The sequence below is a fragment of the Pseudomonas tremae genome, assembly GCF_023278125.1.
Classification (GTDB): Bacteria; Pseudomonadota; Gammaproteobacteria; order Pseudomonadales; family Pseudomonadaceae; genus Aquipseudomonas; species Aquipseudomonas tremae.
In genome coordinates, this window is the sequence record NZ_CP066270.1 from 652844 (window position 1) to 705000 (window position 52157).

General features: G+C 59.1%; 47 protein-coding genes (2 of these 47 running past the window's edge). 26 read left to right on the plus strand and 21 right to left on the minus strand.

The window, feature by feature from the left end; genetic code table 11:
- The 8 genes in view from I9H09_RS02915 to I9H09_RS02950 are tightly spaced (at most 50 nt apart) and all read left to right on the plus strand, a layout consistent with a single transcriptional unit that may run on beyond the window.
- Window positions 1–726: the 3' portion of an HpcH/HpaI aldolase/citrate lyase family protein gene (locus tag I9H09_RS02915; RefSeq protein ID WP_024669662.1), read on the plus strand. It extends 225 nt beyond the left edge of the window; 726 of the gene's 951 nt are visible here — the last part of the coding sequence; its start codon lies off the left edge, out of view; its stop codon occupies window positions 724–726.
- Window positions 727–1473 (plus strand): HAD family hydrolase, encoded by a 747-nt coding sequence (locus I9H09_RS02920; protein WP_005895676.1) that lies wholly within the window; start codon window positions 727–729, stop codon window positions 1471–1473.
- Window positions 1474–1520: 47 nt separating this feature from the next.
- Window positions 1521–2114: a TerD family protein gene (locus tag I9H09_RS02925; RefSeq protein WP_005895677.1), complete on the plus strand. Its 594-nt coding sequence runs from the start codon at window positions 1521–1523 to the stop codon at window positions 2112–2114.
- Complete coding sequence (locus tag I9H09_RS02930) at window positions 2111–3292, plus strand: TerD family protein (protein ID WP_236502296.1); 1182 nt, start codon at window positions 2111–2113, stop codon at window positions 3290–3292. The genes I9H09_RS02925 and I9H09_RS02930 overlap by 4 nt, the downstream gene beginning before the upstream one ends.
- Window positions 3293–3342: 50 nt before the next feature.
- Window positions 3343–3792 (plus strand): tellurite resistance TerB family protein, encoded by a 450-nt coding sequence (locus tag I9H09_RS02935; protein WP_005895681.1) that lies wholly within the window; start codon window positions 3343–3345, stop codon window positions 3790–3792.
- 25 nt (window positions 3793–3817) lie between these two features.
- Window positions 3818–4852, plus strand: coding sequence for a TerC/Alx family metal homeostasis membrane protein (locus I9H09_RS02940; RefSeq protein ID WP_024669660.1), 1035 nt, complete (start codon window positions 3818–3820; stop codon window positions 4850–4852).
- A 27-nt stretch (window positions 4853–4879) separates the two neighbouring features.
- Window positions 4880–5455 carry a TerD family protein gene (locus I9H09_RS02945; RefSeq protein WP_236502295.1) on the plus strand — a complete coding sequence of 192 codons (576 nt, stop codon included), beginning with the start codon at window positions 4880–4882 and terminating at the stop codon, window positions 5453–5455.
- Window positions 5456–5492: 37 nt separating this feature from the next.
- A complete protein-coding gene (locus I9H09_RS02950; protein ID WP_236502294.1) occupies window positions 5493–6071 on the plus strand; it encodes a TerD family protein in 579 nt (192 codons plus the stop codon).
- Between the two features lie 188 nt (window positions 6072–6259).
- Here I9H09_RS02950 and I9H09_RS02955 read toward each other — a convergent pair whose 3' ends face one another.
- Genes I9H09_RS02955 through nadC form a run of 3 tightly spaced genes read right to left on the minus strand, consistent with a single transcriptional unit; the run spans window position 6260 to window position 9543 of the window.
- Window positions 6260–7492, minus strand: a complete 1233-nt coding sequence (locus I9H09_RS02955) for a VWA domain-containing protein (protein WP_122325920.1) — start codon at window positions 7490–7492, stop codon at window positions 6260–6262.
- A gap of 60 nt (window positions 7493–7552) precedes the next feature.
- Window positions 7553–8647 carry a TIGR00266 family protein gene (locus tag I9H09_RS02960; RefSeq protein WP_005895690.1) on the minus strand — a complete coding sequence of 365 codons (1095 nt, stop codon included), beginning with the start codon at window positions 8645–8647 and terminating at the stop codon, window positions 7553–7555.
- A gap of 47 nt (window positions 8648–8694) precedes the next feature.
- Window positions 8695–9543 (minus strand): carboxylating nicotinate-nucleotide diphosphorylase, encoded by an 849-nt coding sequence (gene nadC / locus I9H09_RS02965; protein WP_024669658.1) that lies wholly within the window; start codon window positions 9541–9543, stop codon window positions 8695–8697.
- 351 nt (window positions 9544–9894) lie between these two features.
- On the opposite strand from nadC, the gene I9H09_RS02970 reads away from it, so the two are divergent.
- From I9H09_RS02970 to ampE, 3 genes are all read left to right on the plus strand, one after another.
- The gene (locus tag I9H09_RS02970; RefSeq protein ID WP_024690392.1) at window positions 9895–12150 is read left to right on the plus strand and encodes a DUF1631 domain-containing protein; all 2256 of its coding nucleotides are present in this window, start codon (window positions 9895–9897) and stop codon (window positions 12148–12150) included.
- Between the two features lie 181 nt (window positions 12151–12331).
- Window positions 12332–12880, plus strand: coding sequence for a 1,6-anhydro-N-acetylmuramyl-L-alanine amidase AmpD (gene ampD, locus I9H09_RS02975; RefSeq protein ID WP_236502293.1), 549 nt, complete (start codon window positions 12332–12334; stop codon window positions 12878–12880).
- 15 nt (window positions 12881–12895) lie between these two features.
- Window positions 12896–13732 (plus strand): regulatory signaling modulator protein AmpE, encoded by an 837-nt coding sequence (gene ampE / locus I9H09_RS02980; protein WP_005895701.1) that lies wholly within the window; start codon window positions 12896–12898, stop codon window positions 13730–13732.
- 6 nt (window positions 13733–13738) lie between these two features.
- Here ampE and I9H09_RS02985 read toward each other — a convergent pair whose 3' ends face one another.
- Together I9H09_RS02985 and cra are read right to left on the minus strand one after the other, a co-directional pair.
- A complete protein-coding gene (locus I9H09_RS02985) occupies window positions 13739–14539 on the minus strand; it encodes a TatD family hydrolase (protein WP_005895704.1) in 801 nt (266 codons plus the stop codon).
- Complete coding sequence (gene cra, locus I9H09_RS02990) at window positions 14536–15531, minus strand: catabolite repressor/activator (RefSeq protein WP_005895707.1); 996 nt, start codon at window positions 15529–15531, stop codon at window positions 14536–14538. The genes I9H09_RS02985 and cra overlap by 4 nt, the downstream gene beginning before the upstream one ends.
- A gap of 351 nt (window positions 15532–15882) precedes the next feature.
- Here cra and ptsP point away from each other — a divergent pair, with 351 nt between their 5' ends.
- From ptsP to I9H09_RS03005, 3 genes are read left to right on the plus strand one after another with little or no spacing between them, the layout of a single operon-like run.
- Window positions 15883–18750, plus strand: a complete 2868-nt coding sequence (ptsP, locus tag I9H09_RS02995; RefSeq protein WP_005895709.1) for a phosphoenolpyruvate--protein phosphotransferase — start codon at window positions 15883–15885, stop codon at window positions 18748–18750.
- A complete protein-coding gene (gene pfkB / locus I9H09_RS03000) occupies window positions 18750–19691 on the plus strand; it encodes a 1-phosphofructokinase (protein WP_005895712.1) in 942 nt (313 codons plus the stop codon). Before ptsP ends, pfkB begins: the two co-directional genes overlap by 1 nt.
- Window positions 19692–19703: 12 nt before the next feature.
- On the plus strand, window positions 19704–21446 hold the full coding sequence (locus I9H09_RS03005; RefSeq protein WP_122325095.1) for a PTS fructose-like transporter subunit IIB: 1743 nt from the start codon (window positions 19704–19706) through the stop codon (window positions 21444–21446).
- A gap of 21 nt (window positions 21447–21467) precedes the next feature.
- On the opposite strand, the gene I9H09_RS03010 is transcribed toward I9H09_RS03005, so the two are convergent.
- From I9H09_RS03010 to dksA, 12 genes are all read right to left on the minus strand, one after another.
- Complete coding sequence (locus tag I9H09_RS03010) at window positions 21468–22646, minus strand: acetyl-CoA C-acetyltransferase (protein WP_122325102.1); 1179 nt, start codon at window positions 22644–22646, stop codon at window positions 21468–21470.
- Between the two features lie 107 nt (window positions 22647–22753).
- Window positions 22754–23620 carry an oxygenase MpaB family protein gene (locus tag I9H09_RS03015; RefSeq protein ID WP_122325101.1) on the minus strand — a complete coding sequence of 289 codons (867 nt, stop codon included), beginning with the start codon at window positions 23618–23620 and terminating at the stop codon, window positions 22754–22756.
- A gap of 162 nt (window positions 23621–23782) precedes the next feature.
- Complete coding sequence (gene pgi / locus I9H09_RS03020) at window positions 23783–25447, minus strand: glucose-6-phosphate isomerase (protein WP_053932138.1); 1665 nt, start codon at window positions 25445–25447, stop codon at window positions 23783–23785.
- A 248-nt stretch (window positions 25448–25695) separates the two neighbouring features.
- The gene (gene panC / locus I9H09_RS03025; protein WP_122347400.1) at window positions 25696–26547 is read right to left on the minus strand and encodes a pantoate--beta-alanine ligase; all 852 of its coding nucleotides are present in this window, start codon (window positions 26545–26547) and stop codon (window positions 25696–25698) included.
- Window positions 26544–27344: a 3-methyl-2-oxobutanoate hydroxymethyltransferase gene (gene panB, locus I9H09_RS03030; RefSeq protein WP_005895735.1), complete on the minus strand. Its 801-nt coding sequence runs from the start codon at window positions 27342–27344 to the stop codon at window positions 26544–26546. The genes panC and panB overlap by 4 nt, the downstream gene beginning before the upstream one ends.
- A gap of 228 nt (window positions 27345–27572) precedes the next feature.
- Complete coding sequence (gene folK, locus I9H09_RS03035; protein ID WP_122347399.1) at window positions 27573–28079, minus strand: 2-amino-4-hydroxy-6-hydroxymethyldihydropteridine diphosphokinase; 507 nt, start codon at window positions 28077–28079, stop codon at window positions 27573–27575.
- The gene (locus I9H09_RS03040) at window positions 28072–29475 is read right to left on the minus strand and encodes a polynucleotide adenylyltransferase PcnB (RefSeq protein ID WP_122347398.1); all 1404 of its coding nucleotides are present in this window, start codon (window positions 29473–29475) and stop codon (window positions 28072–28074) included. The genes folK and I9H09_RS03040 overlap by 8 nt, the downstream gene beginning before the upstream one ends.
- A gap of 699 nt (window positions 29476–30174) precedes the next feature.
- Window positions 30175–31608: a sigma-54-dependent transcriptional regulator gene (locus I9H09_RS03045; protein ID WP_005895744.1), complete on the minus strand. Its 1434-nt coding sequence runs from the start codon at window positions 31606–31608 to the stop codon at window positions 30175–30177.
- A 22-nt stretch (window positions 31609–31630) separates the two neighbouring features.
- Complete coding sequence (locus I9H09_RS03050) at window positions 31631–34585, minus strand: sensor histidine kinase (RefSeq protein WP_024669649.1); 2955 nt, start codon at window positions 34583–34585, stop codon at window positions 31631–31633.
- A complete protein-coding gene (locus I9H09_RS03055) occupies window positions 34569–34745 on the minus strand; it encodes a hypothetical protein (RefSeq protein WP_002552060.1) in 177 nt (58 codons plus the stop codon). Before I9H09_RS03055 ends, I9H09_RS03050 begins: the two co-directional genes overlap by 17 nt.
- A gap of 98 nt (window positions 34746–34843) precedes the next feature.
- Window positions 34844–35731 (minus strand): tRNA glutamyl-Q(34) synthetase GluQRS, encoded by an 888-nt coding sequence (gluQRS, locus tag I9H09_RS03060; protein WP_122347770.1) that lies wholly within the window; start codon window positions 35729–35731, stop codon window positions 34844–34846.
- Between the two features lie 192 nt (window positions 35732–35923).
- Window positions 35924–36364 (minus strand): RNA polymerase-binding protein DksA, encoded by a 441-nt coding sequence (gene dksA, locus I9H09_RS03065; RefSeq protein WP_024669647.1) that lies wholly within the window; start codon window positions 36362–36364, stop codon window positions 35924–35926.
- Window positions 36365–36711: 347 nt separating this feature from the next.
- Here dksA and I9H09_RS03070 point away from each other — a divergent pair, with 347 nt between their 5' ends.
- Both I9H09_RS03070 and sfsA read left to right on the plus strand, forming a co-directional pair.
- Window positions 36712–37884 (plus strand): pyridoxal phosphate-dependent aminotransferase, encoded by a 1173-nt coding sequence (locus I9H09_RS03070; protein ID WP_122347769.1) that lies wholly within the window; start codon window positions 36712–36714, stop codon window positions 37882–37884.
- A complete protein-coding gene (gene sfsA, locus I9H09_RS03075; protein ID WP_005895765.1) occupies window positions 37884–38597 on the plus strand; it encodes a DNA/RNA nuclease SfsA in 714 nt (237 codons plus the stop codon). The genes I9H09_RS03070 and sfsA overlap by 1 nt, the downstream gene beginning before the upstream one ends.
- Window positions 38598–38618: 21 nt before the next feature.
- Here the strand turns inward: sfsA and I9H09_RS03080 are convergent, their stop codons facing one another.
- Complete coding sequence (locus tag I9H09_RS03080) at window positions 38619–38960, minus strand: Rieske (2Fe-2S) protein (RefSeq protein WP_054998412.1); 342 nt, start codon at window positions 38958–38960, stop codon at window positions 38619–38621.
- A gap of 207 nt (window positions 38961–39167) precedes the next feature.
- Here I9H09_RS03080 and deoC point away from each other — a divergent pair, with 207 nt between their 5' ends.
- Window positions 39168–39947: a deoxyribose-phosphate aldolase gene (deoC, locus tag I9H09_RS03085; protein WP_005895770.1), complete on the plus strand. Its 780-nt coding sequence runs from the start codon at window positions 39168–39170 to the stop codon at window positions 39945–39947.
- A 219-nt stretch (window positions 39948–40166) separates the two neighbouring features.
- On the opposite strand, the gene I9H09_RS03090 is transcribed toward deoC, so the two are convergent.
- The gene (locus tag I9H09_RS03090; RefSeq protein WP_005895773.1) at window positions 40167–40511 is read right to left on the minus strand and encodes a pentapeptide repeat-containing protein; all 345 of its coding nucleotides are present in this window, start codon (window positions 40509–40511) and stop codon (window positions 40167–40169) included.
- Between the two features lie 94 nt (window positions 40512–40605).
- Complete coding sequence (locus I9H09_RS03095; RefSeq protein WP_122347767.1) at window positions 40606–42144, minus strand: bifunctional aminoglycoside phosphotransferase/ATP-binding protein; 1539 nt, start codon at window positions 42142–42144, stop codon at window positions 40606–40608.
- A gap of 130 nt (window positions 42145–42274) precedes the next feature.
- On the opposite strand from I9H09_RS03095, the gene mrcB reads away from it, so the two are divergent.
- From mrcB to I9H09_RS03110, 3 genes are read left to right on the plus strand one after another with little or no spacing between them, the layout of a single operon-like run.
- Window positions 42275–44596 (plus strand): penicillin-binding protein 1B, encoded by a 2322-nt coding sequence (gene mrcB / locus I9H09_RS03100; protein ID WP_005895779.1) that lies wholly within the window; start codon window positions 42275–42277, stop codon window positions 44594–44596.
- A 56-nt stretch (window positions 44597–44652) separates the two neighbouring features.
- On the plus strand, window positions 44653–45366 hold the full coding sequence (locus tag I9H09_RS03105) for a tetratricopeptide repeat protein (RefSeq protein WP_005895781.1): 714 nt from the start codon (window positions 44653–44655) through the stop codon (window positions 45364–45366).
- The gene (locus tag I9H09_RS03110; protein WP_005895782.1) at window positions 45366–45695 is read left to right on the plus strand and encodes a YqcC family protein; all 330 of its coding nucleotides are present in this window, start codon (window positions 45366–45368) and stop codon (window positions 45693–45695) included. Before I9H09_RS03105 ends, I9H09_RS03110 begins: the two co-directional genes overlap by 1 nt.
- Window positions 45696–45705: 10 nt before the next feature.
- Here the strand turns inward: I9H09_RS03110 and I9H09_RS03115 are convergent, their stop codons facing one another.
- Window positions 45706–46122 carry a DUF4124 domain-containing protein gene (locus I9H09_RS03115; RefSeq protein ID WP_005895784.1) on the minus strand — a complete coding sequence of 139 codons (417 nt, stop codon included), beginning with the start codon at window positions 46120–46122 and terminating at the stop codon, window positions 45706–45708.
- Window positions 46123–46520: 398 nt separating this feature from the next.
- On the opposite strand from I9H09_RS03115, the gene I9H09_RS03120 reads away from it, so the two are divergent.
- From I9H09_RS03120 to msrQ, 6 genes are all read left to right on the plus strand, one after another.
- Window positions 46521–48245 (plus strand): acetolactate synthase 3 large subunit, encoded by a 1725-nt coding sequence (locus I9H09_RS03120; protein WP_053932148.1) that lies wholly within the window; start codon window positions 46521–46523, stop codon window positions 48243–48245.
- 2 nt (window positions 48246–48247) lie between these two features.
- Window positions 48248–48739, plus strand: coding sequence for an acetolactate synthase small subunit (gene ilvN / locus I9H09_RS03125; RefSeq protein WP_005895788.1), 492 nt, complete (start codon window positions 48248–48250; stop codon window positions 48737–48739).
- A 47-nt stretch (window positions 48740–48786) separates the two neighbouring features.
- A complete protein-coding gene (gene ilvC, locus I9H09_RS03130) occupies window positions 48787–49803 on the plus strand; it encodes a ketol-acid reductoisomerase (RefSeq protein WP_005895790.1) in 1017 nt (338 codons plus the stop codon).
- Window positions 49804–49949: 146 nt separating this feature from the next.
- Window positions 49950–50795 (plus strand): CDP-diacylglycerol--serine O-phosphatidyltransferase, encoded by an 846-nt coding sequence (gene pssA / locus I9H09_RS03135; protein WP_005895796.1) that lies wholly within the window; start codon window positions 49950–49952, stop codon window positions 50793–50795.
- Between the two features lie 70 nt (window positions 50796–50865).
- On the plus strand, window positions 50866–51879 hold the full coding sequence (gene msrP / locus I9H09_RS03140; protein WP_122311990.1) for a protein-methionine-sulfoxide reductase catalytic subunit MsrP: 1014 nt from the start codon (window positions 50866–50868) through the stop codon (window positions 51877–51879).
- Window positions 51879–52157 carry the beginning of a protein-methionine-sulfoxide reductase heme-binding subunit MsrQ gene (gene msrQ / locus I9H09_RS03145; protein ID WP_122347766.1) on the plus strand. 354 nt of this gene lie beyond the right edge of the window, so 279 of the gene's 633 nt are visible here — the first part of the coding sequence; the start codon lies at window positions 51879–51881; the stop codon falls past the right edge of the window. The genes msrP and msrQ overlap by 1 nt, the downstream gene beginning before the upstream one ends.

The window sequence follows — 52157 nt, forward strand, 5'->3', positions numbered from 1 at the left end:
CTGCTGTTCGTTCGTCCCCGGGATGCTGCGATGGCGCGGGTCCTAAACGACTGGCCGCTGATGTCGCATGTCGATGGCTTCGTTGTCCCCAAGCTTTCGCTGAACAGCCTGACAAGCTGGGAGCAGGCGGTGACCAACCCTGCGCTGGCATTGATGCCTACGCTGGAAACGCCGGAGGTATTCAACCCGACCGCGATGGTCGAGCTCGGTCAGGCGTTGAAAGCCTCCCTTTACGAGCGGATCATTGCCCTGCGCATCGGTGGCAATGATCTGATGGGCTGCCTGGGCTTGCGCCGCAACCCGGCCATGACGCTGTATTCAACGCCGATGGGGTATGTCATTCCGATGCTGGCTGGGGTGATGGGCGCGCAAGGCTTTGCCCTGACTGCGCCAGTGTTCGAGCAACTGGCCACTCCCGACATCCTGCAGCACGAACTGGCGCTGGATATCACACATGGGCTGGTCGGCAAGACAGCAATTCACCCCTCGCAGGTCAATATCATTCAGAATGCGCTACGCGTCAGTCTGGAGGACATGAACTCCGCCCGGATGATTTTGAACTCTGTGGCCCCTGCAGTGTTCAAGTACAACGATGCTATGTGTGAACCGGCTACCCATTACAAATGGGCAACCCACATCATGGAGCGCGCCAAATGGCATGGAGTGTTACCCGCACCCGCTTCGATCATGGATGCCAGCATTCGACTCGCTGAGGCAGTTAGCTAGATGATAGAACCTGACCTTCAAACGCTAGAACCGGATATTGAACCTGTAGGCCCCGATCTTGAAATCGAAGTGGAGCAACGCCTGTTGGCGGTGTTCGATTTCGACGGGACTATTACGCGGCATGACAGCTTTGTCCCCTTTCTGAAATTCGCTTTCGGCCAGCGTGCCTTTTCCGTGCGCATGGCCCGACTGGTACTGCCGAGCATTGGCTACCTGGCCAAGCGCCTGACTCGTGACGAACTCAAGGGCCGTCTGATCAAGGCATTCCTGAGTGGTGTTGAAGTGCAATGGCTGCAGCAAAAGGCTGAAGCCTTCTGCCAGTCGCACTGGAAACGCCTGATGCGTCCGGCTGCGCTGGAGTCCATTGCGGCTGAAATCGAGAAGGGCGCCATTGTCACGCTATGTTCAGCATCGCCTGCTATGGTCCTTCAACCTTTCGCTGATCGCTTGAAAGTCGAGCTGATCGGCACCAATCTGGAAGTCATCGACGGCAAATTGACCGGGTTGATCGAGGGCAGCAATTGCCGCTGTGACTCGAAAGTTGCTCGCCTGGAAAGCGTTTATGGGCCGCTTACGCAGTTCCGGGTTCGTGCCTGGGGCGACACGCGAGGCGACCACGAACTGCTCGCTGCGGCTCAGGATGCGCACTGGCGGTTGTTCCATCCGACGTGGCGTCGAGGCCGTTACAAAGGCCCCATTAACGCCAAGTTACACAATCCTGATGGTAAAGACGGGCCAACACGGTGAGGCTGTAACACTTTTATCTGTATCCCGACGTCCACATGGAGCGAAAAATGGCACTCACTTTGGCAAAGAACCAGACGATCTCACTCGAGAAAACCGCTGGCACCGGCCTCAAGAAAGTCAGCATGGGCCTTGGATGGGACCCTGAGAAAGCCAGCGGTTTCTTCGGCAAGTTGCTCGGTGGTGGCGGCGGCGATATTGACCTGGACGCTTCCTGCATCATGCTCGACGCTGAGAAGAATCGCGTTGATCTGGTCTGGTTCCGTCAACTGCAGTCGCGTGACGGTGCCATTGTCCACTCGGGTGACAACCGTACCGGCGAAGGCGCGGGCGATGACGAGACCATCAACATCGATCTGGAAAAACTCCCGGCCACCGTCAGCTATCTGGTGTTCACCGTAAACTCGTTCACCGGTCAGAACTTCGAAAAAGTCGCCAATGCCTACTGCCGCATTGTCGACATGGGCAGCCGTAACGAGCTAGGTCGCTTTGATCTGCCCGAGAAAGGTCAGCACACCGGCGTGGTGATGTCTTATCTGTCGCGCACGCCGGCAGGTTGGGATTTCACGGCTGTGGGCAAGGTCACCAATGGTCGTACGGCTGAGGATCTGGTCGATCTGGCCATTGGAGCCATACGCGGATGACCCGACTTGTCCCGGGCGCCAACGCGCCAGTCGCTACCGGTCCATTGACGGTCGAGATCGTTTATTCTCCGCTGGCGGATGCAGACATCGATGTGTCTGCGTTTCTGCTCACTGGTTCCGGCAAGGTGCGCGGCGATCAGGACATGTGTTTCTACGGCCAGAAAAGTGTGAACGGCGGCGCTGTTCAGCAAACCGAAGCGTCAGCGGGTCGTGCCGTGTTCAGCCTTGACCCAAGTCGTCTGGACGCCGTTATCGAGAAGGTAGCCCTGACGGCGACCATCTATGAAAACAAGGCCAGCTTTGACAGCGTGTCGCAGCTGGCGTTGAGTATTACCGGCGGTATCGAGGCCGATATCCCTACCAACGGCATGAAAGAAACCGCACTGATTCTGGGCGAGTTTTATCTGCGCCAGGGTGTCTGGAAATTCCGCTGCGTGGGTCAGGGCTTTGCGGGCGGGCTTGAGCCTTTGGCGAAAAACTTTGGCGTTGAAGTCGCCGCGCCTCAAGATCAACCTGCACCTGCACCTGCACCTGCACCTGTTCCAGCGCCTGCGGCCAAATCGACCGTCAGTCTGAGCAAGATCACCCTGGACAAGACCCGGGCGTCGATCAGTCTGGAAAAATCCAGCGCCGGTTTCGGCGAGATTCGCGTCAATCTGAACTGGAACCGCCGCAACCACAGCAAAGGCGGCGGCTTCTTCTCGATGAAGAAGAGCAATGCCATTGACCTTGATGTAGGCTGCCTCTTCGAATTGCAGGATGGTTCAAAAGGCGCTGTTCAGGCATTGGGCAACTCGTTCGGATCGCTCAATACCGAGCCTTTCATCAAATTGATGGGTGATGACCGTACCGGCTCGATCAGCGACGGTGAGTGGCTGCACATCAACGGCGCTCACTGGAGCAAGATTCGTAGAATTCTGGTGTACGCATTCATTTATGAAGGCGCGCCGAACTGGAAAGAGACAGACGGAGTTGTCACCATTCATGCGCCTGGCCAGCCCCCGATCGAGGTTCGTCTCAACGAAGAGGGTGGTCGTCAGGGCATGTGTGCAATCGCTTTGCTGGAAAACGACAACGGTGCTGTCAAAGTGACCCGCCGTGTCGACTTCCACAATGGCCACAGCAACATGGACAAGGCCTACGGCTGGGGCATGCGCTGGGCCGCTGGCTCGAAGTAACAACACCGCAGAATTTCTGGGCTGGCTGTGCCGCCTCATGGGAGATAGACATGCTGGACTGGTTGAAAACAAACGCAACAGCGGCCCGCGACAAGCTGGCAACTGAAGTTTCGAAGTTCAAGAATCGTGAATTCATGGACGCTGTGGTTTCCGGTTGTGCGTTGGTATCTGCTGCAGACGGCGATATCAGCTCCAGTGAAAAACAGAAAATGGCCGGCTTCATTCAGAACTCTCAGGAACTGAAAGTCTTTGACATGAAAGACGTCATTCAGGGTTTTCAGGAAGCCTGCTCCAAGTTTGAATTCGATTATGAAATTGGCCGTGCCGAAGCGCTGAAAACCATCGGCAAGATCAAGAAGAAAGAAGACGCCTCCCGTCTGTTGGTGCGTGTCTGCTGTGCAATCGGTGGCGCAGATGGCAGCTTCGATGAGAAAGAGCGGGAAGTCTGCCGCACGATCTGCCGTGAGCTTGGCCTGAACCCGACCGATTTCGACCTGTAATTTTTACCCTAAGGAACGCAGTTAAATGGAAAGCACCTCTCTAGGCTTCCCTCCACTCACGATGGCGGTTTTCGTCGGTCTGGCCATTACGGCCATGGCTATCGACATGTTTTCCCACCGCGGGAACAAACCGATCACCCTCGCGCAAGCTTCGGCGTGGTCGATTTTCTGGGTCGCCATTTCGCTGGCTTTCGCCGGTTTCCTCTATGTGCAGCACGGCTCTGAAGTCGCCACGCTGTTCGTGACCGGTTATGCGCTGGAAAAAGTGCTGAGCGTCGACAACCTGTTCGTATTCATGGCTTTGTTCTCCTGGTTCAAGATCCCGGATGGCCTGCGCCACCGCGTACTGTACTGGGGCATCATCGGTGCCATCGTTTTCCGCGGCATCTTCGTCGCTATCGGCACTGGCCTGCTGGCTCTCGGGCCGTGGGTCGAAGTGGTGTTCGCGGTCATCGTGGCCTGGACAGCCGTCATGATGCTCAGAGCAGGTGATGACGACGACGAAGAAGTCGACTACTCGCAACACATGGCTTATCGCTTCGCCAAGAAACTGTTCCCGGTATGGCCAAAGCTGCACGGCAGCAACTTCTTCGTCCGCCGTTCGGTGCTGGAAGAAGAAGTCAAAAAGCCTGAAAACTCTGGCATCACCCTGGCGGCCAAAGGCGCGCTGTTTGCGACCCCGTTGTTCCTGTGTCTGGTTGTGGCGGAGATATCCGACGTGCTGTTTGCGTTTGACTCCGTGCCTGCAATCATCGCAGTGAGCCGCGAGCCGCTGATCGTGTTCTCGGCGATGCTGTTCGCAATTCTCGGTCTGCGTACGCTGTACTTCGTGCTTGAAGCCCTCAAGCGCTACCTTGTGCATCTGGAGAAGGCGGTTATTGCCTTGCTGTTCTTCATCGCCGTCAAGCTGGGCCTGAACGCAACCAACCACTTGTTCCATCACGGTTACGAGATCAGTGCCAACGCCAGTCTGTTGGTTGTAGTTGTGGTGTTGATCATCGGTATCGTGGCTAGCCTGCTCTTCCCGGGTAAAGAAGAACCCGCTGAAGAAAAAGCGTAAACACTGGATAGAGGAGATAAACGCATCATGGCTTTGACTCTGCAAAAAGGTGGCAACCTTTCGCTGTCGAAAACCGACCCTACCCAGACCAATGTCCTCATCGGTCTGGGCTGGGATCCGCGAGCCACTGACGGCCAGGAGTTTGACCTGGACGCCAGCGCATTCCTGCTGGGCGCCAATGGCAAGGTCCGTAGTGAAGCTGACTTCATTTTCTACAACCAGCTCAAAAGCGCCGATGGCTCTGTAGAGCACACCGGCGACAACCGCACGGGTGCTGGCGATGGCGACGATGAAGTGCTCAAGGTCGATTTGACCCGAGTACCTGCTGATGTCGACAAGGTAGTGTTTGTCGTGACCATTCACGATGCCGACAGCCGCAAGCAGAACTTCGGTCAGGTGGGGGGCTCGTTCATCCGTGTCCTGAACGAAAAGTCCGGCTCCGAAGTTGTTCGTTATGACTTGGCAGAAGACGCGTCAACCGAAACTGCGATGGTGTTTGCCGAGCTGTATCGCAACGCTGGCGAGTGGAAGTTTCGCGCTGTAGGCCAGGGTTACGCCGGCGGCTTGAAGGCTGTCGCCAACTCTTTCGGCATGAATTTCTGATTCTCGCCCTACCAACTTTCCAGAAAGGATTACGAACATGGCAGTAAGTCTGAGTAAAGGCGGCAACGTTTCCCTCTCCAAGGAAGCACCTGGTCTGACGGAAATCACCGTAGGTTTGGGCTGGGATCCTCGCGTGACCGATGGCACCGAGTTCGATCTGGACGCGTCTATCTTCATCGTTGGCGAAAATGGCAAAGTGCTGGATGACAACAGCTTCATTTTCTACAACAACAAGAAATCGACTGACGGTTCGGTTGAGCACCTGGGCGACAATCGTTCGGGCGCTGGCGAAGGCGACGATGAGTCGGTTACCGTCAAGCTCACCGGTCTGGCCGCTGCGGTCAAGAAGCTGGTTTTCGCAGTTACCATTCACTCGGCTGAAGAGCGCAAGCAAAGCTTTGGTCAGGTTTCGAACGCTTACATTCGCGTTGTGAACAAGGCTGACGGCAAGGAAATCGCTCGTTACGACCTGTCGGAAGATGCGTCCACCGAAACTGCGATGATCTTCGGCGAGCTGTACCGCACCGGCGAAGAGTTCAAGTTCAAGGCCATCGGCCAAGGCTTTGCAGGCGGCCTGAAGCCGTTGGCAGAAGCACACGGCGTATCGATCGGCTAAACCCGAGCAACGCCCGATAAGAAACCCCGTCAGCAATGGCGGGGTTTTTTTATTGGGCTACCTGGCTATCTTTCCAGGAATGCAGTTCACGACGCTCCGCGTCGCAAGAGGACGCAGAGCGCCCAGAAAGGCATGCCAACGCAGAGCATTGGCACGATGGTCACGAAACGTTGCGCACGCTCAATGCTCTACAAAATCCCGGCAGTCTTGGCCGCTTTCAGCCAATCCGGAAACTCTTCCATCAGCAGGTCGTAGAGTTTCTCTTCCGGGATTTCATCCAGACGGTCCAGTGCGAAAAAATTGCAGTTGTCGACAACGCGACCGCCCATGTCGTCGAGCTTTTCCAGAATCCCGTAACCGCGACCGCCCATCCCCACGAACTGCCAGAAGATCGGCAACTTCGCAGCTTCGATCATCAGCCTGGTTATTTCGCGATCCTGATGCACGCCGCCGTCGCTGATGAACAGGATATAGATCGGCGTTTTGTCACCCGACTTTTTGTAGTAGTCGATGACCATGCGCATCGCCTTCGGCTCATCATTGATACGTGCGCCCAGTTCCCAGTCTTTCCAGCCGCCATGATCGGTCTTGATGAAGTCCTGAAAGTTGGCCAGCGTGACCGCATTCAATTGCTGCGGTTTTGCACCAAACGCCCAGCAATCCAGCGCACCGTCGTCGTCGAAATGCACGGCGAGGGGGATGAGTCGATCAACCACTTCCTGTACGTGGCCGCGAGTGTATTGCGGGTTCATCGAACCCGATGCATCCAGCACCAGGCCCACGCGAGCCTTGGTGTCGGTCAGTTTGGCTTTCTCCAGGCTGACCTGAGCCTTTTTCGCCAGGCTGATCAGCTGCGGCGCGGCGTCGGCAATTTTCTTTTCCAGCGAAATGCGAGCGGGCGCCGGTGGCGGCGTATCTGCCACCTCACCACCAAAATGCACCACCAGCGCATCCAGCCCGGCGTTGTAGCCCTGCAGGTTGGAAGCAAAACGCCACTCGCCATTCTTGCGGTAGATGTCAGCGACCATGATGGCTTTTTCGGCGCTGAAGGTTGCGCCCGAAAACTCGCCACGGGCCACTTCGCGGCCCTGATGCTGAATACTGAAGTGACTTGCCTGGATATCACTCATCACGCCCGCGCCATCAATGGAGGCCGTGAACACCAAGCGATCAATGGACGCTGGCAGGCTGACAAGCGATAGCTGGAAGTCCCCGCCGTTCACCTGTCTCACGCCGTTACACGGGCTGGTCGGCTGATTGAAGAAAATCATGTAGCGGTCGTCCGACAGCTTGCCATTGGCATCGACACCGAAACAGACGTAATCCACCACATGGGTGGACTTGATGACGATCGACAGCGTGAGGTCAGAGCCCTGAATAAGTGTGGAAAGCGGGATGCGTTGACCTTGGGTAATCTGCATGTCTCTTCCTTGGCAGTGAGGCAGGCGCGCGGCCTGTGGTCGAGTAACTAAGTCAGGAGATCAGCGTTCGCTTCTGCCCACGCCAGCGGGGCCCGCTGCCAGCATGCGGCCAGCCAGTCGTGAGAAGGGCAGGCTTTGCAGCCATACGGTGCCTGGGCCGGTAAGCCTGGCGAAAAATACGCCCTCGCCGCCGAACAGCATTGATTTGATACCTCCGCCGACCATGCGGATATCGTAGTCGACCGTCTGGGTCATGGCCGCCAGACAGCCGGTATCGACGTCCAGAGCTTCACCGGCAGCCAGCTCGATCTTGCGCACCGTGCCGCCCATGTGAACGAACACCCAGCCGTCACCCTCAAGCTTCTGCAGGATGAAACCTTCACCGCCAAACAGACCGGTAAGAATCTTCTTCTGAAACTGGATGCCGATGGACACGCCCTTCGCGCCAGCCAGAAAACTGTCTTTCTGACAGATCAACTTGCCGCCGAAGTCGCGCAGGTTGAGAGGCAGAATGGTGCCGGGGTAGGGCGCAGCGAAAGCGACGCGTCCCTTGCCCGAGCCTTGCTGGGAAAATACCGTGGTGAACAGGCTTTCACCGGTCAGCATGCGTTTCCCGGCGCCGAATAAAGAGCCCAGCAGGCCTGAGGACTGATTGCTGCCGTCACCGAAGATGGTTTCCATCTGCACGTCGCAGGTTTTGTACATCATCGCGCCAGCTTCGGCGACAGCACTTTCACCGGGGTCTAGCTCCAATTCGACGAACTGGGTCTCCGATCCGTACAACTTGAAATCCACGCCGTCGGTAGCCTGCGCCAGACCAAAGCCGCCCGATGTGTTCGGGTCCGGCGTGAACGAGGGACGCCTGCTCGGGGACGAGGACGAGGGTGGGGACGGGTTGGCGGTGGGCACCGGATTGGCGTGTGCGGGCAGGCCGGAGGGTTTCGGCTGGATCATTTCCGGCGTTGGTGCCGGAAACGGCGTCACGCCGTCCTTCTTCATGGCACGCACTTGAGGGACCTGATAAATCGGTTGCCAGTCAGGCATGCCCTGCTGCCAGCACCAGGCGCCGGGTGATTCACGTGCGATCAGGCGCGCGGCGTCGGCATCCATCGGGCCAAGTTGCTTGCCCGCATTCATCACAAACCACTGTTCCAAAGCGTCTTCTCCCGAGTGAATCGTGATAGTCGTCGTGGGCGTTGCCGTCAGAGACTCAAGCGCATGGAAAGGTCCACGGCCTTCACATCCTTGGTCATGGCCCCGATGGAAATGTAGTCCACGCCGGTCTCGGCAATTACCCGCAGAGTGTCGTCGTTGATACCGCCGCTGGCTTCCAGGCTGGCACGGCCAGCAGTCAGGCGCACAGCCTCGCGCATGTCAGCCAGGCTCAACTCGTCCAGCATGATGATATCGGCCCCGGCATCCAGCGCATGCTGGAGTTCGCTCAGGCTTTCCACTTCTATTTCTACCGGTTTGCCTGGGGCGATCCGGTGCGCTGCCTCCACTGCCTGGGCAATGCCGCCACAGGCCGCGATATGGTTTTCCTTGATCAGAAACGCGTCATACAGACCAATGCGGTGGTTGTGGCAGCCGCCGCAGGTGACGGCGTATTTCTGCGCCAGACGCAAGCCCGGCAGTGTCTTGCGGGTGTCCAGCAGTTTGACCTGAGTGCCCTCCACAAGATCGGCGAAGTGTTGCGCGCGGGTGGCAACGCCCGACAGCATTTGCAGAAAATTGAGGGCACTGCGCTCGCCGGTCAGCAGCGAGCGGGCAGGGCCTTCAAGGTGAAAAAGGGCCTGGTTCGGGTTGACCCGATCGCCATCGATCACTTGCCAGTGCACAGCCACCCGAGGGTCCAGCTGGCGGAAAACGGCATCCACCCAGGCTGTACCGGCGATAACCGCTGCATCGCGCGAGATGATCGTGGCTTTGGCCAACCGTTCTGCGGGAATCAATTGCGCGGTGATATCGCCGCTGCCGACATCCTCAAGCAATGCGCGACGCACATTGGCTTCGATCTCGGCGGTCAGGTCGGCAATTCGTACATTCGGCATAGCGGGCTCCACTTCAAGGTCGTCCGAGTATAAGGCAGTGCAACTGTCTAACCCACCGGGCATATCGCATGGCCGCGCATTCGGAACATGCAGTTGGTCGGTTAGGCAAATTCGTTTGCGATGGAACGCGAAAGTCGCGGTCTATCGCTGCACGTAAATGCCGTGTCGCCTGCATTCGACAGGACGTGAAAAAGTCTTACTGGCGTTATTGGCAAGTTTTGAAACATAATCCGCCTTGTAATTGACGTCATAGGTTTGACTCTCCGCAAGGTCGAGGGAGTCTTTTTACAAGGCGAGGTCTGCAAGCCGCGTTTGTGAAGGGATTCAGGTAATTTCCTGTCAGGGGGTGTAATGCCGAACGACGAAAAAGTAGTGCCGTTGAGCAAATTGCTCCCTGCCCAAGGTGCAAGTGCGCCTTTGGCCCGGCTGCCCGTTGTGTTGTTGCAGGTTCGCGACCGTGCGGCCCAGCAGCTCAAGGATGGCCTGCAGGCGCTGTTTGATAACGCCGACGACACACTGTTCGAGATGGCAGACCGCGCCCGCAACAACTCCGAACAAAACCTTTTTTTTGAAGCCATGCGCGACTTGCGCCTCAAGCGCAAAAGCATCGAGCGCGGTTTTCTCGACAAATTCTACGAGTCCTTTCTGGCCCTGGGTCAGTACCAGATTCACGAGCCTGTGCTGCCTGCTGCCGTGTCGTTCGACAAACTGGCGCTGGTGCATAACGATGAGCTGGAGAAGACCGTAGCCGTCGATGCCATGGTCGCCAAGGTCATGAGCCGTGACAGCCTCGCGCTGGGGCAACTGACCGCGCGCCTGAATGTGTTGGTCCCGCAGGCCATTGCCGAAGACAGCAACCCGTTGGGGCCGGCGATGCTGTGCCGCTTCTTTCTCGAGGGCGGGCGCAGTCTGGGCGTCGAGATCAAGGTCAAGCTGATCATCCTCAAGCTGTTCGAGAAATACGTCCTTTCCAACACTGACCACTTGTACAGCGAAGCTAATCAGCTACTGATTGCCACGGGCGTCCTGCCGGACATGAAGTCATTGCCGGCGCGCCGCGCATCTGACCGTGCAACGCCTGGGCACCGTGCAGCCGAGCTGTCCGATCCGGTATTGAACCAGGCGGCCGACAAGCTCGACAAAGGTGTGCAGGAAGTCTTTTCGGCGTTGCAGGAGTTGCTTCTGCACGTTCGTGGCAATCTTGCTCCGCGCCACGAGCCCAACGCCGAAGTGCGTCCGATCTCCAGCAAGGATTTGCTGCGGCTGCTCTCGCACCTGCAGCAATACGTGCCCTCCCAAGAGGCCGACGACGAGTTCGATCTGCGTAATCAACTGGAGCAACTGCTGACCCGGGTCAACGTCAAGACTGGCAAGTCCCGAGTGGTCGGTGTCGGCGATGAGGACGTGATCAACCTGATCGCCATGCTCTTTGAGTTCATTCTCGACGATCGAAACCTGACTCCGTCCTTGCGCGCCCTGATCGGGCGTCTGCAGATTCCGATGCTCAAGGTGGCGGTGCTCGACAAGAGTTTCTTCAGTCGCGGCAGCCATCCTGCCCGCCGCCTGCTCAATGAAATTGCCACCGCGGCGTTGGGTTGGGGCGGTCGCGACGACTATCAGCGGGACTCGCTTTACCAGCGGGTAGAGCAGATCGTGCAGCGCCTGCTGAATGATTTCGTCGATGACCCGGCTATTTTCTCCGAACTGCTGGCCGACTTCCTGGCCTTCACCAGTGACGAACGCCGTCGCAGCGAACTGCTTGAGCAGCGTACCCGCGACGCCGAGGAAGGCCGCGCACGCGCCGAGCTTGCCCGGCATCAGGTGCAGCACGAGTTGAATGAACGGCTGTTGGGCAAGACGTTGCCTGAAGCCGTCGTGCGCCTGCTGCAGGAGGCCTGGAGCAAGGTGTTGCTGTTGACCTGTCTGAAGCACGGCAATGAGTCTGCCGAGTGGCAAGCCGGGCTGAAGACGATGGATGAGTTGATCTGGAGCGTCGAGCAACATGACGACCCGCAGGCCTTGCAGCAGTTGCTTGAGCTGGTGCCGGGGCTGCTCAAGTCGCTGCGTGACGGATTGACCAGTGCTGCATTCGATCCGTTCGCTACCAGCGAGTTCTTCAGCCAGCTCGAGTCGTTGCACGTTCAGGCTTTTCAGCATTTCTCGCGCTTGCAGGACGGCACAGCTGATTCTGCACAGGGCGACACGCTGGCGTCGGATGCTGACGTCGCTGGCGGGCCATCGATGATGGCCGTTGTTGAAGAAATCGTCCTGATTTCTCCCGAAGAACAGATGCTCAACGAGCCGGTCGTGCAGTTGCCTGACGACGACGCCGGCCTGCAAATGGTCGATAAGCTGCGGGTTGGGGGCTGGGTTGAAATTCAGGAAGACGAAGAACACAAGCTGCGCTGCAAGCTGACCGCCATTGTCGAGCCGAGCGGTCGCTATGTGTTCGTCAATCGCACGGGCATGAAGGTTCTGGAGAAGACGCGTTTGGGCCTTGCCGTTGAGTTTCGCCGCGGTGCCATTCGCATTCTGGACGACGCCTTGCTGTTTGACCGCGCGTTGGAATCAGTGATCAGCAACCTGCGAAAACTCAAGGGCGCGTGATCCCGGCCCCGGTTTACCGGGGGCATGCGAGGCGTGGCGCGCAGTTTCTTGTGCTCCGCGTCGTAACGTCGAGGTGTCAAACAGGCATTTCCTACGTCGCGAGTCCGTGCCTGAACCGCCACATCGGCCCCTGTCACAGGCATAATCAGCGCTACTTACTACCCCTGCTCAAGGAGCGCTCATGCAACTGGACTCCGCAAGCGGTTGGTGTGACGGCGTGCAGCATTGCCCGTCGCCCAACTTTAATGCGCGACCCGAAGGCGACATCTCGTTGCTGGTTATCCATAACATCAGCCTGCCGCCCGCACAGTTCAAGACCGGCAAGGTGCAGGCCTTCTTTCAGAACCAGCTGGATGCCACCGAGCATCCCTACTTTTCGGGGATTGCCGATCTGCGCGTTTCGGCGCATTTTCTGATTGAACGTGATGGCGAGGTCATTCAGTTCGTCTGTTGTCTTGATCGCGCATGGCATGCCGGTGTTTCCTGTTTCGAGGGCCGTGAGGGGTGTAACGACTTCTCCATCGGCATCGAGCTTGAGGGCACTGACGAGCAGCCGTTCACTGATGCGCAATACGAAGCCCTGATAGCCCTGACGCGTCAGCTGCGCCAGGCTTTCGTGGCAATTACGCCCGAGCGTATCTGTGGTCATAGCGACATAGCGCCCGGACGCAAGACAGATCCCGGGCCCTGTTTCGATTGGGGCCGGTTTCAAGCGGCTTTGCTGGATTGAGGTAAGGGAGGAACAATGAGTTTTCTGGTGCTATTGCTGGCAGTTCTTGTCGAAAAGTTTTCCGCCCTGCGCCAGCGTGTGCAGCGCGACGGACCGTGGCTCAGCGAGCTGGCGAAGCTCGAGGCGGGCCAGCGAACAGCGTCCCGTCCCTGGCTGATGCTGGCGTTGCTGGTACTGGTGCCGGTGTTGCTGCTGCATCTTGTTCTGACCATCGTGGGCTCGGTTGCCTATGGCTGGCTGGTGTTACCTATCCATTTGCTGGTGCTGATCTACAGCCTGGGCCGGGTCGATCTGATTGCCGTGCTTGGTCCGTTTCGTGACGCCTGCCGACGTGGCGATGCACAGGCAGCGGTGCATGTGGCCGAGCGCGACATGGGCGTGCAGGCCGACGACAGCGAACAATTGCTGCATGGCGTGCAGGGTTACATGCTCTGGCAGGCGTTTCAGAGCTTCTTCGCAGTAATCTTCTGGTATTTCGTGCTTGGGCCGGTCGCCGCGCTGGCTTACCGTTTGCTGGCGCTTGCAGCCGAAAATGGCCGGACTCCCGAGCTGGTCGAGCGGGCAGGGCAACTGCGCCATGCATTCGAATGGGTGCCGGTCAGGCTGCTGGCTGCCAGCTTTGCGCTGGTGGGCAATTTCGTTGCGGTAAGCCGGGTGATGCTGCACGAGCTGCTCAACTGGAACATCAGCGCTGCCCAGCTCATTACGCGTGTCGGGTGCGCCGCCAGTGAGGTTCCGCCTCCGGTCATCGGGCCTGAAGGCGTTACCAGCCTCGACATGCTCTGGGAGCTGCTGGTTCGCTCGGCAATCGTCTGGTACGCAGGGTTTGCACTGTGGACCTTGCTGCTCTGATTCGGCTCAGTCACCGGCCTGTCGAGGCCAGTCAAAAAGCGCGCAGGCGTTCTCTGTAGTCGCCTCGGCGAGGCGCTGCGGGCTGATGTTCATCAACGCCGCGAGTGCCTGGCAAATGTCGGGCAAGTGTTGCGGGCTGTTGCGCTGGTTGGGATACATGGCGGGCGCCATGTCCGGTGAGTCGGTTTCCAGTACCACGCTGTCCAGCGGCAGGTCGGCGATGACGCGGTGCATACGCAGCGCCTGCGGCCATGTTGCCGCCCCGCCAAGACCCAGCTTAAACCCCAGTTTTATGTATTCACGAGCCTCTTCCCTGCTGCCCGCAAAGGCATGGACGATACCGCCGCGCTTGAGCCTGTAACGTTTCAGGGTGGCGATCACGTCGGCATGGCTGCGGCGCACGTGCAGCAATGCGGGCAAGTTGAAGTCCGATGCCAGCCCGAGCTGTGCTTCGAAAATTGCCTGCTGACGCACTTTGTCCGGGTTTTTGACATAGTAATCCAGCCCGATCTCGCCCACCGCGCACAGCTGCGGATGGCCCTTCAGGCGGGTCAGCCATTCGCCCAGCTCGATCAGGTGTCCGCTGCGGTGCTCATCGATATACACCGGGTGCAGCCCGAAGGCCGCGTACAGCGCCGGACGCGATTCGGTCAATGCCCACAGGCGCTGCCAGTTACGCTGATAGACCCCAAGCACCACCATGCGCTGCACGCCGAGTGAGCTGCAGTGCTCCAGTACCTGATTTCGGTCGTCATCGAAGTCCGAAAAATCCAGGTGGGTATGGGTGTCGATCAGCGTCATGTTCATGGCGCGTGGATACGCTGCTTGAAGGCACGCGCGATCGCATGGACGCCTGGCTGGTAGTCATCCTTCTCGATGGCTGCCAAGGCCAGCTGCAGGGCCTTGTCGGCGATCAGCTGGTGTTGCTGAGCCATCGCATTGACCGGTAGCGGCAGAAAATCGAGCAGTTGCGTGTCACCGAAGGTACCAAGGTGCAATGAAGTCGATTGCAGCGCCTGGCTTTGCAGCACATCGAACACGCCTTGCAGCAATACATAAGAGGTGGTGATCAGCGCATCGGGGAAATGCCCTTGCCGTTGCAGCATTTCGGTCATCAGGCGCTGGCCACACTGGCGGCTGAAGGCCTCTGCATGTTCGATGATCCTGGCGCCGGAAAACCCTTCGAGGGCGTCTTCGAAGCCGGCAGCACGTGCCCGGCTGATACTTAGTTCAGGACGTGCGCTGATCAAGGCAATGTGCTTTGGGTGGGTCTGTAGCAGGCTGCGGGTCAGTTGCAGGCTGGCATCGTGGTCGTCGCTGACTACCGAGCAGAAAAACTCCGGGTTCATTTCCCGGTCGATGGCGATGATAGGCGTGCCCTTGATCTGCAGGGCACGATAGCTTTCGTCGCTGGCGGGCAGGCAACTGGCGACCAGCAGTGCGTCGCAGCGTCGCGCTCTGAATAACTGCAACAGCTGCAGTTCGCTGGCGGGATCATCATCGGAACTGGCTATCAGCAATTGATAGCCCAGGCTGCGTGCGCCTTGCTCGAGCAGCTTGGCAATGCGTGCATAGCTGGGGTTTTCCAGATCCGGCAGGATGAAGCCCAGGGTTTTGCTGTGTCGACTGCGCAGCCCCGCGGCTTGCGGATTAGGCCGGAAATCATGTTGCTCGACGACGGCTTTCACACGCTCGACCGTTGCGGGGCTGATACGTTGTTGTTCGGCTTTGCCATTGATCACGTAACTGGCGGTCGTGACAGAAACACCTGCCAGACGTGCAATATCGCTTAGTTTCACCCCGGAATTCCTTCAGTCAGGCAAGCGGTTCAGAACATTGGAATTATTTTTGCTGTGATACTGATCTTTACACCAGACCGTGGGAAATTCCCAACTGCTTCAAGTATTTTGGGACTTGTCCTACAGGATCGAGCCGGCCGGGCTTCAATGAACCCGCAGAATCGAGTAACGTGCCGGGCAATTATAGATTAAACGATTCAGCATGCCCGTTGTCTGCTGCAATCGAGGTGAAAAGGATGTCCGATAGGATAGTTGATCGGTGTCACTATCATCCCCCTAAGCTGTCGGTCCTATGATCGTCATTAAAACAAGAATCAGGTGGCGCCTTGGCGCTGCACAGGAGTCAAGGCAATGCTCGAACTCACTCTGGAGCAAATATCCATGGCCCAGTCGGCTGTGGATAAAACTGCCGCACTTAAGCTGATTGCCGACCACCTGGTCGCTGATGGCCTGGTCGCCGAGGGCTACCTTACCGGTCTGATGAACCGTGAGCAGCAAGGCTCGACCTTTCTCGGCCAGGGCATCGCCATCCCGCATGGCACTCCCGAAACCCGCGACCTGGTGGCCACCACCGGCGTGCGCCTGATGCAGTTCCCCGAAGGGGTGGATTGGGGCGACGGGCAGATGGTCTATCTGGCAATAGGTATTGCCGCCAAGTCCGACGAGCACTTGCGTTTGCTGCAGTTGCTGACCCGCGCGCTGGGTGAAGAAGACCTGGGCCAGGCACTGCGTGAAGCGCAGACCCCGGAAGACTTGCTCAAGCTGTTGCAGGGCGCGCCTCAGGAACTGGCGCTCGACGCGCAGATGATCAGTCTGGGCGTATCGGCCGACGATTTTGAAGAACTGGTCTGGCGCGGCGCACGGCTGTTGCGCAAGGCCGACTGCGTGAGCAACGGTTTTGCTGCCGTGCTGCAACAGGTCGAGGCGCTGTCGCTGGGTGATGGCCTGTGGTGGTTGCACAGCGAACAGACCGTCAAGCGTCCCGGTCTCGCCTTTGTGACCCCGGACAAGCCTATCCGTTATCTCGGCCAGCCGCTGACCGGTCTGTTCTGTCTTGCCAGCCTCGGCGAGGCACACCAGGCTTTGCTTGAGCGGCTTTGTCTGCTGCTGATCGAAGGTCGTGGCCACGAGCTGGGCCATGCCACCAATAGCCGCGTGGTGCTGGAAGCGCTGGGCGGCGAGTTGCCTGCCGAGTGGCCGACCCGACAGGTTCAACTGGCGAACGCTCACGGCCTGCATGCCCGCCCTGCGAAGATTCTGGCGCAACTGGCCAAGGAGTTCGACGGCGAAATCCGTATGCGCGTGCTGGAAACCGGCGAAGCCGCCGTGTCTGCCAAGAGCCTGAGCAAGCTGCTCAGCCTCGGAGCGCGCCGCGGTCAGACGCTGGAGTTCATTGCCGAGCCAAGTATTGCTGACGATGCCTTACCCGCATTGATTGAGGCGGTGGAGCAGGGGCTTGGCGAAGAAGTCGAGCCTTTGCCTGCCGTTTCCGCACCGCAGGCTGCGCCAGCACCCGCTGCTGCCGCCAAACCCTTGAACGCACCCGCTGCCGGCAGTGTGTTGCAAGCTGTACCGGCATCGCCGGGTATTGCCATTGGCCCGGCGCATGTTCAAGTACTGCAGACGTTCGATTATCCCCCGCAGGGCGAATCGGTTGCTGCCGAACGTGAGCGCCTGCACAAAGCGATTGGCGAAGTTCGCAGCGACATCGAAAACCTGATTCAGCGCAGCAAGTCCAAGGCCATTCGTGAAATCTTCATCACCCACCAGGAGATGCTTGAGGACCCGGAACTGACCAGCGAAGTCGAGCAGCGTCTGAACAACGACGAAAGTGCAGCCGCTGCGTGGGCCACTGTGATCGAAACTGCCGCCGTCCAGCAGGAACAATTGCAGGACGCCCTGCTGGCCGAGCGCGCGGCCGACCTGCGAGACGTAGGCCGGCGCGTGCTGGCGCAGATCTGTGGCGTTGAAACCGTTGCCGCTCCTGACGAACCCTACATCCTGGTGATGGACGAAGTCGGCCCGTCCGACGTTGCCCGTCTGGACCCGGCGCAGGTAGCCGGCATTCTTACCGCTCGCGGCGGTGCCACTGCGCACAGCGCCATTGTCGCGCGTGCGCTTGGTATCCCTGCGCTGGTCGGTGCCGGTGATGAAGTGCTGCTGCTCAAGCCAGGCACTGTGCTGCTACTCGACAGTCAGCGTGGACGCCTGACGGTGGCGCCTGACGAAGCCACCTTGCAGCGCGCCGTTGCGGATCGCGATGCCCGCGAAGTGCGCCTCAAGGCCGCTGCGCAGGCGCGCATGGAGCCCGCAGTGACACGTGATGGCCACGCCGTCGAAGTGTTCGCCAACATTGGCGACAGCACTGGCACGCCAGCCGCAGTAGAGCAGGGCGCCGAAGGTGTCGGCCTGCTGCGTACCGAATTGCTGTTCATGGCCCACTCTCAGGCGCCTGACGAGGCAACCCAAGAAGCCGAATATCGCCGCGTTCTGACCGATCTTGGCGGTCGCCCGCTGGTGGTGCGCACGCTGGACGTCGGCGGTGACAAGCCATTGCCTTACTGGCCTATCGCCAAGGAAGAGAATCCGTTCCTCGGCGTGCGCGGCATTCGCCTGACTCTGCAACGCCCGGACGTGATGGAAAGCCAGCTGCGCGCGCTGTTGCGTTCGGCAGAAAGCGGCCCTTTGCGCATCATGTTCCCGATGATCGGCACCCTTGAAGAATGGCGTCAGGCGCGGGACATGACCGAGCGACTGCGCAAGGAAATCCCCGTCAGCGACCTGCAACTGGGGATCATGATCGAAGTGCCTTCAGCCGCGCTGATTGCACCGGTCCTGGCCAAGGAAGTGGATTTCTTCAGCATCGGCACCAATGACCTGACGCAATACACGCTGGCGATCGACCGCGGCCACCCGACCCTGTCGGCCCAAGCAGACGGGTTGCACCCTTCGGTGCTGCAACTGATCGACATGACCGTCCGCGCCGCACATGCCAATGGCAAGTGGGTGGGCGTGTGTGGCGAACTGGCTGCCGACCCTGTGGCCGTTCCGGTGCTGGTAGGGCTGGGCGTGGATGAATTAAGTGTGTCGGCGCGCAGCATCGGCGAGGTCAAGGCCTGTGTACGTGAACTGACCCTGAGCACTGCTCGGCAACTGGCGCAAAATGCGCTGACGGCGGGCAGCGCCGCCGAAGTCCGCGCGCTTGTGGAGGCTTTGTAATGGCGAAGATTCTTACCCTGACCATGAACCCGGCGCTGGACCTGACTGTGCAGTTGGGACAACTGGAGCTGGGCCAGGTCAACCGCAGCAACGCAATGCTCACCCACGCAGCGGGCAAGGGACTCAATGTGGCGCAGGTGCTGGCCGACCTTGGCCATGACCTGACCGTTGCGGGTTTTCTGGGCATCGACAATCAGCAGTCGTTCGAAGCGTTGTTCGAGCGCCGCAACTTTGTCGACGAGTTCGTCCGTGTGCCGGGGGAAACCCGCAGCAACATCAAGCTGGCCGAGGGCAGTGGCCGCATCACCGACCTGAATGGCCCGGGTCCGCAGGTCAGCGAAGAGGCGCAGCAGGCTCTGTTTGCGCGAGTCCAGCAGATCGCAGCAGGTTTCGACGTGGTGGTGGTTGCCGGCAGTCTGCCGCGCGGTGTCACGCCGGAGTGGCTGCAGAAGTTGCTGCTGATGCTCAAGGGCCTTGGTCTCAAGGTGGCGCTGGACACCAGCGGGCTGGCCTTGCGAGCCGGCCTGGAGGCAGGCCCCTGGCTGATCAAACCCAATACCGAGGAGCTGGCCGATGCGCTCGACGCGCCGATCATCTCCATCGCCGCTCAGGCCGAGGCTGCTGCGCGTCTGCACGCTCAGGGCATCGAGCATGTGGTGATCTCCCAAGGTTCCGAAGGGGTGCACTGGTTCAGTCCGAACCTGGCACTGCATTCATTGCCGCCCAAGGTCACAGTGGCCAGTACCGTAGGTGCTGGCGACTCGCTGCTGGCGGGCATGGTGCATGGCCTTATCGGCGGCCATGATCCGCAAAAGACGCTGCGCACCGCCACGGCGATTGCCGCGATGGCCGTGACTCAGATCGGTTTCGGCATCACCGATGCCGCACAACTCAAACGGCTTGAAGGCGGCGTCACTGTACGCAGCCTTTCAGAACAATAAGAGAGGATCGTCATGAAGTTAGCCATAGTTACGGCCTGCCCGAACGGCAAGGTCAGCAGCGTACTCAGCGCACGGTTACTCGAAGCGGCGGCATTGCGTCAGGGCTGGGAAACCAGTGTAGAAATCATCGACCCCAACAAGGCAGAGCGTCAGCTTTCCGCACAGGATATCGAAGCCGCCGATCTGGTGCTGGTGGTCAACACCGGGCCGGTAGATTTGAGCCGGTTCGTCGGTAAGCGGCTGTTTCAGGATTCACCGTCTCATGCCTTGCAGGACGTTGATGGCTTTCTGCAGCGTGCCGCGCAGGACGCGCAGGTTCATGTCGCCTCGCAAACTGCAGCCCCCGAAGCCGCAGGCGCCACGGGTGCAAAACCGCGCATTGTCGCGATCACTGCCTGCCCGACCGGCGTTGCGCACACGTTCATGGCCGCCGAGGCCATTCAGCAGGCGGCCAAGCGTCTGGACTACGACCTGCAGGTCGAAACCCAAGGCTCGGTCGGCGCACGCAATCCGCTCAGCCCTCAGGCCATTGCCGACGCTGATGTGGTGCTGCTGGCTGCCGATATCGAGGTCAACACCGACCGCTTTGCAGGCAAAAAAATCTACCGCTGCGGCACTGGCATTGCGCTGAAACAGTCCGACGCGACGCTGAAAAAAGCCTTGGCGGAAGGTCAGGTGGAATCCGCTTCGTCCAATGCCGCCTCGCCTGCCAGGCAAGAGAAGGCGGGCGTCTACAAGCACTTGCTGACCGGTGTGTCGTTCATGTTGCCGATGGTGGTGGCAGGTGGTCTGCTGATCGCCCTGTCGTTCGTCTTCGGCATCAATGCGTTCAAGGAACAGGGCACGCTGGCTGCCGCCTTGATGCAGATCGGCGGGGAAGCGGCGTTCAAACTGATGGTGCCATTGCTGGCCGGTTACATCGCCTATTCGATTGCTGATCGTCCGGGTCTGGCGCCGGGGATGATCGGAGGTTTGCTGGCGAGTACGCTGGGTGCGGGCTTCATCGGCGGTATCATCGCCGGTTTTCTCGCTGGCTACAGTGCTGCCGCGATCAATCGCTATGCACGTCTGCCTGTCAGCGTCGAAGCGCTCAAGCCGATCCTCATCATCCCGTTGCTGTCGAGCCTGTTCACCGGTCTGGTGATGATTTACGTGGTCGGCAAGCCGGTCGCGGGCATGCTCGAGGCGCTGACCCACTTCCTCGACAGCATGGGCACTACCAATGCGATCCTGCTGGGCGTGGTGCTTGGCGCGATGATGTGCGTCGACCTCGGCGGTCCGATCAACAAGGCGTCCTACGCGTTCTCCGTCGGCCTGCTGGCCTCACAGAGCTACGCACCGATGGCCACAGCGATGGCCGCCGGTATGGTGCCGCCAATCGGTATGGGCATCGCGACCCTTCTGGCTCGTCGCAAGTTCGCTCAAAGCGAGCGAGAGGCCGGCAAGGCCGCGTTCGTGCTGGGGCTGTGCTTCATTTCCGAAGGTGCCATTCCGTTCGCTGCCAAAGACCCGCTTCGAGTCATTCCCGCCAGTGTCGTGGGCGGTGCGCTGACTGGCGCGTTGTCGATGTACTTCGGCTGCAAACTGATGGCGCCGCACGGTGGTCTGTTCGTGATGCTGATCCCCAACGCGATCAATCATGCGCTGTTGTACCTGCTGGCGATTGTGGTCGGCAGTGTGGTCACAGGCGTGATTTATGCGCTGATCAAACGGCCGGAAGCTGCAGAGCTGGACGTGGCGCCTGCCAGCGCCTGACCCTGCAGAGTACGAATGCCCTCAGCGCGCCAGTGCGAGGGCTACACCCTGGCCGCCACCGATGCACAGCGTGGCCAGGCCCTTCTTTGCATCACGCCTGATCATCTCGTGCAGCAGCGTCACCAACACGCGGCAGCCCGATGCACCGATCGGGTGGCCGATGGCAATGGCGCCGCCATTGACGTTGAGCTTTTGCGGGTCAAGCCCCAGTTCCTTGCCTACCGACAGCGCCTGTGCAGCGAAGGCTTCGTTGGCTTCTATCAGGTCCAGCTCGTCCAGTGACCAGCCAGCCTTGTCCAGGCAGCGACGGGTGGCGCTCACGGGGCCTATGCCCATGATGGCCGGGTCAACGCCTGCATTGGCGTAGGCTGCGACATGCGCCAGCACCGGCAGGCCCAGTTGTTCGGCTTTGCTGGCGCTCATCAGCATTACGGCGGCCGCACCGTCGTTGAGCGACGAGGCGTTACCGGCGGTGACAGTGCCATCCTTCTTGAAAGCAGGTTTGAGTTTGCCCAGCGTTTCGGCTGTCGTTCCGGCACGGGGCTGCTCGTCTGTGGCGAAGGAAACGGGGTCGCCCTTGCGCTGCGGAATCAGGATCGGGGTGATTTCGCTGGCAAAGCGTCCGGCTTCGATGGCAGCGATCGCTTTCTGTTGGGAGAGCGCGGCAAAAGCGTCTTGCTCCTCGCGGCTGATGTCGTATTTTTGCGCCAGGTTTTCAGCGGTGACGCCCATGTGGTAATCGTTGAATGCGTCCCACAGGCCATCGCTGATCATGGTGTCGACCAGTTGAGCATGGCCCATGCGCAGACCGGTTCGCGCGCCGGGCATGACGTAGTTGGACAGGCTCATGTTCTCCTGGCCACCGGCGATGATGATGTCAGCGTCGCCGCAACGAATGGCCTGAGCGGCCAGATGCAGGGCCTTGAGGCCTGAGCCGCACACCTTGTTGAGGGTCATGGACGGGACCGAGAAGGGCAGGCCCGCTTTGATGGCCGCCTGTCGTGCCGGGTTTTGACCCGCTCCGGCGGTGAGCACCTGGCCCATGATGACCTCATCAATGTGCGTGCCGTCCACGCCGGTCTGGGCCAAGAGCTGGCGTATGACAGCAGCGCCCAGATCGACCGCTGGAATGGTCGCCAGTGAGCCCTGGAAGCTGCCCACGGCGGTGCGGGTGGCAGCGACGATAACGACGTCATGCATGGTGCTGATCCTCATTGTTATTGAGGGCTCATGGTGGCACAGATGGGGAGACAGGTTCCAATCGCGAACCCCTCGGTCATATTTTGCAGCGTCTTTGCAACTGCTGCTCAGAGGCCCATGCGACGCTTGGCGCGTTGCGCCGATCCATTGCGCACTGCCCAGCGCATTAAAGGCGCGGTGCTGTTGACGCCCAGCCGGATGATCTTGCGCTGCAGAGGGCTTTGCGTGACATCGAGCATCTCGCTGGCCCAGACCGGCAGCAAGTCGACGCCAGCGCGCATCATCAATACACCAAAAGGCTTGGCCAGCCAGTTGGATGCCGGCGCATCCAGCAGCAGGCGCATCACTTCGCGACTGCGATCATCACATACCAGATCGCCTTGAATACCTTCCAGATAGTCCGCGATGGCCTGACGGGAGCGTGGCACATCGCACGCGCCCAGCCGCTCGGCGACCAGCGCTGTCTCGGCGTAATACATATCCTGATCCGCCAGCGACAGGTCTGGATCGTGATAGCGCAAATGTGCGGCCAGAAAGCTGCTGACTTCCGCCACATGCACCCAAGTCAGCAACTCTGGATCGCTGGCCGCGTAGGGCCGTCCATCTGGCGCTGTGCCGCTGATGTTCAGGTGGATGGCGCGTACTTTGTCGATCAACCAGTTGGCGTCCAGTGTGGAGCCATAGGTGGTGCCGGACAGAAATTGCCCGGTGCGTCTCAAGCGCCCGAGCATATCCTGACGAAAACTGGAGTGGTCCCAGATACCAGCGAGCGCCAGCGGGTGCAGCGCCTGCAGCATCAAGGCGCTGATGCCACCGACCAGCATGCTGGTAAAGTCGCCATGCACCTCCCAGCACACCGCTTGCGGGCCGAACAGACCGGGGTCGCCCTTGGGGTTCTCCAGATCCAGTTGCCCGAGAGTGAGGCCGGTAAGGCTGATTACCTGGTTTTCGATGCGGGTACGGATGAATTCCATGTCGTGCTCGGGCATCGGGGAGGGAATATCAGGTACAACTGACGTGTGCCTGGATGACTATCGTGCCAATGCTCCAGCGTTGCCACGCAGTTCGTGACGCGGGAGCGTCACGAGCTGCATTCCCACGCGGAGCGCGGGAACGATAATCATGGAAGGGGCAAATCAGCCGCGGTGACGGCCGCGGAAGTAGTTGATCAAGCCTTGTGTCGATGCGTCGTCAGCAGGCTCTTCAGTGCCACCGGTCAGACGCTGATACACAGCCTTGCCCATTTCCTTGCCCAGTTCCACACCCCACTGGTCAAACGCGTTGGTGCCCCAGATAACGCTTTGTACAAACACCTTGTGCTCATACATGGCCACCAGCGCGCCGAGACGACGTGGGCTGATGCGTTCTACCACCAGCGTGTTGCTTGGGCGGTTACCAGGGATGACCTTGTGCGGCGCGAGTTTCTGCACCTCATCTTCAGCCATGCCTTTTTCACGCAACTCGGCCTCGGCTTCGGCGCGGGTCTTGCCCATCATCAGGGCCTGGCTCTGCGACAGGCAGTTGGCGTACAGCCACTGATGGTGGTCGGCAACCGGGTTGAAGCTGACGATCGGCACAATGAAGTCAGCCGGGATCATCTGTGTGCCTTGGTGCAGCAACTGGTGGTAAGCGTGCTGGCCGTTGGCGCCCACGCCACCCCATATGACCGGGCCTGTATCCGTGAGTGCCGGCGTGCCGTCCTGGCGAACGCTTTTGCCGTTGGATTCCATGTCCAGTTGTTGCAAGTGTTTGGTGATGTTGCGCAGGTAGTGGTCGTACGGCAGGATCGCGTGGCTCTGCGCGTTCCAGAAGTTGCCATACCAGACACCCAGCAGCGCCAGTAATACCGGCATGTTCTGCTCAAAAGGTGCGCTCTGGAAATGCTGGTCCATGGTGTAGGCGCCGGACAGCAGTTCCTTGAAGTTGGACATGCCGATGGCCAGCGCAATCGGCAGGCCGATTGCTGACCACAGCGAGTAGCGACCGCCGACCCAGTCCCACATCGGGAAGATGTTTTCTTCGCGGATACCGAACGCCACCGCAGCCGCATTGTTGCTGGAGACTGCGATGAAGTGACGATGCAATTCGACCTCCGAGCCACCCTGCGCAAGGTACCAGGCACGTGCAGCTTGTGCGTTTTTCAGGGTTTCCAGTGTATTGAAGGACTTCGACGAAACGATGAACAGCGTGGTCTCGGCGCGAATCCTCATCGACAGCTCGTGAAACTCGCTGCCGTCGATGTTTGCCAGATAGTGGCAGCGAACGCCTTTGTGCGCGTAGGCCACCAGTGCTTCAGAGACCAGCTCCGGGCCGAGGAACGAGCCGCCGATGCCGATGTTGACCACGTCTGTGATCGGCTTTTCGGTGTAACCGCGCCACAGGCCGTCATGAATGCGGCCGACCAGCTCGGTCATCTGATTGAGCACGCGGTGTACGTCGGGCATCACATCGACGCCGTTGACCTTCAGCTTGTCACCCACCGGGCGGCGCAGTGCAGTATGGAGTGCCGGGCGACCTTCGGAGGAGTTGACCAGTTCGCCGTCGTACTGAGCCTTGATCGCGTCCTTGAGACCCACTTCACCGGCCAGGCTGACCAGAAGGTCGCGAGTCTCGGTGGTGATCAGGTTTTTCGAATAGTCGAGAAACAGGCCGGCGCTGCTGAGCGTGAACTGGTTGAAGCGCTGCGGATCGGTATTGAACGCTTCGCGCATGCTGAAATTCTGCATGGCCTGACGGTGTTTGTTCAATGCTTGCCAGGCGGGCAAAGCGGTCACATCGGAAGGATTGCGGTAGTACGCCATCGCTGCGGGTTTCCTTTAACGGGTTCGGGCTTGGATATTTTTAGAGCGAGGTCGCAAGCTCTCATTGGCTATACATAGCAGACTACCCTTCGCACACCTGTTTGTCTGCGCCTCGCCCTACCTGCCCCCGGTACTTTTTCGCACACAAGTTATCGGGGTTTCACTCAAATACTTTGGGTTGTGGTTCACGCAACCTGTATCGATAGGGCATTACTGACGTGGCTTAGTTCATCGGCCAGTGGATCCTTTCAGCCTTTGGTCAGGTGCAGATTGTCGATCAGACGGGTCTTGCCCAGAAAGGCAGCGGCCAGAATGACCACGTCGCGATCTTGCGCAGTCGCCGGACGCAGGTTGCTTGCATTGCGTATTTCCAGATAGTCGATGCGAAAACCGACGGCCTCAAGCTGCTGCTTCTTGTCTGCCAGCAGTGTCTCGAAATTCTGCTCGCCTGCGTTGATCGCGTCGGCCGTCTGGCAGATCGCCTGATACAGGGCAGGCGCTATGGCGCGTTGCTCGTCGGACAGGTAGCCGTTGCGCGAAGACAATGCCAGGCCATCATCGGCACGCACGGTAGATTGGCCCAAGATCTCGATCGGCATGTTCAGGTCGCGGACCATTGCCCGGATCACCGCCAGTTGCTGGAAATCCTTCTCGCCGAAGATCGCCAGATCAGGCTGCACCATATTGAACAGCTTGCTGACCACCGTCGCGACACCCTCGAAGTGGCCGGGGCGACTGGCGCCGCACAGCCCCTGCGACAGGTGCGGAACGCTGACCAGCGTTTGCTCGGCCATGCCATCGGGGTACATTTCTTCGACAATGGGCGTGAACAGCAGATCGCAGCCGGCCTGGACGAGTTTTTCCTGATCGGCGGCGAGGGTCCGCGGGTAGGTGGCCAGGTCTTCCTTGGGGCCGAATTGCAGTGGATTGACGAAAATGCTCGCGACCACGAAGTCTGCGCACTGCGCTGCGCTGGCGACCAGTGTGGCGTGGCCGCTGTGCAGGTTGCCCATTGTCGGCGTCAGGGCGATGCGCTTGCCTTCACGACGTGCCTGCGCAACCGCCGCGCGCAGTTCTGTAACGGTCTTTACTGTGTTCATGCCGAGAACCCGTGTTCGGTGGCCGGAAAGCTGACGTCCTTGACGGCGTTCACGTAGGCCTGAATGGCCGACTGGATGTCAGGTTGACCAACCATGAAGTTTTTCACGAACTTGGGGACGCGCCCGCTGATCGACAGGCCCAGCATGTCGTGCAGCACCAGAACCTGACCGTCGGTTGCGCTGCCGGCACCAATGCCTATCACCGGAATTTTCACTGCCAGAGTGATCTCTTCGGCCAGTTCGCTTGGCACGCATTCCAGCAGGATCATTGCGGCGCCGGCCTGCTCCAGCGCAATGGCATCGGCGCGCATTTGTCGGGCCTGTGCTTCCAGGCGGCCCTGAACCTTGTAACCGCCCAGCACATTGACCGACTGTGGCGTGAGGCCCATGTGCGCGCAGACCGGAATCCCGCGCTCTGCCAGCAAGCGAATCGACTCGCCCAACCAGGCGGCGCCTTCGACCTTGATCATGTGCGCACCGGCCTGCATCAACGTCGTACTGTTGATGAAGGTCTGCTCCAGCGTGGCGTTGGCCATGAACGGCAGGTCGGCGAGAATCAGCGCGCCCTGGTTGCCCCGTTTCACACACGCCACGTGGTAGGCCGTTTCGGCCGTGGTCACTGGCAGTGTGCTGTCATGACCTTGCAGGACCATACCCAGCGAGTCGCCTATCAGCAGCACTTCGACACCGGCCTGGCAGGCAGTGTGGGCAAAGGTTGCGTCGTAACAGGTCAGCATGGTGATTTTCTCACCCTTCTGCTTCATGGCCAGCAGCGACGTAACGGTTATGTTCGGCATGTAAAGTTCTCCATCAGGCACTGTGCAATGGGGGCTCAGCGCGTGAGAGTCATCCTGGAAAAGCAGGCACACCGTCGTGTCGCGGTGTTTTGCAAAAGGCCTGTTTCGCGCCCGTTCGCCAGTGTGGCAGCGGCGGGAGGCCTATCTTCGTGAGGAGGGGGCGTTAAGTCAATTGAAGGTGTTACCTGTGTGCCGAACCGGTTACACCCGTGGACACAAGGCTGGGCTTCAAGCCTCGGCAGGCAGGCGCTCGAGGCCTGTGAAAGGGCATTCACTCAGCAACCGAGGCAGCTCGCGCCCATCGGCGAGGACCATCGCGGGGGCCAGCTCGGCCAGTGGATAGAGCACGAAGGCGCGGGAGTGCAGGTCGTAGTGCGGCACTTTGAGGCGCGGCTCGTCGATCAGTCGGTCGCCGAACAGCAGAATATCGAGGTCAAGGGTACGTGGGCCCCAACGCTCGTGGCGCTCACGTCCCTGATCCAGCTCGATGGCTTGCAGAGCGTCAAGCAGCGTCAGCGGCGGCAGGGCAGTGTCCAGCGCTGCGACAGCGTTGGTATAGCGCGGTTGACCGGGCAGGAGCGAGTCACTGACATAGAATGAAGAGACACCACTTAGCGTGCAATCGGGCAACCGGGCCAGCGCCTTGAGGGCACTGCGCAATTGCTCGGCCGGGTCAGCAAGGTTGCTGCCCAGGCCTATGTACACGCGTTCAGTGGTCAACAGCGGTTCATTCACCGCTTTGCGCCTCGCCACTGCTGCGCTTGCGCTTGGCGCCACTGCTGCGACGACGCTTGCGCGGAGCAGCACCTGCGGCTTCCGGCTTGTTGCTCAGGTCACGAATCATGTCGCGACGTTCGCTGTCGTTGCAGTCCTGGTAATCGGTCCACCATTGACCCAGACCGTCAGTCTGCTCACCTGCGCTTTCGCGTAGCAGGAGGAAGTCGTAGCCGGCCCGGAAACGCGAGTTGTCCAGCAGCAGGTCGGCACGCTTGCCTGAACGACGCGGCAGGCGTTCCTGCATGTCCCAGATTTCGCGGATCGGTAGCGTGAAGCGCTTGGGGATCGCGATGCGTTGGCATTGCTCGATGATCAGCTCGTGAGCAGCATCCTGCATGGCGGCAATCGGCGGCATGCCGCGCTCTTGGGCGCGCAGTACTTTGGCTGGCAGTGCAGGCCAGAGCAGGGCGGCAAACAGGAACGCCGGAGTAACCGGTTTGTTCTGCTTGATGCGCAAGTCGGTGTTGATCAAGGCATTGCTGATCAGTGTGTGGGTATACGTCGGGTTGTATTCCAGCGCTTTGGAGCTGGCCGGGAACAGAGGGTCGAACAGCTCGAGGTCCACCAGCATTTCAAAGGTGGGAGCCGCGTAGCCCGAGAGGAACAGTTTGAGGACTTCTTCGAACAGGCGTGCCGAGGGGATATCACGCAGCATGGGAGCCAGTGTACTGATCGGCTGGGCGCTGTGTTTTTCAATGCCGAAATCAAGTTTGGCAGCGAAGCGCACTGCACGCAGCATGCGCACCGGGTCTTCCTTGTAACGCTGTTCAGGATCGCCGATCAGGCGGATCAGCTTGTTGCGGATGTCATGTACGCCGTTGGCGTAATCCAGCACACGCTCGCTGACCGGGTCGTAATACAGCGCGTTGATCGTGAAGTCGCGACGCTGGGCATCCTCTTCAAGTGTGCCGTAAACGTTGTCCCGCAGGATGCGTCCGCTTTCGTTGCGCGAAGACTGGTTGCTGTCCTCTTCCTCGTCATCCTGTGGATGATTGGCGCGGAACGTCGCCACTTCGATGATTTCCCGACCGAAGTGGATATGCACCAGCTTGAACCGGCGGCCAATGATCCGCGCATTGCGGAACTCGGCCCTTACCTGTTCAGGCGTTGCACTGGTGGCGACGTCGAAATCCTTGGGCGTGATATTGAGCATCATGTCACGTACGCAGCCACCGACCAGATAGGCCTGGTAGCCGGCATTCTGCAGGCGCTCGACAATGTTGACGGCATAACGGCTGAACTGGCTGCGCTGCAGCGAGTGCTGACTGCTATTGAGCACTTCAGGCGTGGTACGCGTATGTTGCTGCGGTTTGCGCAGTGGGGAGCGAAATGACTGGAACAACTTCTTCAGCATGGGATGCACTGTTTGAAGGAATATTCGGCCAAAAACGTGGAATGACCGCATGATGGGCGGGGATTCTAGCATTTAGTCGAGGGATGGTGTAGGAAGCTGTCGCGGAAGGGGCAAAGTACGGCGCGTATAGAACCGGGAAGCTACTGGGGGAGCCGAAGCTCCCCCAAAGTGTGTGCTCTTTATTATTGTTTTCTGTATGGGCTTCTTGTTTTTGTTGAGTGCCCTTTCACGAGACTGTCGGCTGTGAAACCTCCCAGTCGGGAGTCAAGAGCAAACGGATTGCTTTGGTCGCTGTGTTGCAATGATCATTCGATCCAACCAGTTCAGGCTCTACCTAAGGGTAGTTTTTGTTGTTCTCGGCCTGGTTGCGGGGCAAGCCCCAAATACAACTCCTCTCCAAAAGAATCAGTTAGCTGCGCCTCCGCCGTGTTGTTCTTGTTATGCGTGAGTCGATTCGTGTTGTTTTTATTGTGGGTGTCTTACGGCTTGTTGTTGTTCTTGTACTAAGCATATAGCAGAAGCTGTGCCAACTTTAGACAACCCCCGTAAACCGGGACGTTGCGGGCTACCGGCGTTTTTTGCAGGCACAAAAAAACCGGGATTCGTTACCGATAAACCCGGCTTTTGTTACGTGAAGTACATGAGGTAACAGTTTTCACAGAGCCCTGTACACCGCGTGCCAGAGCCCTGCGTCAGGTATCACGTTTCGCTGGCCACACCTTTGCGGCGGGGTATGCCCAGACGCTGCCGACGTTCCCACAGGCACTTGCGGCTGACGCCCAGTTTGCGTGCCAGTTCGGTTTCAGTCATGTGGTCCTGATGCTCCAGCACGAAGTGCTGGAAGTAGTCCTCGAGCGACAGGTCTTCACTGGGCTCGTTGCCGGTCGAGCCCGCAGAGCCAGGCAGCGGGGCCATGCCCATGTATTCATCGTCGTCCAGACCGTCCAGTTCGATGTCGATACCCAGCAGGTCAGCGGTGATTTCCGGGTTCTCGCAAAGGATCACCGAACGCTCGACGGCGTTTTCCAGTTCGCGTACGTTGCCGGGCCAGCTGTAATGACGGATGGCCTGCTCGGCGTCAGGCGCAAATTTCAGGTCGGTGCGGCCAACCTTGGCGCTCTGGCGTATCAGGAACGCGTGGGCTATTTCGAGTATGTCGCTGCCGCGTTCGCGCAACGCCGGTAGCTTCAAGGCGATGACGTGCAGGCGATAGAACAGGTCTTCACGAAATTCACCGTTTTTGGCCAGCGTCTTGAGGTCACGGTGCGTGGCCGCGATCAAGCGAACGTCGACCTTTTGTGACTGCACCGACCCCACTCGACGAATTTCCCCTTCCTGCAGCACGCGCAGCAGCCGTGCCTGGGCTTCCAGTGGCAGCTCGCCGATCTCGTCGAGAAACAACGTGCCGCCATCTGCCGCCTCGACCAGCCCGGCACGGCCGGCGCTGGCCCCTGTGAAAGCGCCTTTCTCGTGACCGAACAGTTCGGACTCGATCAGGGATTCCGGGATGGCCGCACAGTTGACCGAGATCATCGGCGCCTTGGCACGGCGTGAAAGGTTGTGCAAGGCGCGGGCGACCAGTTCCTTGCCGGTGCCCGATTCGCCCTGGACCAGCACGTTGGAGTCGGTAGGCGCCACTTTGCGGATCTTGCTATAGAGGTCCAGCATCGGCGGGCAGGAGCCGATAATGCCGATCTCGCCGTTGTGATTCTGTGTCGGACTTTTTTCGGCAGCGCCCGCTTTGGCGAGTGCGCTGCGCTCGTCCTGCAGGCTCTTGACGGTCTGCCGATCGCTCAGGATGCGCGAAACTGCTTGCAACATTTCGTCGTGATCGAAGGGTTTGGCGATGTAATCCACCGCGCCCATCTTCATCGAATCGACGGCCGAGCGCAGGCTGGCGTAACTGGTCATGATCAGCACCGGTTTGCCTTCGCCCAGCTTGATCAGTTCGGTGCCCGGAGCGCCCGGCAAGCGAAGGTCGCTGACGATCAGGTCAAACGAGGGGATGCTGAAACGTTCCTGAGCTTCCTGAACCGAGCCGGCTTCACTGACTTCATACTGGTTGCGCTCAAGCAGGCGACGCAAGGCTGAGCGGATAATCGTTTCGTCTTCGACGATCAAAATATGCGGCATTGATTCAATTCTCTCGACGGTCTCAGTTCGCGGTGGACGTCGCGTCGACATGGCGTGGCAAGGTCACACGAATGCGCGTGCCACGCTGCTGCTCGGGATCGGCCGGGCTGTCGATGATGATTTGTCCATAATGCTCTTCGACGATGGAATAGACCAGCGCGAGGCCTAGTCCGGTTCCTTCGCCAGGGTCCTTGGTGGTGAAGAACGGCTCGAACAATCTGTCCATGATTGCCTTTGAAATTCCACTGCCTTCGTCTTCGACGATGAGGTCCACGGTGTGCTCGGACACTTCGCTTCTGACCCTGACCGTGCTGCCTGCCGGCGAGGCGTCGCGGGCGTTGGAGAGCAGGTTGATCAGAACCTGTGCCAAGCGTTGCGGATCGCCTACAGCCCAGTGTTCTGGGTTGCACAGGTTGTAGAAGTGTACTTCGAAATTGCGCCTGTTCAGCGCCAGCAGACCAATAGCATCCTGAGCCACTTCAGCCAGACAAACGGCTTCATCGCTGTGCTGATGAGCGCCCGCATGGGCGAAGCTCATCAGCGACTGGACGATACGCGATACGCGTTTGGTCTGTTCTAGAATCTGGCTGCTGATTTCTTTCAGTTCGCCGTCTTCTTCGCGTTCTTCACGCAGGTTTTGCGCGAGGCAGGCGATGCCGGTGATCGGGTTGCCGATTTCGTGCGCTACACCTGCAGCCAGCCGGCCGATACTTGCCAGCCGTTCGGAATGGACCAGCTTGTCTTCGAGCATTTGTGTGTCGGTCAGGTCCTCGACCAGCAACACCAGCCCGCTGTTGCCGGGGGCGAGCGGCTCGTTGATGGCGGCCTTGTGCAGGTTAAGCCAGCGCGTCTGTCCGTCCAGTCCGAGTTTCTGCTTGTGCAAGTGTTCGTCCGGCACGCTGGTGAAGCCGGTGAGCAGGCTTTTCCAGGGCTCGGAGATGGTGTCCAGTCGCGAACCGACAACCCGCTTGGCGATGATTCCGGTCAATTCCTCCATGGCCCGGTTCCACATCAGGATTTCCTGATCCTCGGCCAGCGAGCAGACCCCCATCGGCAGTTCCTGCAATGTCTGGCGATGGTAGCGGCGCAGGGCGTCGAGTTCGGCGGCCAGCCCGGTCAGGCGCGAATGGTAGTCCTCAAGGCGGCTCTCGATGAAGTGGATGTCTTCGGTGACGTATTTTTCGCTGCCGGACTTATAGGGAAGGAATGTTTCCACCATATCCTGAGCGACGCTCGGGCCCATCAGCCCGGACAGGTTGGCTTCTATCCGGTCACGCAGGCGGCGCAGGGCGTAAGGGCGGCGTTCGTCGAACGGCAGGTACAGGTCGCGCAGCGCTTGTTCGACTTCCTTTTGTGCAGCTTTTGCTCCAAGCGGCTTGGCCAGTTGCGTGGCAAATTCCTGAGGTGATACAGCGTGCAGTTCGCGGCGTTGCGGACGGCTCACGTTATCGACGGCGCAGGCCTCGGCGGCGCTGACCTCTTCAGGGCTGGCGTTGGTGAAAAGCGATACCAGAGTGAACAACAACACGTTGGCGGCGAGCGAGGCGATTGCCGCCATATGCCAGCTGGTGTCGTCCAGCACGTAGATCATGTTCAGCCAAGGAATGTAGACGCCTTGCAGGTTGCCGATGAGCGGCAGCAGCATGCTGACCACCCAGACTGCGATACCGGCCAGCAGCCCGGCGATGAAACCACGTCGGTTGGCGGTCGGCCAATACAGCACCGACAGCACGCCAGGCAGAAATTGCAGGGTGGCCACGAAGGCGACGATCCCTAGATTGGCCAAATCCTGCTGAGCGCCCAGCATCAGGTAGAAGCCGTAACCCAGAGCGATGATTGCCACAATCAGCCCGCGTCGGGTCCATTTCAGCCAACGGTAGATATTGCCCTCGGCTGGCGGCTGGTAAAGCGGCAGTACCAGATGGTTGAGCGCCATGCCGGACAGCGCCAGGGTGGTGACGATGATCAGTCCGCTGGCCGCCGACAGCCCGCCGATGTAAGCGAGCAGGGCGAGTGACTTGCTGTTGGCGGCGATGCCAATGCCCAGCGTGAAGTATTCCGGGCTGGTGGTGGCGCCCAGCTTGAGCCCGGCCCACAGGATCAGCGGTACCGCCAGACTGATCAGCAGTAAAAACAGCGGCAGCCCCCAACTAGCGCTGACCAGCGAGCGTGGGTTGAGGTTTTCCGTGAAGGTCATGTGATACATGTGCGGCATGACGATGGCTGAGGCGAAGAACACCAGCAGCAAGGTGCGCCACGGGCCTTCCTGCAAGGGCGTGTGCAGCGAGGCGAGGGCAGCCTGATTCTGCAGTAGCCACAGTTCGAGTTGTTGCGGACCGTCGAACACGCCGTACAGGGCATAGAGCCCGACGCCGCCCAGAGCGATCAGTTTGATCAGCGATTCGAAGGCGATGGCAAATACCAGACCTTCGTGCTTCTCCCGGGTGGCGATATGCCGAGAACCGAAGAAAATCGTGAACAGGGTGATCAAACCGCAAAACGCCAAGGCGACCCGGTCCTGCACCGGTTCGCGGGTCAGAATGCCGATAGAGTCGGCCACGGCCTGAATCTGCAGCGCAAGCAATGGCAGGACGCCGATCAGCATGAATACTGTGGTCAGCGCCCCAGCCCAGGTGCTGCGAAACCGGAAAGCGAACAGGTCGGCCAGCGATGAAAGCTGGTAGGTGCGAGTAATTTTGAGGATCGGGTAAAGCAGCACAGGCGCGAGCAGAAATGCCCCGGAAACACCGAGGTAGCTGGACAAAAAACCATAGCCGTACTTATACGCCAGGCCGACCGTGCCATAAAACGCCCACGCACTGGCATAAACGCCCAGGGAGAGGGTATAGGTCAATGGATGGCGAATGATCCAGCGCGGTACCAGCCCGCGCTCGCTGACCCAGGCCACGCCGAACAGAAGCAGCAGATAGGCGGCGCTGACCAACAGCATCTGCGTCAGGCTAAAGCTCATCGGCATCTCGCTGGCTCTGGAGAATGAACGTCACCACGATCAGGATCAGCCACAGCATGTAGGGCCGATACCACGCGCCGGTGGCATCGATCCACCAGTCCATGATGGCCGGGGAGAACAGGTAAATGCCTACCACCAGAAGCAAAACCAACCGGTATATGTACATCTGGTCTCCCTGAGCCGGTAGATGAGGAGCGGCATGTTAACGGATGCCGGATAACCTGCAAGTATCCTTGCGTCGCAGTTTTCGGCGACCGCTCTGGATCAGTCTATACGGGCTTCTTCGACAGTGCGCAGTCTGGGTATGAGGTCGGCGTTCCAGTGGCGGAGACCCCAGGCGAGTACTTCCTGAGCGGTTCCATCGGTCATGTGCGCGTCAACCGGTTGCCCCAGCGCCCTCAGCGCTCGCAATAACAGTGGCGTTGCCTGATCTGCAGGCAGTGGCGGCGAGCGATAGGATTTGCCGAGCTTGTGGCCGTCTGGCTGGGTGATGAGCGGTACGTGCAGGTAGCGCGGCTGAGGCAGGCCAAGTAGCTCTTGCAGGTACAAATGACGAGGCGTCGAGTCCAGCAGATCGGCGCCGCGCACGATGTCGGTAACGCCCTGCCAGGCGTCATCGATGACCACGGCCAGCTGATAGGCGTAAAGCCCGTCACGCCTGCGGATCACGAAGTCGCCGCTTTCGCGTCCCAGGTGCATCTTGACGGTGCCCTGCACCCGGTCTTCAAATTGATATTCCAGCTCCGGCACCCGAATGCGAATGGCTGCGTTTTCAGGCGCATGCCCTGCGTCGCGGCAGAACCCTGGGTAAATTCCATTAAATGCTTCAAGCTGTTTGCGTGAGCAGGTACAGGCGTATGCCAGGCCATGATTGAACCAGCGCTGGAGGACTTCGGCGTAGGCTGCATGACGCTCGCTTTGCCGGACCATCTGACCGTCCCATTCAAAACCGTAACGCTCCAGCGTTTCGAGAATCGCAGCTTGCGCCCCGGCCACCTCGCGAGGCGGGTCGAGGTCTTCCATGCGCAGCAGCCATTGGCCGCCAGCCGCACGCGCATCCAGATAGGACGCCAGTGCGGCGACCAGCGAGCCGAAATGCAGATAACCACTGGGAGTCGGCGCAAAGCGCCCGATGTAGGCCGGTTTTTTCATGGCCCGGATGTTACGGGGGGCGGCCTTGAGCGGGCAAGCGAAACACCTGAGATCAACGAACTGCGGTCTGACGCACAGCGTCGCGAAAGGCATTCCCACGTGGAGTGGGAACGCTAATCATGAGAGCCGTGATTTTGGCAGGCACAAAAAAAGACGCCGAAGCGTCTCTTTTCAGTTCAAGGCGGCCACAGGTTATTTACCGACCTGTTTTTCCTTGATTTCAGCCAGCGTCTTGCAGTCGACACACTGGTCGGCGGTCGGGCGTGCTTCAAGACGGCGGATGCCGATCTCTACACCGCAGGATTCGCACCAGCCATATTCTTCGTCTTCGATAAGCTGCAATGTCTTGTCGATTTTCTTGATCAGCTTGCGCTCGCGGTCGCGTGCGCGAAGCTCAAGGCTGAACTCTTCTTCCTGACTGGCGCGGTCGGCCGGATCAGGAAAATTGGCAGCTTCATCCTTCATGTGGGTCATCGTGCGATCGACCTCTTGCATCAAGTCCTGCTTCCACTTGTTCAAGATCTTGGTGAAGTGCGCGCGCATCGGCGCACCCATGTACTCTTCGCCCTTCGTGGACTCGTACGGTTGAAAGCCGCTGACTAGATGGTTCTGTTGCTTGTCTTGGGTGGGCATGTATGGACCGCCTCTCACTCTTCTAATCTATTGCGCAGGATTGTTCCATCACCGACACCCGTCGGCCCTGCAGCTGCAAGCGGGCGAACTTAACAGAACAAATCGGAGTGCGCTACTCCCGGTTGTCGAGCATGATGGCGTAATGCACTCGCAAAGATGACCGTTGGCAAACCGCCCTGCGCTTAAATGAACTCTAGCTGCTGTACGCCGTCGTATTTATCTTTTGTCCGGTATCCGCTGACCGGCACGGGTGCCTTTCAAAGCATGCCGGCCGGGCGCTCGGGTAGAATCATGCCCCGCTGTCATGACAATCATGTTTTGCTCCCGCTCCACTATAAGGAAGACCCATGGCTCAGCCTTACAGCGCGCGCAGTCGCGCCATCGAACCCTTCCATGTGATGGCGCTGCTGGCACGTGCCAATGAACTGCAGGCGGCGGGGCATGATGTCATTCACCTTGAGATCGGCGAGCCGGACTTCACCACCGCAGACCCGATCATAAAAGCGGGGCAGGCAGCCCTGGCGGACGGCAAGACCCGTTACACCGCCGCGCGGGGCCTGCCGCAACTGCGCGAAGCCATCGCCGGGTTCTATGCCCAGCGCTATCGGCTAGATATTGACCCGCAGCGGATTCTGGTCACGCCGGGCGGTTCAGGCGCCTTGTTGCTGGCCAGCAGCCTGCTGGTCGATCCTGGCAAGCACTGGTTGCTGGCTGATCCGGGGTATCCGTGCAATCGGCACTTCTTGCGCTTGATCGAAGGCGAGGCGCAATTGGTGCCGGTCGGCCCGCAGCAGCGTTATCAACTGACGCCCGAGCTGGTGGCCAGCCACTGGAACGAGAACAGCGTCGGTGCATTGCTGGCATCGCCCGCCAACCCTACCGGTACGCTTCTGGATCGTGATGAACTGGCTGCTGTGTCTCATGCATTGAAAGCACGCAACGGCCACCTTGTGGTGGACGAGATTTACCACGGCCTGACATATGGCGTTGACGCAAGCAGCGTGCTGGAAGTGGATAACGATGCCTTTGTGCTGAATAGCTTTTCAAAATATTTCGGGATGACCGGCTGGCGTCTGGGGTGGCTGGTTGCCCCGCCAGAGGCTGTGGGTGATCTGGAAAAACTGGCGCAGAACCTCTACATCAGTGCTCCAAGCATGGCGCAATACGCTGCGCTGGCCTGTTTCGAACCACAGACGCTGGCCATTCTGGAGCAGCGCCGCGCCGAATTCGGCCGTCGCCGGGATTTTTTATTACCCGCCCTGCGGGAAATGGGTTTCGGTATCGCCGTAGAGCCGCAAGGTGCGTTTTATCTGTACGCCGATATATCTGCGTTTGGGGGCGACGCCTTTTCGTTCTGCCGGCATTTTCTGGAAACCGAGCATGTGGCTTTCACTCCAGGCCTGGATTTCGGCCGCTTTCAGGCAGGCCATCACGTGCGCTTTGCCTATACGCAAAGCTTGCCGCGCCTTGAACAGGCAGTGGAGCGAATTGCTCGCGGCCTGCGCAGCTGGAGCGCCTGATGCGTTTTTCGCCAGAGCTGGAGCAGGGTCGCCTGCTGGTCCGCTACAAACGTTTTCTCGCAGATATTGAAACAGAGAGTGGAGAACTGCTGACTATCCATTGCCCGAACACCGGCTCGATGCTGAACTGCATGATGCCCGGCGGGCGCGTGTGGTTCAGTCGCTCCAATGACCCAAAGCGCAAGCTGCCGGGCACGTGGGAGATCACGGAAACGCCGCAGGGGCGTTTCGCCTGTATCAACACCGCAAGAGCCAATACGCTGGTTGAAGAGGCGTTGCGCGCCGGGGTGATCAGCGAGCTGGACGGTTTTACGGCGCTCAAGCGCGAAGTGGCCTACGGTCAGGAGAAAAGCCGCGTGGACTTCCGCCTGGAATACCCCGATGGTTATTTGTATCTGGAAGTGAAAAGCGTGACGTTGGGTTTCGATGGCTCTGCCGTGGCAGCGTTTCCCGATGCGATCACACAGCGTGGCGCGCGGCACCTTCGCGAGCTGGCATCGCTGGCGCGTGAAGGCGTTCGGGCAGTATTGCTTTATTGCGTCAACCTCACCGGCATAGAAGCGGTAAGGCCGGCCAAGGAGATCGATCCTGCTTACGCAGCGGCATTGCGCGACGCTGTCGATGCCGGCGTTCAGGTGCTGGCCTATGGTGTGCAATTGACGCCGGAAGAAGTGTTCATCGACCGCCGCCTGGAGCTGCACTGGCCGGACTGAAGCATTTACGCTACCTGTCGCTTAGTGAGCGTCTTTTTCTTTCAGGGGCAGCGCCACCCAGATCCCTTCCTTGTCCTCCCGGCATTCCAGCGCGGTCAGTGATTGTCCTTCGCAAGGCCCCGCTACGCACTCGCCATTCTCTATCAAAAACAGCGCGCCGTGGCTGGCGCAGCGGATCAGGCTAGCGCTGCTGTCCAGAAAATGATCAGGTTGCCAATCCAGAGCGATACCTCGATGCGGGCAGCGGTTTTCATAAATGAACACCTTGCCCTCACGACGCACTGCCAGCAGCTTGTGCGCACCCGGTTCAAACCCTTTGCTTTGAGCTTCGGGCAGATGCAGCGATGGGCAAAGGAATATCAAGGTGCCTCCCGAGAACAAGTTCAGGCCGTCAATCAGCCTGGGCAGTTTGACAGACTCTTGGTGCTCTCGCCCTTGCGGGGTTCATGTGACTAGTGATGTCGGATTCTTCCTGTCTTTATGTAGCTGATTTCTGGCTGTAGGGCTTAGGCGCCCATCAGCCGGCCTAGCGGTATACCGTTCTGTAAATACCTACAGATAGGCAAAGCCATGAAAGCACTGACAGCAGTTGAGGAGCAGCTTGCGCGCCAGGCGATAGGATTGCTGGACTTGTTTGCCCTTAATACCGACAACACCGAGCAGCGTATTGTCGGTATCTGCCAACGAGCATGGACGCCGGTCGGGCCAGTCGCTGCCGTCTGCGTGCAGCCTCGCTTTGTGTGCCTGGCGCGTACCACGCTGGACCGGATGCTGGCGAGGGACGTCAAGGTGGTTGCCAGCGTCAATTTTCCTAATGGCAGCGGCAGCATGGCCTCAGTGGTGTCCGAAGTGCGTGCGTCTCTGATGTCCGGGGCCGATGAGATTGACGTCGTCTATCCCTTTCGCGCACTGCAGGGCGGTAATCGGCAGGCTGGTATCGAGCTGTTGGCGGCCTGCGCATCGCTCTGCGGGAAACGGTATACGTTGACCGCGACGCTGGAGACCGGCGACCTGCGAGACTCGCAAATGATCCTCGATGCCTGCCGCGATGCGATCGATGCGGGTGCTGATTTCATCAAGACCGGTACCGGCAAGGCGACTGCCCATGTGACGCCTCAGGCTGCGCGGATCATGCTGGGGGCAATTGCCGATGTCGGTGGGCAGGCAGGCCTCAAGGTTGCAGGCGGTATTCGTACGTTTGACGAAGCGCGTTCCTACATGACCTTGGCCATTGACCGGTTTGGTCCGCAGTGGGTCAATGCTGGCCGATTGCGCCTGGGCGGCTCAAGCTTGCTGGACGATCTGCTGGCGAGACTGGGCCTGATTCAATTGAACAGCGGCGGCTTTTGAGGTCTTGGCCGCTGGTTGCTAAATAGCGGGCAAAAAAAGACCCGGCAAAGAGCCGGGTCAAAAACCGTGATTAGCCTGATGAGGAGATAATCTGAAAGTCCGAACCAAGGTCTTTCAGGCTACCGGCCAGTCTCGCGACTGGATGTGATAATCATAACGATTCTCATTTGTATGTCAACGTTTCTTTTCCCGTGCTTTTACGGGCTTTATCAACTCTGCTCAGCGGATGCGATAGCGCAAGCGCGTGCCGAAGTTGACCGACATCAGAATCTCGTCAGCTGACAATTCCGCAGGGAAAAAGACCCCCGATATCTGCGCGTGGGCGATGCTCGCGCCTTCCAGCGGTGTGTTACGCAGGTCCAGACCGCGCAGGTCGGCGGACCTGAAGTAGGCGTCGGTAAAATCGATACCTGTGGTGTCCAGTGAGCGCAGGTCCAGGCCCCGGAAATCGCCACCCACCATATCGATGGTGCCGGTTCGTGGTTTTTCCTGATTGAAACCTTCAACATCATCCTTGCGCAGCAGCATATAAAGCGGTGAGTCAATGTGTTTAGGCTGGCTCATGACGGCCTCTTGATCGCGTTGGATTTATGGCGCCAGTATATCGCCATCATTGAATGGCCGTGAAGCATTACCCGCTCAACGGCCATGCATCGTTTTACAGTGTAGGCAGGCGCTTGCGCAGGTTATCGACGAGGCTGTCCATATCACCGCTGATGTGGGTCGCTACCTTCTTGCTGTGCAGAATTTCGTCTGCGCTCAGAGGTTCGCGACTGGCTTGCTGTGCCTTGATAACCTCCAGTGTCGCGTCGGAAGGGTCATTGTTCTGTGCCTGACGCTGTGCAAGCCAGCTGGCGATCACGGCCTGTGGCGCTTCGCAGTCGAGGATCAAAAACGGTACGGCGGTGGCTTCGGCTATTTTCGCCGCTGCTTCACGCTGCTCGTGCTTCAGATAAGTGGCGTCGATCACCACCGAGAACCCGGCTCGCAACGTCTTGCCAGCCAGTTCGTGCAAGCGTGCATAGGTTTCGATGCTGGCTTCGGTGCCGTAGATATCCTGATCGCGTCCGGCAAACAGGCGTTTGCGTTCGATGTCGGAGCGCAGACGAACGGCGCCCAGTGATTCGACCAGGCGCATTGCCACGTGGCTTTTGCCAACTGCCGAAACACCGTGGGTAATCACCAGAAACGGCGAAGGGATGGCACTGTAGCTTTCGGCCAGGTTGGCGTAGTTGCGATACTGGCGCAGTGTCGCCGCACGCTGTAAACCATCGGCGTCCGGGGCTTGACTGAACAGCGCTACCTTGGCACGGACCAGGGCGCGGTAGGCTTTATAGAAGTTGAGCAGTTCCAGACCTTCATAGTCACCGGTGACTTCCAGGTATTGACTGATCAGGCGTCTGGACAACGATTTCAAACCCCGGTCTTCAAGGTCCATTGCCAGAAAGCCAATGTCGGCATACACATCGGTCTTGCGGAATGGCTCGTTGAATTCGATGCAGTCGAACAGCACGACCTTGCCATCGATCACGGTGGCATTGCCCAGGTGGATATCACCGTGGCACTCACGGATGAACCCCCCGGCCTTGCGCTGGGTCAGCAGGGGCTTGAGCCGGGCAAAGCTCGATTCGGCCCAGGCTTGCAGGGCGTCGAGCTGAGCCAGGTCGGCTTCTTCACTGATCAATGGGCGAATCTGCTCAAAGTTCTGTATGACTGGAGCCATGACGCTGTCAGGTGAGCCCAGCTCGCTTTCACTGGTCACGCGCGGCGAGTCAAGGTGGAATGTCGCGATCTGGTGTGCCAGCTCATCGATGTGGGCGGTCGTCAGCTCGCCATTGGCCTGCAACGTGCTGAGCAAACCATCCTGCGAAAACTGGCGCATCTTGAGTGCGTAATCGACCACTTCGCCATCCCCGCCCAGCTGCGGTGCTTCGGCCGAGCCGGTGATCGCCAGCACTTCGAGGTACAGGCCGTCAGTGGTGCGCTGGTTCAGGCGCAGCTCTTCGCGGCAGAAATGCTCGCGCAGGGCCAGCGTGGTGAAATCCAGAAAGCCGAAATTCATCGGTTTTTTGATTTTGTAAGCGTAAGGGCCTGTCAGCAGAACCCACGAAATGTGCGTTTCGATGACCTGAAAGTTCTCCACCGGATGAGGGAACAGGGCAGGGTTTTGCAGGGCTGCAATCAAAGACTGGCTCACGGACGATCCTTCAGGAATGTGTTCAAAATGTAAGTGCTGGATGCAGCCATTATGGCCGCTTGGCGCGAGGCTGCAAACCGCTGACTCAGGCGTCTGTCGATCCTTGGCAAAGTGCGTATAATCCGCGCCCATGACTCGATCCCGCACCTCTCGTTCCCCTAAAAAGCAACCTCCCCGCAGCCTGCACAAGTGGCTGGGCTGGGCGTTGAAGCTTGGTATTGTCGGCCTGGTCCTGCTGGGCGGGCTGGCCATTTATCTTGATGCTATCGTTCAGGAGAAGTTTTCCGGCAAGCGCTGGACCATTCCTGCCAAGGTCTATGCACGCCCGCTGGAGCTGTTCGTCGGGCAGAAGCTCAGTCGCGACGACTTTCTCATCGAGCTTGATGCGCTGGGCTATCGCCGCGAAAGCGTGGCCAATGGCCCTGGCGCAGCAGCGGTCAACGGCAATACTGTCGACCTCAATACCCGAGGCTTCCAGTTCTACGAAGGCACCGACGTCGCTCAGCAGGTACGCGTGCGTTTTTCCGGTGACTCCGTGGCCGACCTCTCTTCAGGCAACGGTGCCAAGCTGGCCGTGGCGCGGCTTGAGCCGCTGCTGATCGGCGGCCTGTACCCGAAGAATCTCGAAGACCGGATCCTGATCAAGCTCGATCAGGCACCGCCTTATCTGCTCGACGGGCTGGTGGCGGTCGAGGACCGGGACTTCTATCACCACTTTGGTGTGTCACCCAAGTCCATCGCCCGGGCTATCTGGGTCAACAGTTCTCAGGGGCAGATGCGTCAGGGCGGCAGTACGCTGACCCAGCAGTTGGTCAAGAACTTCTACCTGACCAACGAGCGCAGCCTGACCCGCAAGCTGACCGAGGCCATGATGGCGATCCTGCTGGAGATTCATTACAGCAAGCAGGAAATCCTCGAGGCCTATCTCAATGAAGTATTTGTCGGCCAGGACGGTCAGCGAGCCGTTCACGGCTTTGGTCTGGCCAGTCAGTATTTCTTCAGCCAGCCGCTGTCCGAGCTGAAAATCCATCAGGTCGCGATGCTGGTCGGGCTGGTCAAGGGGCCGTCGTTCTACAACCCGCGCCGCAACCCGGAGCGAGCGCTTGAACGACGCAATCTGGTGCTCGATCTGTTCGAACAGCAAGGTGTTGCGACGCCGGAAGTGGTCGCCGCAGCCAAGAAAATGCCACTGGGCGTGACCAAGACCGGCACGCTTGCCGACAGCTCGTTCCCGGCTTTTCTGGATCTGGTCAAGCGCCAGCTACGCGAAGACTACCGCGACGAAGACTTGACCGAAGAAGGGCTGCGGATCTTTACCAGCTTCGATCCGATTCTGCAGATGAAATCTCAGGCCGCCATGGACGACACGTTCAAGAAGCTCGCCGGGCGCAAGGGTGTGGATGAGGTTCAGGCAGGTATGGTCGTCACCAACCCGGAGACCGGTGAGGTGCAAGCGCTGATCGGCGGTCGCGAGGCCGGGTTCTCGGGTTTCAACCGCGCTATCGACGCCGTACGGCCGATCGGTTCGCTGGTCAAACCGGCTATTTACCTGACGGCATTGGAGCGTCCGAGCCAGTACACGCTGACCAGCTGGATTGCTGACGAGCTGTTTCAGGTCAAGGGCGCCGACGGTCAGATCTGGAAGCCGCAGAATTACGACCACAAATCTCACGGCAACATCTTTCTGTATCAGGGGCTGGCGCATTCCTACAACTTGTCGACTGCCAAGCTGGGCCTTGATCTGGGTATCCCGAACGTTTTCAAAACGCTGGCCAAACTGGGCGTGACCCGTGAGTGGCCTGTGTATCCGTCGATGTTGCTGGGGGCGGGTGGCTTGAGTCCGATGGAAGTCGCCACCATGTATCAAACCATTGCCAGTGGCGGGTTCAATACGCCGATGCGCGGCATTCGCAGCGTGCTGACCGCTGAGGGCGAGCCGCTCAAGCGTTATCCGTTCAAGATCGAGCAGCGTTTCGATCCGGGGGCGATTTACCTGGTGCAGAATGCGATGCAGCGTGTAATGCGCGAAGGTACGGGTAAATCTGTTTACAACGTGTTGCCGAGTTCGTTGAATCTGGCGGGCAAGACCGGCACCAGTAACGACTCTCGCGACAGCTGGTTTGCCGGTTTCAGCCAGGATCTGCTGGCTGTGGTGTGGATGGGCCGTGACGATAACGGCAAGACCCCGTTTACCGGGGCTACCGGCGCCTTGCAGGTCTGGACCAGCTTCATGCGCAAGGCCAATCCGCTGCCGCTCGACATGGCAATGCCGGACAACGTGGTTCAGGCATGGGTCGATGCACAGACTGGTCAGGGTTCGGACGCCAGCTGCCCGAATGCAGTGCAGATGCCGTATATTCGCGGCAGTGAACCCCAGCCGGGCGCAACATGCGGCGGCGCGCCAGCACCTGCCACTGAGGTGATGGACTGGGTCAAAGGTTGGTTGAACTAGGCAATCGAGGTTTTGAAGTGAATAAATGGTGGATTCCGGCTTTAACGACACTGGCCTTGCTGAACGGCTGCGCCAGTGTAGAACGTGGCTCGATTCCGGTCGTGGACTCGAGCTCCAAGGTGTCCAACAGCGAGCGCGTCGCCGCTTCGCGCAATGGCGCTTACCGGGCCAATACCGCTCCGGTTCAGCAGCAGCCGCAAGCCGTGCCACAGGATTCGGGTGTCGTGGTGATGGTGCCGGGTGCTGGTGGTGCAGGTGGCGCGGGTGCTGGTGAAAGTTTTTCGGCCCCGGCCAGTCAGGCACCTTTCAGTGTCAACACGCCGCCTGCCGATGCCGCTCCGGTCAATCAGGCGCCGATCAACTCTGCTCCGGCGAACAACAGTTACAGCATGCCGGCTGCGTCCGCGCCGACTGGCATCCCGTCCAGTGGCGGCGGTCTGTCCGAGGACGAGCAACTTGACGGGCCGGTGCTGGCCTTGCTCACCACCGCTCAGCAACAGCAGGGCAGTGGCGATCTCAACGGCGCATCTTCCAGTCTCGAGCGCGCCCAGCGGGTCGCACCGCGCGAGCCTCAGGTGCTTTATCGTCTGGCGCAGGTACGTCTGGCTCAGGGCGATGCTGCCCAGGCCGAGCAACTGGCTCGTCGTGGCCTGACTTACGCCAATGGCCGTGCCAGCCTTCAGGCCAGCCTGTGGGGGCTGATTGCTCAGTCTCGCGAGAAGCAGGGTGATGCAGCCGGTGCTGCGCTGGCGCGTCAGAAGGCTCGCTGATGGACCAGCGTTTACCTGAAGTTGCCGAGCAGTTGCTGTTGATCGAGCGCGAACTGCGAGCGCTGGGGTGGTGGGATGTCACGCCGCCCAGCGAAGAAGCGCTGTCCAGTCAGGAGCCTTTCTGTGTGGACACGCTCGAGTTTGCGCAGTGGTTGCAGTGGATCTTTTTGCCGCGGATGAAAGTCATCCTCGAACGCGACCTGCCGCTGCCCAATGCTTCCGGCATTCTGGAGATGGCTGAAATGACCTACGCAGGTTGTTTGAGCCAGACCCGCTCGTTGCAGCAGCATCTGGCGCGTTTCGATCAGTTGATCACCGCCGCTCGTTGAGCAACGCTGTCTAGCGGCACATTTCGCTGATGGCCTTTTCTGTTTCCGCTATGCGCGTCTTGCGATTATCTTCGGTAAGACGCCTGGACTCACCGCCCACCTGCTCGCGAACTCGCGGATTGTTCTGCAACTGCGCGAGATTGGTGCGCAGGGTTTCGCAGCTCTGTGCACGCTGGGCTTCCTGAGCCTTCACCTGATTTTTGACTTTCTGGTCAATCGCACGTTGCTGCGCTGCACCGTCGTCCGAAGGCGTGCCTGGCGCTGCTGCGGGCGGTGGCGTCTGCACGTTTATTTCCTGTACCTGCTGGTCGGTTGGCGGTTGGGCATCGAAGTGCGTTACGCCTTGAGCATCGACCCATTTATAGATTGAAGCGGCCTGGCTGGTCGTGCCGATTGCCAGTGCGGCGGCGAGAATCATCCAATGCATGTCGAGTCCTTGAGTGGTCTGTGCAGGCAGAAAACTACCATAACAGTGCATTTCAGTCCGAAACGGTGCGAATTCACAGGCTTGCTGTCAAGAAAGCGCACGGATGACTTGACTTGAGGGGGGGGAATCACAACAATCCAAAGTTCGCTGTAGAAGGACTGCCAGAAGCAGACCCTCTCGGTAGATCATGAGGCGCACATCCGCGCCGACCTGTAACACCCGCAACGCGTTACCTCGCGCTGGGTGGGAATGTTCCGCAACACTCAGGGACATCCCAATACTTGCTCAGTCAGTGCTGACGTAGTCGGCGACCACCGTCGCTCATGCTCTGCTGGCAGTAAACCTATTAAGACCCGTCCCGGAGTGGGCGGTATTCTGGCGTTTTAGAGGTGAACAACGTGGAGCTTTTATCTGGCGCTGAAATGATCGTCCGTTTTTTGCGTGACGAAGGCGTTGAGCATATCTATGGGTACCCGGGTGGTGCTCTCCTGCATGTCTACGATGCCCTGTTCAAAGAACCGGCGGTGAGCCATATTCTTGTTCGCCACGAGCAGGCTGCCACGCACATGGCCGACGGCTATGCGCGCGCTACCGGCAAGGCGGGTGTGGTACTGGTGACCTCGGGTCCTGGTGCCACCAATGCTATTACTGGCATCGCGACTGCTTACATGGACTCCATTCCGATGGTGGTTCTGTCCGGTCAGGTTGCCAGCACGCTGGTGGGCACCGATGCGTTCCAGGAGACCGACATGATCGGTATCTCCCGGCCGATCGTGAAGCACAGCTTTATGATCAAGCACCCGTCGGAAATTCCGGAAATCCTGAAAAAAGCCTTCTATCTGGCGCAGTCCGGTCGTCCTGGTCCTGTGGTTGTCGATATCCCCAAAGACATGACCAACCCGGCCGAGAAGTTCGAATACGTCTTTCCCAAGAAAGCCAAGCTGCGCTCCTACAGCCCTGCGGTTCGTGGTCACTCTGGCCAGATCCGCAAGGCTGTCGAGATGCTTCTGGCAGCCAAGCGTCCTATCATCTATGCCGGTGGCGGCGTGATCATGGGCAATGCTTCGGCGCAATTGACCGAGCTGGCTCAACTGCTGAATGCGCCGGTCACCAATACCCTGATGGGGCTGGGTTGCTATCCAGGCACTGATCGTCAGTTCGTCGGCATGCTCGGCATGCACGGCAGCTATACGGCCAACCTCGCGATGCACCACACCGACGTTATTCTGGCTGTCGGTGCGCGCTTCGATGACCGGGTGATCAACGGCGCGAGCAAGTTCTGCCCCAATGCCAAGATCATCCACATCGACATCGATCCTGCTTCGATTTCCAAGACCATCAAGGCCGACGTGCCTATCGTCGGTCCGGTCGAAAGCGTGCTGACCGAAATGGTCGCCACCCTGAAGGAGATCGGCGAGATACCTGACAAGGCATCGGTCGAAGCGTGGTGGAAGCAGATTGACGAGTGGCGCGGGACGGGCGATCTGTTCCCGTACAACCGTGGCGATGGCACGGTCATCAAGCCGCAGGCAGTTATCGAAACACTGTGCGAAGTCACCAAGGGCGATGCCTACGTGACGTCTGACGTAGGTCAGCACCAGATGTTTGCTGCGCAGTACTACCGATTCAACAAGCCGAACCGCTGGATCAACTCCGGTGGTCTGGGCACCATGGGCTTCGGCTTCCCGGCTGCGATGGGCGTGAAACTGAGCTTTCCGGACGAGCATGTTGCCTGTGTGACCGGCGAAGGCAGTATCCAGATGAACATTCAGGAGCTGTCGACCTGTCTGCAATATGGTTTGCCGGTGAAGATCATCCTGCTCAACAACGGTGTACTGGGCATGGTTCGCCAGTGGCAGGACATGAGCTACGGCGCGCGTCACTCGCATTCCTACATGGAATCGCTGCCTGACTTCGTCAAACTGGTCGAAGCGTATGGCCATGTAGGCATGCGCATCACCGATTTGAAAGATTTGAAGCCGAAGATGGAAGAAGCGTTTGCCATGACTGACCGGTTGGTGTTCCTCGACATTCAGGTCGATGTGACCGAGCACGTCTACCCGATGCAGATCAAGGACGGCTCCATGCGCGATATGTGGTTGAGCAAGACGGAGCGGACATAATCATGCGCCATATCATTTCCCTGCTGCTGGAAAACGAACCGGGTGCGCTGTCTCGTGTAGTGGGCCTTTTCTCCCAGCGCAACTACAACATCGAAAGCCTGACGGTCGCGCCAACCGAAGACCCGACCCTGTCGCGTCTGACGCTGACCACCGTGGGCCACGATGAGGTGATCGAGCAGATTACCAAAAACCTCAACAAGCTCATTGAAGTGGTCAAGCTGGTCGACCTGTCGGAAAGCGCTCATATCGAGCGCGAGCTGATGCTGGTCAAGGTGAAGGCCACTGGCGCGCAGCGTGCCGAGATCAAGCGGACTACGGACATTTTCCGTGGCCAGATCGTCGACGTGACTGCCAGCGTCTATACCGTGCAGATGAGCGGCACAAGCGACAAACTGGACAGCTTCATTCAGGCCATCGGCACTGCCGCCATCCTGGAAACAGTACGCAGTGGCGTGACGGGCATCGCCCGTGGCGACAAAGTGCTGAGCATCTAACTCAATTAAGCAAATGGCCTGAACGGCCAAGATAACAGGGGATTTCCATGAAAGTTTTCTACGACAAAGACTGTGACCTTTCGATCATCCAGGGCAAGAAAGTCGCCATCATCGGCTACGGTTCGCAAGGCCACGCTCAAGCGTGCAACCTGAAAGACTCCGGTGTTGACGTCACTGTCGGCCTGCGTAAAGGTTCGGCCACTGTCGCCAAGGCTGAAGCTCATGGCTTGAAAGTGACTGACGTTGCTTCTGCCGTTGCTGCTGCCGACGTGGTCATGATCCTGACCCCTGACGAGTTCCAGTCCCAGCTGTACAAGAATGAAGTCGAGCCGAACCTGAAAAAGGGCGCAACACTGGCGTTCTCCCACGGCTTCGCGATTCACTACAACCAGGTCGTGCCTCGCGCTGACCTCGACGTGATCATGATCGCGCCGAAGGCTCCGGGCCACACTGTGCGTACCGAATTCGTCAAAGGCGGCGGTATTCCTGACCTGATCGCGGTTTATCAGGATGCGTCCGGCAACGCCAAGAACGTTGCTTTGTCCTACGCTTCGGGCGTTGGCGGTGGCCGTACCGGTATCATCGAAACCACCTTCAAGGACGAGACTGAAACCGACCTGTTCGGCGAGCAGGCTGTTCTGTGCGGCGGTACTGTCGAGCTGGTCAAAGCCGGTTTCGAAACGCTGGTTGAAGCGGGTTACGCGCCAGAAATGGCTTACTTCGAATGCCTGCACGAACTGAAGCTGATCGTTGACCTTATGTACGAAGGCGGTATCGCCAACATGAACTACTCGATCTCCAACAACGCCGAGTTCGGCGAGTACGTGACCGGTCCTGAAGTCATCAACGCCGAATCCCGTCAGGCCATGCGCAACGCTCTGAAGCGCATCCAGGACGGCGAATACGCGAAGATGTTCATTACCGAAGGTGCAACCGGCTACCCTTCGATGACCGCCAAGCGTCGTAACAACGCTGAGCACGGTATCGAAGTCATCGGTGAAAAACTGCGCTCGATGATGCCTTGGATTGCGGCGAACAAGATCGTCGACAAAGACAAGAACTAAGCATTCAGCTTCACAAAAAAACGCGGCCAATCGGTCGCGTTTTTTCGTTATGGGTCAGGCTCTGGTATAAAGCTGCAATTGTTTGCTGGCGAACCCTCGCCGCAGACCTGTGTCGAACCTTTTCATACCGCTGCAAGGTAATCTCCATGAGCGAACGTCCTGAAGAGCCCATCAAGGCCTCTGACGCTGAAAGTCTGCTACCGATCGATGAGCATGTAGAAGAAGGGCATGACGCCGAAGGCCGGCAAGTCCGGCATCGCGGTATCTACCTGCTGCCTAACCTGTTTACCACTGCGAATCTGTTCGCTGGCTTCTATTCCATCATCAGCTCCATGAGCGCACAAAGCGCGATGAGTGCAGGTGATACCGCCGGTGCGAGCAAGTATTTCGCATTCGCGGCGATTGCGATCTTCGTTGCTATGGTGCTCGATGGCCTGGATGGTCGTGTTGCACGCATGACCAATACCCAGAGCGCATTCGGCGCCGAATACGATTCCCTGTCCGACATGGTCGCCTTCGGTGTCGCCCCGGCGCTGCTGGCGTTTGGCTGGGCATTGGGTGACATGGGCAAGGTCGGCTGGATGGTGGCCTTCATCTATGTGGCGGGTGCTGCATTGCGACTGGCGCGCTTCAATACCCAGGTCGGCAAGGCTGACAAACGTTACTTCATCGGTCTGGCCAGCCCTGCTGCGGCAGGTGTTGTGGCAGGCACCGTCTGGGCATTCAGCGATTTCGGCATTCAAGGCTCCAAGCTGTCGTTTCTGGTGGCCTTGCTGGTCGCTGCAGCCGGCATGCTGATGGTTAGCAACATCAAGTACAACAGCTTCAAGGAGCTGGACCTGAAAGGGCGCGTGCCTTTTGTAGCAATTCTGGCCGTTGTGCTGGTGTTTGCGGTGGTGTTCAGTGATCCACCGCGCATTCTGCTGCTGATATTCCTCGCTTATGCGTTGTCCGGACCGATTCAGTATCTATTGCATCGCCGTAAGGCCTAGCCAATGATCTGATTTCCACCATACTCCGTAGTCTATTGGTGCATCAGTTCCTTTGGCCTGCGGAGTCATCATGCTAATCAAGCTTCCTTCTGCGTCCGACTCGAAAGAGTCGGACGTCACGCCTGAATCTATCTACCTTTCCCGGCGCACGCTGCTTGCCAGTTCGCTGGCCGGTCTGGCTGTCACGGCATTGCCGCGATGGGCCGGTGCAGCTGACGCCTCCCGTTACGCCGATGTGGAGCCGGGCAAGGCTCCGGGGTGGTTTGCCGACAAGCTGCCTGCCACCAAATGGCAGGCAGTCAACGTCAAGGACGAAGCGATCACGCCGTTCAAGGACGCGACTCACTACAACAACTTCTACGAGTTCGGCACTGATAAAGGTGATCCTGCCAAAAATGCCAGTTCGTTGCAGACCGAGCCGTGGAGCGTTGTGATCGATGGCGAAGTCGGCAAGCCGGGGCGCTATGCGCTTGAAGACTTCATGAAGCCCTATCAACTGGAAGAGCGGATCTATCGGCTGCGCTGTGTAGAGGCCTGGTCGATGGTTATTCCGTGGATGGGGTTCCCGATCTCTGAGCTGCTCAAGCAGGTGGAGCCAACGTCCAAAGCCAAATACATTCGCTTCGAAACGCTGGAGGACCCCAAGTCAATGCCAGGTCAGCGCTCAGACTTTGCTTTGATCGACTGGCCTTATGTAGAAGGGCTGCGTCTGGACGAGGCAATGAACCCGTTGGCGATTCTGGCAGTGGGTATGTACGGACGTGAGCTGCCTAACCAGAATGGCGCGCCGCTGCGTTTGGTGGTGCCGTGGAAATATGGTTTTAAAAGTGTGAAGTCCATCGTACGAATCAGTCTGGTCAGCGAGCAGCCCAAGACCACCTGGCAAAGTATTGCGGCCAATGAATATGGCTTCTACGCCAACGTCAACCCGACTGTCGATCATCCGCGCTGGACACAAGCTCGCGAGCGCCGCCTGCCGAGCGGGCTGTTCAGCCCTAACGTGCGCGATACGCAAATGTTCAACGGTTATGCGGAGGAGGTTGCTTCCTTGTATGCAGGCATGGATTTGCGGAAGGACTATTGATGCGATATCCGTTTTTTCGTCTGGCGGTCTTTATTGCTGCCTGTATTGCGCCCGTGTGGTGGGTTTATCAGGCCTGGATTTTCGCCTTGGGGCCTGATCCGGGCAAAGCCCTCGTCGAGAACTTAGGCCTGGCAACATTCATCATGTTGCTGATCACAATGTCGATGACGCCGTTGCAGCGTCTTACCGGCTGGCCGGGCTGGGTTGTGGTGCGTCGCCAGCTGGGGTTGTGGTGCTTTGCCTATGTGGTGCTGCACATGGCGATGTACGCAATGTTT

What these genes read in the sequence shown, in the direction of transcription:
- I9H09_RS02940 (WP_024669660.1), top strand. Translation starts at nt 3,818, where the DNA reads ATGGAAAGCACCTCTCTAGGCTTCCCTCCACTCACGATGGCGGTTTTC.
- I9H09_RS02950 (WP_236502294.1), top strand. Translation starts at nt 5,493, where the DNA reads ATGGCAGTAAGTCTGAGTAAAGGCGGCAACGTTTCCCTCTCCAAGGAA.
- ampE (WP_005895701.1), top strand. Translation starts at nt 12,896, where the DNA reads ATGAGTTTTCTGGTGCTATTGCTGGCAGTTCTTGTCGAAAAGTTTTCC.
- I9H09_RS03040 (WP_122347398.1), bottom strand. Translation starts at nt 29,475, where the DNA reads ATGCTGAAGAAGTTGTTCCAGTCATTTCGCTCCCCACTGCGCAAACCG.
- I9H09_RS02920 (WP_005895676.1), top strand. Translation starts at nt 727, where the DNA reads ATGATAGAACCTGACCTTCAAACGCTAGAACCGGATATTGAACCTGTA.
- I9H09_RS02985 (WP_005895704.1), bottom strand. Translation starts at nt 14,539, where the DNA reads ATGAACATGACGCTGATCGACACCCATACCCACCTGGATTTTTCGGAC.
- I9H09_RS02945 (WP_236502295.1), top strand. Translation starts at nt 4,880, where the DNA reads ATGGCTTTGACTCTGCAAAAAGGTGGCAACCTTTCGCTGTCGAAAACC.
- pssA (WP_005895796.1), top strand. Translation starts at nt 49,950, where the DNA reads ATGAGCGAACGTCCTGAAGAGCCCATCAAGGCCTCTGACGCTGAAAGT.
- dksA (WP_024669647.1), bottom strand. Translation starts at nt 36,364, where the DNA reads ATGCCCACCCAAGACAAGCAACAGAACCATCTAGTCAGCGGCTTTCAA.
- I9H09_RS02955 (WP_122325920.1), bottom strand. Translation starts at nt 7,492, where the DNA reads ATGCAGATTACCCAAGGTCAACGCATCCCGCTTTCCACACTTATTCAG.
- I9H09_RS02970 (WP_024690392.1), top strand. Translation starts at nt 9,895, where the DNA reads ATGCCGAACGACGAAAAAGTAGTGCCGTTGAGCAAATTGCTCCCTGCC.
- I9H09_RS02925 (WP_005895677.1), top strand. Translation starts at nt 1,521, where the DNA reads ATGGCACTCACTTTGGCAAAGAACCAGACGATCTCACTCGAGAAAACC.
- panB (WP_005895735.1), bottom strand. Translation starts at nt 27,344, where the DNA reads ATGCCGAACATAACCGTTACGTCGCTGCTGGCCATGAAGCAGAAGGGT.
- ilvN (WP_005895788.1), top strand. Translation starts at nt 48,248, where the DNA reads ATGCGCCATATCATTTCCCTGCTGCTGGAAAACGAACCGGGTGCGCTG.
- I9H09_RS03005 (WP_122325095.1), top strand. Translation starts at nt 19,704, where the DNA reads ATGAAGTTAGCCATAGTTACGGCCTGCCCGAACGGCAAGGTCAGCAGC.
- ptsP (WP_005895709.1), top strand. Translation starts at nt 15,883, where the DNA reads ATGCTCGAACTCACTCTGGAGCAAATATCCATGGCCCAGTCGGCTGTG.
- deoC (WP_005895770.1), top strand. Translation starts at nt 39,168, where the DNA reads ATGAAAGCACTGACAGCAGTTGAGGAGCAGCTTGCGCGCCAGGCGATA.
- I9H09_RS03045 (WP_005895744.1), bottom strand. Translation starts at nt 31,608, where the DNA reads ATGCCGCATATTTTGATCGTCGAAGACGAAACGATTATCCGCTCAGCC.
- I9H09_RS02935 (WP_005895681.1), top strand. Translation starts at nt 3,343, where the DNA reads ATGCTGGACTGGTTGAAAACAAACGCAACAGCGGCCCGCGACAAGCTG.
- I9H09_RS03070 (WP_122347769.1), top strand. Translation starts at nt 36,712, where the DNA reads ATGGCTCAGCCTTACAGCGCGCGCAGTCGCGCCATCGAACCCTTCCAT.
- I9H09_RS03050 (WP_024669649.1), bottom strand. Translation starts at nt 34,585, where the DNA reads ATGCCGATGAGCTTTAGCCTGACGCAGATGCTGTTGGTCAGCGCCGCC.
- I9H09_RS03115 (WP_005895784.1), bottom strand. Translation starts at nt 46,122, where the DNA reads ATGCATTGGATGATTCTCGCCGCCGCACTGGCAATCGGCACGACCAGC.
- I9H09_RS03110 (WP_005895782.1), top strand. Translation starts at nt 45,366, where the DNA reads ATGGACCAGCGTTTACCTGAAGTTGCCGAGCAGTTGCTGTTGATCGAG.
- I9H09_RS03055 (WP_002552060.1), bottom strand. Translation starts at nt 34,745, where the DNA reads ATGTACATATACCGGTTGGTTTTGCTTCTGGTGGTAGGCATTTACCTG.
- ilvC (WP_005895790.1), top strand. Translation starts at nt 48,787, where the DNA reads ATGAAAGTTTTCTACGACAAAGACTGTGACCTTTCGATCATCCAGGGC.
- I9H09_RS03015 (WP_122325101.1), bottom strand. Translation starts at nt 23,620, where the DNA reads ATGGAATTCATCCGTACCCGCATCGAAAACCAGGTAATCAGCCTTACC.
- I9H09_RS03010 (WP_122325102.1), bottom strand. Translation starts at nt 22,646, where the DNA reads ATGCATGACGTCGTTATCGTCGCTGCCACCCGCACCGCCGTGGGCAGC.
- ampD (WP_236502293.1), top strand. Translation starts at nt 12,332, where the DNA reads ATGCAACTGGACTCCGCAAGCGGTTGGTGTGACGGCGTGCAGCATTGC.
- nadC (WP_024669658.1), bottom strand. Translation starts at nt 9,543, where the DNA reads ATGCCGAATGTACGAATTGCCGACCTGACCGCCGAGATCGAAGCCAAT.
- I9H09_RS03090 (WP_005895773.1), bottom strand. Translation starts at nt 40,511, where the DNA reads ATGAGCCAGCCTAAACACATTGACTCACCGCTTTATATGCTGCTGCGC.
- sfsA (WP_005895765.1), top strand. Translation starts at nt 37,884, where the DNA reads ATGCGTTTTTCGCCAGAGCTGGAGCAGGGTCGCCTGCTGGTCCGCTAC.
- pgi (WP_053932138.1), bottom strand. Translation starts at nt 25,447, where the DNA reads ATGGCGTACTACCGCAATCCTTCCGATGTGACCGCTTTGCCCGCCTGG.
- I9H09_RS02930 (WP_236502296.1), top strand. Translation starts at nt 2,111, where the DNA reads ATGACCCGACTTGTCCCGGGCGCCAACGCGCCAGTCGCTACCGGTCCA.
- pfkB (WP_005895712.1), top strand. Translation starts at nt 18,750, where the DNA reads ATGGCGAAGATTCTTACCCTGACCATGAACCCGGCGCTGGACCTGACT.
- msrP (WP_122311990.1), top strand. Translation starts at nt 50,866, where the DNA reads ATGCTAATCAAGCTTCCTTCTGCGTCCGACTCGAAAGAGTCGGACGTC.
- gluQRS (WP_122347770.1), bottom strand. Translation starts at nt 35,731, where the DNA reads ATGAAAAAACCGGCCTACATCGGGCGCTTTGCGCCGACTCCCAGTGGT.
- mrcB (WP_005895779.1), top strand. Translation starts at nt 42,275, where the DNA reads ATGACTCGATCCCGCACCTCTCGTTCCCCTAAAAAGCAACCTCCCCGC.
- panC (WP_122347400.1), bottom strand. Translation starts at nt 26,547, where the DNA reads ATGAACACAGTAAAGACCGTTACAGAACTGCGCGCGGCGGTTGCGCAG.